Origin of the sequence: Alteriqipengyuania abyssalis (assembly GCF_019857185.1) — a bacterium.
In the GTDB taxonomy this organism is placed as follows: domain Bacteria; phylum Pseudomonadota; class Alphaproteobacteria; order Sphingomonadales; family Sphingomonadaceae; genus Alteriqipengyuania; species Alteriqipengyuania abyssalis.
This window is the reverse complement of the sequence record NZ_JAHWXP010000004.1, coordinates 57,672-115,342: the sequence shown is the minus strand read 5'-3', so window position 1 is coordinate 115,342 and position 57,671 is coordinate 57,672. Positions and strand designations below refer to the sequence as shown.

The 57,671-nt window shown below is 65.8% G+C and carries 49 protein-coding genes and 1 tRNA gene (2 of these 50 cut by a window edge); 33 read left to right on the top strand and 17 right to left on the bottom strand.

What is annotated here, in order from left to right:
* The 3 genes from KYN89_RS13890 to KYN89_RS13880 all read left to right on the top strand — a co-directional run.
* Positions 1-152, top strand: partial view of a serine hydrolase gene (locus KYN89_RS13890; protein WP_248285302.1) — the 3' end only. The gene continues 1,000 nt to the left of window position 1, outside the view; 152 of the gene's 1,152 nt are visible here — the last part of the coding sequence; its start codon lies beyond the left edge, outside the window; its stop codon occupies positions 150-152.
* A gap of 102 nt (positions 153-254) precedes the next feature.
* Positions 255-599, top strand: coding sequence for a YciI family protein (locus tag KYN89_RS13885; RefSeq protein ID WP_248285301.1), 345 nt, complete (start codon positions 255-257; stop codon positions 597-599).
* Positions 600-602: 3 nt separating this feature from the next.
* Entirely contained in the window at positions 603-1,808 is a 1,206-nt protein-coding gene (locus KYN89_RS13880; RefSeq protein ID WP_248285322.1) for an RNA polymerase sigma factor, read from the top strand.
* Here KYN89_RS13880 and KYN89_RS13875 read toward each other — a convergent pair.
* The 6 genes from KYN89_RS13875 to KYN89_RS13850 are packed head-to-tail and all read right to left on the bottom strand — an operon-like array spanning position 1,805 to position 6,571.
* Complete coding sequence (locus tag KYN89_RS13875; protein WP_222825647.1) at positions 1,805-2,626, bottom strand: sterol desaturase family protein; 822 nt, start codon at positions 2,624-2,626, stop codon at positions 1,805-1,807. The two genes, KYN89_RS13880 and KYN89_RS13875, sit on opposite strands and share 4 nt — an antisense overlap.
* Positions 2,627-2,680: 54 nt before the next feature.
* Positions 2,681-3,382, bottom strand: coding sequence for a DUF2459 domain-containing protein (locus KYN89_RS13870; RefSeq protein ID WP_248285300.1), 702 nt, complete (start codon positions 3,380-3,382; stop codon positions 2,681-2,683).
* Positions 3,379-4,320, bottom strand: coding sequence for a 50S ribosomal protein L11 methyltransferase (locus KYN89_RS13865; RefSeq protein ID WP_222825645.1), 942 nt, complete (start codon positions 4,318-4,320; stop codon positions 3,379-3,381). The genes KYN89_RS13870 and KYN89_RS13865 overlap by 4 nt, the downstream gene beginning before the upstream one ends.
* Positions 4,310-4,927, bottom strand: a complete 618-nt coding sequence (locus KYN89_RS13860; RefSeq protein ID WP_222825644.1) for a DUF6151 family protein — start codon at positions 4,925-4,927, stop codon at positions 4,310-4,312. The genes KYN89_RS13865 and KYN89_RS13860 overlap by 11 nt, the downstream gene beginning before the upstream one ends.
* Entirely contained in the window at positions 4,924-5,871 is a 948-nt protein-coding gene (gene bla / locus KYN89_RS13855; protein ID WP_222825643.1) for a subclass B3 metallo-beta-lactamase, read from the bottom strand. Before bla ends, KYN89_RS13860 begins: the two co-directional genes overlap by 4 nt.
* Positions 5,861-6,571, bottom strand: coding sequence for an SDR family NAD(P)-dependent oxidoreductase (locus KYN89_RS13850; RefSeq protein WP_222825642.1), 711 nt, complete (start codon positions 6,569-6,571; stop codon positions 5,861-5,863). The genes bla and KYN89_RS13850 overlap by 11 nt, the downstream gene beginning before the upstream one ends.
* 170 nt (positions 6,572-6,741) lie before the next feature.
* On the opposite strand from KYN89_RS13850, the gene sdhC reads away from it, so the two are divergent.
* The 6 genes from sdhC to KYN89_RS13820 all read left to right on the top strand — a co-directional run bounded on the left by sdhC (position 6,742) and on the right by KYN89_RS13820 (position 12,515).
* On the top strand, positions 6,742-7,122 hold the full coding sequence (gene sdhC, locus KYN89_RS13845) for a succinate dehydrogenase, cytochrome b556 subunit (RefSeq protein WP_029140636.1): 381 nt from the start codon (positions 6,742-6,744) through the stop codon (positions 7,120-7,122).
* Between the two features lie 10 nt (positions 7,123-7,132).
* A complete protein-coding gene (sdhD, locus tag KYN89_RS13840; protein WP_054523901.1) occupies positions 7,133-7,519 on the top strand; it encodes a succinate dehydrogenase, hydrophobic membrane anchor protein in 387 nt (128 codons plus the stop codon).
* The gene (gene sdhA, locus KYN89_RS13835; RefSeq protein WP_222825641.1) at positions 7,519-9,399 is read left to right on the top strand and encodes a succinate dehydrogenase flavoprotein subunit; all 1,881 of its coding nucleotides are present in this window, start codon (positions 7,519-7,521) and stop codon (positions 9,397-9,399) included. The genes sdhD and sdhA overlap by 1 nt, the downstream gene beginning before the upstream one ends.
* Positions 9,400-9,455: 56 nt before the next feature.
* Positions 9,456-10,325 carry a glycoside hydrolase gene (locus KYN89_RS13830; RefSeq protein WP_222825640.1) on the top strand — a complete coding sequence of 290 codons (870 nt, stop codon included), beginning with the start codon at positions 9,456-9,458 and terminating at the stop codon, positions 10,323-10,325.
* A 112-nt stretch (positions 10,326-10,437) separates the two neighbouring features.
* On the top strand, positions 10,438-10,827 hold the full coding sequence (locus tag KYN89_RS13825; RefSeq protein WP_222825639.1) for a BlaI/MecI/CopY family transcriptional regulator: 390 nt from the start codon (positions 10,438-10,440) through the stop codon (positions 10,825-10,827).
* Entirely contained in the window at positions 10,824-12,515 is a 1,692-nt protein-coding gene (locus KYN89_RS13820) for a M56 family metallopeptidase (RefSeq protein ID WP_222825638.1), read from the top strand. The genes KYN89_RS13825 and KYN89_RS13820 overlap by 4 nt, the downstream gene beginning before the upstream one ends.
* A 73-nt stretch (positions 12,516-12,588) precedes the next feature.
* On the opposite strand, the gene KYN89_RS13815 is transcribed toward KYN89_RS13820, so the two are convergent.
* The 3 genes from KYN89_RS13815 to ypfJ all read right to left on the bottom strand — a co-directional run bounded on the left by KYN89_RS13815 (position 12,589) and on the right by ypfJ (position 16,314).
* On the bottom strand, positions 12,589-13,587 hold the full coding sequence (locus tag KYN89_RS13815) for an LLM class flavin-dependent oxidoreductase (RefSeq protein ID WP_222825637.1): 999 nt from the start codon (positions 13,585-13,587) through the stop codon (positions 12,589-12,591).
* Positions 13,588-13,666: 79 nt separating this feature from the next.
* Positions 13,667-15,391, bottom strand: coding sequence for an ATP-dependent Clp protease proteolytic subunit (locus KYN89_RS13810; RefSeq protein WP_222825636.1), 1,725 nt, complete (start codon positions 15,389-15,391; stop codon positions 13,667-13,669).
* Between the two features lie 38 nt (positions 15,392-15,429).
* Entirely contained in the window at positions 15,430-16,314 is an 885-nt protein-coding gene (gene ypfJ, locus KYN89_RS13805; protein ID WP_222825635.1) for a KPN_02809 family neutral zinc metallopeptidase, read from the bottom strand.
* A 135-nt stretch (positions 16,315-16,449) separates the two neighbouring features.
* Here ypfJ and KYN89_RS13800 point away from each other — a divergent pair, with 135 nt between their 5' ends.
* The 12 genes from KYN89_RS13800 to KYN89_RS13750 all read left to right on the top strand — a co-directional run bounded on the left by KYN89_RS13800 (position 16,450) and on the right by KYN89_RS13750 (position 27,343).
* Positions 16,450-17,208 carry a 3-hydroxybutyrate dehydrogenase gene (locus KYN89_RS13800; RefSeq protein WP_222825634.1) on the top strand — a complete coding sequence of 253 codons (759 nt, stop codon included), beginning with the start codon at positions 16,450-16,452 and terminating at the stop codon, positions 17,206-17,208.
* A gap of 26 nt (positions 17,209-17,234) precedes the next feature.
* Positions 17,235-18,707, top strand: coding sequence for a M28 family peptidase (locus KYN89_RS13795; protein WP_222825633.1), 1,473 nt, complete (start codon positions 17,235-17,237; stop codon positions 18,705-18,707).
* 12 nt (positions 18,708-18,719) lie between these two features.
* Positions 18,720-19,334, top strand: coding sequence for an SOS response-associated peptidase (locus KYN89_RS13790; protein WP_222825632.1), 615 nt, complete (start codon positions 18,720-18,722; stop codon positions 19,332-19,334).
* Between the two features lie 159 nt (positions 19,335-19,493).
* Positions 19,494-20,060, top strand: a complete 567-nt coding sequence (gene rimP, locus KYN89_RS13785; RefSeq protein ID WP_222825631.1) for a ribosome maturation protein RimP — start codon at positions 19,494-19,496, stop codon at positions 20,058-20,060.
* On the top strand, positions 20,060-21,730 hold the full coding sequence (nusA, locus tag KYN89_RS13780) for a transcription termination factor NusA (protein ID WP_222825630.1): 1,671 nt from the start codon (positions 20,060-20,062) through the stop codon (positions 21,728-21,730). Before rimP ends, nusA begins: the two co-directional genes overlap by 1 nt.
* The gene (locus KYN89_RS13775; RefSeq protein ID WP_222825629.1) at positions 21,711-22,418 is read left to right on the top strand and encodes a DUF448 domain-containing protein; all 708 of its coding nucleotides are present in this window, start codon (positions 21,711-21,713) and stop codon (positions 22,416-22,418) included. The genes nusA and KYN89_RS13775 overlap by 20 nt, the downstream gene beginning before the upstream one ends.
* Before the next feature lie 51 nt (positions 22,419-22,469).
* Positions 22,470-25,043, top strand: coding sequence for a translation initiation factor IF-2 (infB, locus tag KYN89_RS13770; RefSeq protein WP_222825628.1), 2,574 nt, complete (start codon positions 22,470-22,472; stop codon positions 25,041-25,043).
* Positions 25,043-25,171: a hypothetical protein gene (locus tag KYN89_RS15455; protein WP_283248548.1), complete on the top strand. Its 129-nt coding sequence runs from the start codon at positions 25,043-25,045 to the stop codon at positions 25,169-25,171. The genes infB and KYN89_RS15455 overlap by 1 nt, the downstream gene beginning before the upstream one ends.
* Positions 25,168-25,584 (top strand): PaaI family thioesterase, encoded by a 417-nt coding sequence (locus KYN89_RS13765; protein WP_222825627.1) that lies wholly within the window; start codon positions 25,168-25,170, stop codon positions 25,582-25,584. Before KYN89_RS15455 ends, KYN89_RS13765 begins: the two co-directional genes overlap by 4 nt.
* A complete protein-coding gene (gene rbfA, locus KYN89_RS13760; protein WP_222825626.1) occupies positions 25,584-25,985 on the top strand; it encodes a 30S ribosome-binding factor RbfA in 402 nt (133 codons plus the stop codon). Before KYN89_RS13765 ends, rbfA begins: the two co-directional genes overlap by 1 nt.
* A gap of 23 nt (positions 25,986-26,008) precedes the next feature.
* Positions 26,009-26,608, top strand: a complete 600-nt coding sequence (locus tag KYN89_RS13755; RefSeq protein ID WP_222825625.1) for a thymidine kinase — start codon at positions 26,009-26,011, stop codon at positions 26,606-26,608.
* Between the two features lie 6 nt (positions 26,609-26,614).
* Entirely contained in the window at positions 26,615-27,343 is a 729-nt protein-coding gene (locus KYN89_RS13750) for a site-2 protease family protein (RefSeq protein WP_222825624.1), read from the top strand.
* Here KYN89_RS13750 and glpD read toward each other — a convergent pair.
* Positions 27,340-28,815: a glycerol-3-phosphate dehydrogenase gene (glpD, locus tag KYN89_RS13745; RefSeq protein ID WP_222825623.1), complete on the bottom strand. Its 1,476-nt coding sequence runs from the start codon at positions 28,813-28,815 to the stop codon at positions 27,340-27,342. The two genes, KYN89_RS13750 and glpD, sit on opposite strands and share 4 nt — an antisense overlap.
* 70 nt (positions 28,816-28,885) lie before the next feature.
* Here glpD and truB point away from each other — a divergent pair, with 70 nt between their 5' ends.
* The 4 genes from truB to KYN89_RS13725 all read left to right on the top strand — a co-directional run bounded on the left by truB (position 28,886) and on the right by KYN89_RS13725 (position 33,939).
* Positions 28,886-30,007, top strand: a complete 1,122-nt coding sequence (gene truB, locus KYN89_RS13740; protein ID WP_222825773.1) for a tRNA pseudouridine(55) synthase TruB — start codon at positions 28,886-28,888, stop codon at positions 30,005-30,007.
* A 5-nt stretch (positions 30,008-30,012) separates the two neighbouring features.
* Positions 30,013-30,282, top strand: coding sequence for a 30S ribosomal protein S15 (gene rpsO / locus KYN89_RS13735; RefSeq protein ID WP_010239920.1), 270 nt, complete (start codon positions 30,013-30,015; stop codon positions 30,280-30,282).
* 172 nt (positions 30,283-30,454) lie between these two features.
* On the top strand, positions 30,455-32,764 hold the full coding sequence (gene pnp, locus KYN89_RS13730; protein WP_010239916.1) for a polyribonucleotide nucleotidyltransferase: 2,310 nt from the start codon (positions 30,455-30,457) through the stop codon (positions 32,762-32,764).
* 122 nt (positions 32,765-32,886) lie between these two features.
* The gene (locus KYN89_RS13725) at positions 32,887-33,939 is read left to right on the top strand and encodes a sensor histidine kinase (protein ID WP_248285299.1); all 1,053 of its coding nucleotides are present in this window, start codon (positions 32,887-32,889) and stop codon (positions 33,937-33,939) included.
* Positions 33,940-34,014: 75 nt separating this feature from the next.
* Here KYN89_RS13725 and KYN89_RS13720 read toward each other — a convergent pair whose 3' ends face one another.
* Positions 34,015-35,118, bottom strand: coding sequence for an NAD(P)-dependent alcohol dehydrogenase (locus KYN89_RS13720; RefSeq protein ID WP_222825621.1), 1,104 nt, complete (start codon positions 35,116-35,118; stop codon positions 34,015-34,017).
* Between the two features lie 95 nt (positions 35,119-35,213).
* On the opposite strand from KYN89_RS13720, the gene KYN89_RS13715 reads away from it, so the two are divergent.
* Positions 35,214-35,894, top strand: a complete 681-nt coding sequence (locus tag KYN89_RS13715) for a spermine/spermidine synthase domain-containing protein (protein ID WP_222825620.1) — start codon at positions 35,214-35,216, stop codon at positions 35,892-35,894.
* Between the two features lie 9 nt (positions 35,895-35,903).
* Here the strand turns inward: KYN89_RS13715 and KYN89_RS13710 are convergent, their stop codons facing one another.
* Both KYN89_RS13710 and KYN89_RS13705 read right to left on the bottom strand, forming a co-directional pair.
* Complete coding sequence (locus KYN89_RS13710; protein WP_222825619.1) at positions 35,904-36,434, bottom strand: DUF1993 domain-containing protein; 531 nt, start codon at positions 36,432-36,434, stop codon at positions 35,904-35,906.
* Between the two features lie 90 nt (positions 36,435-36,524).
* Positions 36,525-37,247, bottom strand: coding sequence for a GcrA family cell cycle regulator (locus KYN89_RS13705; protein ID WP_222825618.1), 723 nt, complete (start codon positions 37,245-37,247; stop codon positions 36,525-36,527).
* A 91-nt stretch (positions 37,248-37,338) separates the two neighbouring features.
* Between KYN89_RS13705 and KYN89_RS13700 the strand changes: the two genes are divergently transcribed.
* The gene (locus KYN89_RS13700; RefSeq protein ID WP_222825617.1) at positions 37,339-38,220 is read left to right on the top strand and encodes an ABC transporter permease; all 882 of its coding nucleotides are present in this window, start codon (positions 37,339-37,341) and stop codon (positions 38,218-38,220) included.
* 62 nt (positions 38,221-38,282) lie between these two features.
* Here KYN89_RS13700 and hspQ read toward each other — a convergent pair whose 3' ends face one another.
* Complete coding sequence (gene hspQ, locus KYN89_RS13695; RefSeq protein ID WP_010239899.1) at positions 38,283-38,663, bottom strand: heat shock protein HspQ; 381 nt, start codon at positions 38,661-38,663, stop codon at positions 38,283-38,285.
* Positions 38,664-38,844: 181 nt separating this feature from the next.
* On the opposite strand from hspQ, the gene KYN89_RS13690 reads away from it, so the two are divergent.
* Positions 38,845-38,934: transfer RNA gene (locus KYN89_RS13690), tRNA-Ser, on the top strand.
* A gap of 94 nt (positions 38,935-39,028) precedes the next feature.
* Here the strand turns inward: KYN89_RS13690 and KYN89_RS13685 are convergent.
* Positions 39,029-40,858: an ATP-binding protein gene (locus KYN89_RS13685; protein WP_248285298.1), complete on the bottom strand. Its 1,830-nt coding sequence runs from the start codon at positions 40,856-40,858 to the stop codon at positions 39,029-39,031.
* Positions 40,859-40,908: 50 nt separating this feature from the next.
* Positions 40,909-41,580, bottom strand: a complete 672-nt coding sequence (locus KYN89_RS13680) for a LuxR C-terminal-related transcriptional regulator (RefSeq protein ID WP_222825615.1) — start codon at positions 41,578-41,580, stop codon at positions 40,909-40,911.
* A gap of 427 nt (positions 41,581-42,007) precedes the next feature.
* Here KYN89_RS13680 and KYN89_RS13675 point away from each other — a divergent pair, with 427 nt between their 5' ends.
* From KYN89_RS13675 to acs, 5 genes are all read left to right on the top strand, one after another.
* Entirely contained in the window at positions 42,008-50,854 is an 8,847-nt protein-coding gene (locus KYN89_RS13675; protein ID WP_222825614.1) for a cadherin-like beta sandwich domain-containing protein, read from the top strand.
* A gap of 121 nt (positions 50,855-50,975) precedes the next feature.
* A complete protein-coding gene (locus tag KYN89_RS13670) occupies positions 50,976-51,923 on the top strand; it encodes a GAF domain-containing protein (protein ID WP_222825613.1) in 948 nt (315 codons plus the stop codon).
* 139 nt (positions 51,924-52,062) lie between these two features.
* Complete coding sequence (adh, locus tag KYN89_RS13665; RefSeq protein ID WP_222825612.1) at positions 52,063-53,583, top strand: aldehyde dehydrogenase; 1,521 nt, start codon at positions 52,063-52,065, stop codon at positions 53,581-53,583.
* Positions 53,584-53,652: 69 nt separating this feature from the next.
* Entirely contained in the window at positions 53,653-54,687 is a 1,035-nt protein-coding gene (gene adhP / locus KYN89_RS13660; protein ID WP_222825611.1) for an alcohol dehydrogenase AdhP, read from the top strand.
* Positions 54,684-56,960 carry an acetate--CoA ligase gene (gene acs / locus KYN89_RS13655; RefSeq protein WP_222825610.1) on the top strand — a complete coding sequence of 759 codons (2,277 nt, stop codon included), beginning with the start codon at positions 54,684-54,686 and terminating at the stop codon, positions 56,958-56,960. The genes adhP and acs overlap by 4 nt, the downstream gene beginning before the upstream one ends.
* A gap of 196 nt (positions 56,961-57,156) precedes the next feature.
* Here the strand turns inward: acs and KYN89_RS13650 are convergent, their stop codons facing one another.
* A protein-coding gene (locus KYN89_RS13650) for a carboxylesterase/lipase family protein (protein ID WP_248285297.1) crosses the window boundary here: on the bottom strand, positions 57,157-57,671 show its 3' end. It continues 1,015 nt past the right edge of the window; the window shows 515 of its 1,530 coding nt (coding positions 1,016-1,530); the start codon falls outside the window, past its right edge; the stop codon is at positions 57,157-57,159.

The following is a 57,671-nucleotide window of genomic DNA, read 5'->3' as shown; positions in this document are numbered from 1 at the left end:
ACACCGTCGCGGTGATGATCGGGCGCACGCAAGTGCCGATCCCGGTGCGCATGGAGATGATGCACGGCGTCGTGCGCGCGGTCGCGGGCTATCACGAGATGGTCACGGGGGCGGGGGCGACGCCGCAGGACGATCCGGCTGGCACCTCGTAGAAAAAATTTTCGGAGCATGTCGAAAAGCGGGCGGCAGCGTCGTCTCGGGTGTAGAGTGTCGCCGCAGTGGCGATGCCGGGGCGGAGACATGCGATGCAATACATGTTGCTGATTCATGAGGACGAGAGCGCCTATATGGGCGAAAACGGCGCGGCGGTGATGGAGGCCACGCTGGCGGGGCACATGAAGCTGGCCGAGGAATGGCACGCCGCCGGGGTCGCGTTCAGCGGCAATCGCCTGAAGGGCGCGGACACCGCAACCACCATCCGCTACGAAAACGGGGGCGAAGGCACGCTGCACGACGGCCCCTTCGCCGAAAGCCACGAGGAACTTGGCGGTTACTACATTGTCGAGGCCGCCGATCTCGACGAGGCGGTTCGCTGGGCGCGGAAAATCCCGATCCCGGGTAAGGGTTCGGTCGAGGTGCGCCCGGTCTGGCAGGACTAGTCGCTGGACCCGCTGGCAGACCTGCTCGCGGCTGCGCGGCCGAGGGTCGTCGCGGCCCTCGCCGCGCGGTTCCGCGATCTCGACCTGGCGGAGGACGCGTTCTCCGCCGCGTGCGAGGCGGCGCTGCGCGAGCCTGCGCCGATCCGCGACCCCGCCGCGTGGCTCTACGTCGCCGCGCGGCGGCGCGCGCTCGATGCACTGCGCAGGGCTGATCGAGAGGCGCGCGTGCTGGCGGACCAGCCGGAGCCGGACCCGGTGGGCGACGTCGTCCCGTTTCCAGAGCCGATCCCCGACGACCGGCTGCGGCTGCTGTTCACCTGCTGCCACCCGGCGCTCGCGCGCGAGGCGCGGATCGCACTGGCGCTGCGGGTCATCTGCGGTGTGTCGGTCGCGCGGATAGCGCGCGCCTTTCTCGTCGCAGAGCCCGCGATGTACCAGCGGCTGACCCGCGCCAAGGCCAAGATCAAGGCGGCCAATATTCCTTTCGAGACGCCACCGTCCCGCGAATGGCAATTCCGGGTCGGCACCGTACTGGAAACGCTGGAGACCGCGCTGGCGATCGCCTATCGCAATGCTGCGGGTACCGGGGAGACAGGCGGGCTCGCACCCGAGGTCGAGCGGCTGGCGGTGCTGCTGGCCGAGCTGATGCCGCAGGAGGCGGAGGCGCACGGCTTGCTCGCGCTGGTCTGCCTCGTGCGCTCTCGCGAGGCGGCGCGGGTGGATCGCGAAGGCACCATGGTTCCGCTGTCCGGACAGGACGTTGCGCAATGGGATATCGCGCGGATCGAGGCGGGGCGCACTGCGCTCGACCGGGCGACCGCGATCGGCAAGCCCGGTCCGCTTCAGGTGCAGGCGGCGATTCACCTGGTCCACTGCCTGCGGAGGGAGACGGGGCAAACCGATTGGGCTGCGATCCTCCGCCTCTACGATGTGCTTACCTTGATGCGTCCGACGCCGGTGGTCGCGGTCAACCGCGCACTGGCACTGGCGCGCGCGACCTCGGCCGAAGAGGGGCTGGCGGCGCTCGATGCGATCGAGACCGGACGGCTGACACAGTTCCTGCCGTTCCACGCGGTGCGGGCGGACCTGCTGGCGAGCTTGGGAAAAGTGGGAGAGGCGCGGGCAGAGTACGACGCGGCGCTGGCGCTCGATCCCGAACCGGCCGAAGCGCGCCTGCTGGCGGCACGCCGCGACGCGCTGGGATCTTAGGCCGGTGCGGCCCCGGCCTCGCGTGCCGCCCTGCGGGTGCGGGCGGTTACCTTGCGAAATTCCTCGCGATAGCGCGGATGCTCGGTTCCCATCCACCGGTCCCACCAGGTGAAATAAAGCCCGAAATTGGTGTTGCCCGAACTGTGGTGGAGGTCGTGGTGCGTGGTCGTGTTCCACCAGCCGGTCCAGCGGTTATCGACCCAGCCCGCCGGATACAGCTCCACGCCCAAGTGGCCGATCACGTTGCGGAAAATCATGTGCCACAGGAACAGGAACACCGCGAGACCGGTCATCGCGAAGCCCATCGTGCTGGTCGCGAGCATGAAGATCGGGATGAACAGCGCCTCGGTCACCGCCTCCCAGCTCGAGAAGGAGTAAGCCGTCCACGGCGTGGGCGTGCGCGACTTGTGATGATGCAGGTGCGTCGCGCGGAACAGGCGCTTGTGATGCAGCGCGCGGTGCATCCAGTAAAAATAGGCATCGTGCGCGATCACCATCAGCACGAACTGCCACGCGACGGTGAGCAGGGTGAAGGTTTCCAGCTTGATCTTCACCAGCCCGATCTCACGAAGGCCAAGCGTCAGAAAGGTGGTAAGCGCGAACACGAAGGACGTGCGCAGCGAAGACGCGATCTCGCGCGTGTAATCCTTGCGCGTCGCGCGGCGGGTCTGGATACGCTTGCGGGTCGCCCAGCTGCGGAACACCAGCAGCGCGATCGTGAAAAAGCCCGCCGCGACGAGATAGCGCTGCACGTCGAACACGACGACGCGGATCATGCGATCGGCAAAGACATCGAAAGCGGTCGGCAGGTCGATCATGGCTTACTGACACTAATGCAAGCAAGCCGCAGCGTCATCTGCTTTCTGATCGCATCAGGGCTGCGCCTCGCCCTGCGGGATCCACTTCATCACGCCACCGGCGAGCGGAGTCCATTGGCCCATCTCCACCCCCGCTGCCGCCAGCGCGTCTGCCACCCACTGGTTGCAGGTGTAGAAGGGGGTGTAGCGTCCGGCCGCGTCATAGATGCGCGCCCGAGGATCGAAACTGGTCAGGCTGATCCGGTCTTCGGGGTTCGCGATCGGCGGGAGGCCCGCCTCTATCCGGGCGACCAGCCGCGCATATTCCTGCTCGCGCAGGATCAGCCAGCGGTGGTTCGTATCCTCGGAGGGGCGATAATAGGTCGCCACCCGCATCACCGCCGGGCCGCCTCGGGTCGCGATCCGCAGAGCGGTGGCCGGCTTGAGATCGCCCCAGGTCGCCACCGTGCGGTACACTTCGCGGTCGCCCCAGCCGACCGAGATGTGGGTCGGCCGCATCCCGCTTCTCATCGGCTGGGCCGTGGAGGGGAAGGTCTCCCGCCAGTCCTTCACCGGGGTCGCGATCGGCATCACGATCCCGGTGTGGACGCCGTTGCTTTCGACCATGATCGGGATGCCGGTCTCGGTCTCGCTCCACCCGCCATTGCGCGGGATCGAGGAACCCGCCCATGCAGCGAGGAAGAAGCCTGCGATCAGCAGCGCGACCGCGCCGATCAGGCTGCCGAGCGTCCAGCCGAGCAGCCTGATCGCTCTCATCTGGCGGGCATCCGCAGGCACAGGATCGACCAGTCGCCATCGACGATTCGATGCTCGCGGCGCAGCCCCTGTTGCAGGTAGGCGCGCGTCACACGCGCCTCCTGCGTGGTCAGCAGACCGGCGAGAACGACATGGGCACCCGGCTGTACGGCGCGTGCGAAATCGGGCGCGAGCGTGATCAGCGGGCCGGCGAGGATATTGGCGATCAGCAGATCGTAGGGCGCGCGGGCCCTGAGCGCGGGATCGTCCATCCCCGGCGCGGTCACGTAATGCAGCGCGCCGGGCCGCTGGCCGAGCGGGACTGCGTTGCCGCGGGCATTCTCGCGAACGATCTCGTCGCACACCGGGTCGATGTCGCTGGCGATCACATTGGCGGTGGGGAACAGCTTGAGCGCACCGATCGCGAGCAGGCCGGTGCCGGTGCCGATATCGGCGATGTCACGCGGGTGAACGCCGCGCGCGCGCAGCCAGCCGAGCATTGCGAGGCATCCCGCAGTGGTCTCGTGCTGGCCGGTGCCGAAGGCGCGGCTGGCGGGGATGACGAGGTCGATTCCCTCGGGCGCAGCCGCGTGGTCGGGCGTGCGGATGTGGAACGGCCCCGCGCGGACCGGCTCGACCGCCTGCTGGCTGATCGTGACCCAGTCCTCGGGCTCGACCTTCTCCAGCGCGAAGTCCGGCGGGTTGCCGTCGAACATCGTGTCGAGCGTGGCACGCAGCGCGGCGTCGGGCTTGCGCGGATACCACGCCTCGATCCGCCACAGGCCGGCATTGATGGGATCGTAGCGGTCGGCTTCGACCTCGTGCGCGCTCATCACGAGATCGCTGTCCCACGCGTCCTCCACACTCGCCGCGAGTGCGGCCTCGGCGGCGGTGCGGTCGACCAGTGCGGTCAGCTTCCAGCTGATTCCGGCTTCTTCGGCGGTGATGTCAGCCGACATGGGCGGTCGTTTCCTTCGTAAGGCGCGTCGGGGTGGAGACAGGCTCCAGCGTTTCGGGATCGAACAGCGCGCTCCGGCGGCGGTCGCCAGAGACGATGTCCTTGACCATCCTGACGAAGAACCGCCGCATCAGCGTGTTCATCGAAAGGCGGCGGCCCGCCCCGGTACACGCCGGATCGTCATCGACAAAGAGGTGTCCGATCGGTTCCCCCAGCAGCCGCGTTCGCGCCCCGGCGTCGCAATTGCCGACCAGCGTGGTGACATAGGGAATTTTGCCATTCTTGTACGAGTTGAACAGCGGCGTGTCGCAACAGCCTGCGTACCAGCGCAGGGTCGCCTCTTCGGTCAGGTGGATGCACCGTAGCCGGTCGCGCCCACTCTCTATCCGCATCCGTGCGCAACGGCTCTGGTAGAGCGGTGTGCCAGCGTCCTGCTCGTCCATCACCCTGTCGCCCGCATCGAAGCGATTGGCGAAGGTCTGGCAATCGGTGCAGTGACAGACGACGAAATCGCCTTCGAGCGGGCCCGCCCTCTCGATCACCCCTTTCACCGCGCCGCAGCGGCAGGAGAAGGGCAGATCGGAACCCGAGCCAGCGCCGCCGGTCATTCGCCTTCTTTCGCCAGCCGCTCGTTCAGCCGTTTCTCGATCGCCTTCGCGTACTCGGCGCAAGCGGCCCCATCCAGCAATCCGCCATCTGTCATCCGGTCGAGCATTCCGCTTGCCGAGGGATGCGGCGTCGCGAGCAGGTCGCACGGCAGCTTGGCGACCCTGGCGATGCTGCGCCGGAAATCGGCGACGACCGCCGGGTGATCGGTGAAGCGGTAGTCGTCTGCCGAGACGGGGGAGAGGCTGTCGACATAGGCGACGCGGCGGCACACGGGCGGTTGCCACGGGAGGGAGCAGGCATTCCACGTCCAGCTCATCGCGCCCGGCGTGTGGCCGGGGGTGAGGTGCGCGGTGAATTCCTTGCCACCCAGTGTCAGCACCTCGCCATCGTTCACGATCCGGTCGACGTTCACCGGCGTCATCGCAGGGTGGATCGCGGCCTGCGGATCCTCCGCGCTTGCCTCGCCACTGGACAGAACCCGTGCCGCTATGGGCGAGGCGATCACCTTGGCCCCGGTCGCTTCGACGAGGGCTGCGTGCGCGCCCACATGGTCGAAATGCTCATGGCTCATCAGCAGATAGCCCACATCGCGCGGGTCGATGCCGAGCGCGCGGATATTGGCGAGGATCAGCGGTGCAGCATCCTCCACGCCGCTGTCGATCAGGATGTGCTCGCCATCGCCGATCACGAGGATCGCGGAAATGCCGCAGGTGCCGACATACCATGTGTCGCCGAGCAGCTCGAAGGGCGGGGCGGGTTTGTCCCACTCGTCCCAGTCTTCGCATTTTTCGAGAAACGCGGACTGCGGGAAGCTGGTGGCCATGTCCGGTGAGGAGACGACGTCGTGCGCCACAGGATCGGCGGTGGCGGGCGACTCGGGCGCAGGCGCGCAGCCGCCAGCGACAAGTGCCAGCGCCGCCAGCGCGGCAAGCCTAGCGGACATAGCTGGCCCCGTTGGCGTCGATCGTCGCGCCGGTCATCGAAGGAGGCGCTTCGAGCGCGCACCAGGTGGCGATGCTGGCGATTTCCTCCGGCTCGGCCACGCGGCCCAGTGGGATGTCGGCAAGCAGGCCCGGTCCGCCCCGGCTCTCAAGATAGTCCCCCGCCATCGAGGTGTCGGTAAAGCCCGGTGTCACCGCGAAGCTGTAGATGCCTTCGCTGGCGTAGGCGCGCGCGATGGTCTTGTGCAGCGCCAGCATCCCGCCCTTGGCCGCCGCATAGTGCCAGTGCGCGGGCGAATCGCCGCGGTGCCCGGCGCGGCTGGCGACATGGACGATCCGCCCTTCGCAGCCGCGTTCCTGCCAGTGGCGCACCGCGAAACGGCTGAGCTGCGCGGCGGCGGTCAGGTTGATCCGCAGCGTTTCCTCCCACGCATCGAGCCATTCGATGTCCGAGGTGTCGAGCGGGACTCCATCGAACAGCCCGGCATTGTTGATCAGCACGTCGATTGCGCCGTCGGTCTGCCGCAGCGCCTCTTCCCACAGCGTCGACGGTGCGGAAGGCTCTGTAAAGTCGGCGGCGATCTCGCCTTCTTCCATCCCTTGCGTGGAATGGCCGACCACGCGCACGCAGCGCGCCTCCAGCTGTTCGCGAATGGCGGCGCCGATCCCGCGGCTCGATCCTGTGACGAGAATGCCTGTCATGGAGCCACCTGTTAGGCCGATTGATGCGCGCGACCAAGCCCCGCGCTTGCGCTCACCCCATGGTCCGTGCTTTTGCACCCATGCTTTTGACTCGCTTGAACCTGACCGCGCATCCGCTAAGTGGAGGCGCAAGACCTACCGCACCGGCCAGATTGGACCCGCAAGCCACCATGTCGAACAGACCACTCTCTCCCCATCTCCAGATCTGGAAGTGGGGCCCGCACATGTTCACCTCGATCCTGCACCGCGTCACCGGTGACGGAATGGCGCTGGTCGGCCTCGCCGTGCTGCTGTGGTGGCTGGGCGCAATGGCCAGCGGGCCGGAGGCGTATGCAACCTTCTCCGCCGTTGCGACATCGATCCCCGGCTATATCGTGCTGGTCGGCCTGACCTGGGCCTTCTTCAGCCACATGATGAGCGGGCTGCGCCACTTCGTGCTCGATATCGGCGCGGGGTACGAGCTGACGATCAACAAGACCTGGTCGACGCTGGCCCCGATCCTCGGCGTCCTTCTGACCATCGCCTTCTGGGCGATCATCCTCCTCAAGTAAGGCATTTCCCATGGGTAACGGAACCTCCATCGGCCGCGTACGCGGCCTCGGCTCGGCCCACGAGGGCGCGCATCACTGGCTGCTCCAGCGGTTCACCGCGATCGGCAATCTGGTGCTGGTGCTGTTCCTGCTGGTCAGCTTCCTGCTGCTGCCCGCCTACGACTACGGCACGGTCACCGGCTGGCTCTCCTCGCCGATCGCGGCGGCGGCGCTGATCCTGCTGATCGTCAGCACGTTCTGGCACGCGCGGCTGGGCCTGCAGGTCCTGATCGAGGATTACATCCACGAAGGTGGCAGCCGCTTCGCGCTGATCGCCCTTCTCAATCTCGTGGCGGTGGCAGGGGCCGTGTTCGGCATCTTCTGCATCGCCAGCATCGCATTTGCAGGAGCCGCCTGATGGCCAGCCAGAACCCCAACGACACTGGCACCGACCGCCCGAAAAACGTGAGCGAAGCCTATCCGATCATCGACCATGATTTCGACGTGGTCGTCGTCGGCGCTGGCGGTTCGGGCCTGCGCGCGACGATGGGCGCGGCAGAGGCCGGCTTCAAGACCGCGAACATCTCCAAGGTCTTCCCCACGCGTTCGCACACCGTGGCGGCGCAGGGCGGCATCGCCGCCTCGCTGGGCAACAACACGCCCGACCACTGGACCTGGCACATGTACGACACCGTGAAGGGGTCTGACTGGCTGGGCGACCAGGACGCGATCGAATATCTCGCGCGCGAAGCCCCGCAGGCGGTGTACGAGCTCGAGCACGCAGGCGTGCCGTTTTCGCGCAACAAGGACGGTACGATCTATCAGCGTCCGTTCGGCGGCCACATGCAGAACATGGGCGAAGGCCCGCCGGTGCAGCGCACCTGCGCCGCGGCGGACCGTACGGGCCATGCGATGCTCCACGCGCTCTACCAGCAGAGCCTGAAGTACGACGCGGACTTCTTCATCGAATATTTCGCGATCGACCTGATCATGACGGGCGAGGGTGCCAACCGTCGCTGCGTCGGCGTGATCGCGATGTGCCTGGATGACGGCACGATCCACCGCTTCCGCGCGCATGCCGTGGTGCTGGCGACCGGCGGCTATGGCCGCTGCTACTACACCGCGACCTCGGCCCATACCTGCACCGGCGACGGTGGCGGCATGGTGCTGCGCGCAGGCCTGCCGCTGCAGGACATGGAATTCGTCCAGTTCCACCCGACCGGCATCTACGGCGCGGGCGTGCTGATCACCGAAGGCGCGCGCGGCGAGGGTGGCTACCTGACCAACTCCGAAGGCGAGCGGTTCATGGAACGCTATGCCCCCTCGGCCAAGGACTTGGCGTCGCGCGATGTCGTGTCCCGCTCGATGGCGCTGGAAATGCGTGAAGGCCGGGGCGTGGGCAAGGATGGCGACCACATCTACCTGCACCTCGATCACATCGATCCCAAGGTGCTGGCAGAGCGCCTGCCGGGCATTACCGAAAGCGGCAAGATCTTCGCCGGTGTCGACCTGACGCGCGAACCGCTCCCCGTGACGCCGACCGTCCACTACAACATGGGCGGCATCCCGACGAACTATCACGGCGAAGTCGTGACGCTGGGGCCGGACGGCAATCCCGACCACGTGGTGCCCGGGCTCTACGCTGCGGGCGAGGCGGGCTGCGTCTCGGTCCATGGCGCAAACCGCCTCGGCTCCAACTCGCTGATCGACCTTGTGGTGTTCGGCCGCGCGATCGGCCATCGTCTGGCCGAAACGATGAAGCCGGGCGCGAGCCATGATGCGCTTCCCGCCGACAGTGCCGATCTGGCGCTGACCCGGCTCGACCACTTCCGCAATGCCAAGGGCAGCCTGCCGACCGCGCGGATTCGCGAAGACATGCAGAAGACCATGCAGAAGCATGCTGCCGTGTTCCGCGACACCGAAACGCTCGCGGCGGGCAAGAAGCACCTTGCCGAGGTCAACGCCTCGATGCAGGACATCCACGTCTCCGACCGCTCGCTGATCTGGAACAGCGATCTTGTTGAGACGCTGGAGCTCGACAACCTGATGGCTCAGGCCAGCGTCACCATGACCAGCGCCGACAACCGCAAGGAAAGCCGCGGCGCCCACGCGCACGAGGACTTCCCCGACCGCAACGATGCCGAGTGGATGAAGCACACGGTGACCTGGTTCGACGGCTGGGGCGGCGGTGCCAAGGGTTCGGGCAAGGGCGATATGAAGATCGATTACCGCCCGGTGCACGAATATACGCTGACCGACGATATCGAGTACATCAAGCCGAAGAAGCGGGTGTACTAATTGAGACGGCGGGCGGTTTCGCCCGCCGTTCATTTTTGCGGATGTAGCCTGGCAGAATGAGCCTCCGCTTCCTCGCAATCGCCAGCGTCGCGACCTTGACCGCATGCGCGAGCGTGGCCGCCTCACCCCCGCCTTCCGCGCTGGGCATTCCCGATTTCTACACGCAGTACCGCGATGCGGACGGCATCCCCGTGGTCTCCTCCGGCGTCGTGTCCGAAGATGCGATGGTCGCTGCCGAGGCGATGATCGAGGATATGCTCGCCTTCCGGCCCGACCTGGCCAAATGGCTGCACGACAACGGCTATCGCGTCGCGATCATCGCCGAGACCGAGGCGCTGCTCGACCTGCCCGAGAATGCGCACTGGACAAAGCCGGCTCCCGACGATCCGCGCCTGACTCGGTGCGAGAAGAAGCATTATGACGAGCGGATCGGGCGGCTGACCGACCGCGCCTATTGGGATGCGCGCGCACGCGGGATCGGCGGGCAGCATACAGTCGGCTCCGAAGAGGATGTCCTCGGCCTGCCGACCAGCCGCTATTACGGTGAGACCATTCTGGTTCACGAATTCGCGCACAACATCCTGTTCGCCATCCAGGGCACGGACCCCGATCTCTACGACCAGGTCGAGGCGGCGTATGCCAATGCGCAGGCCAACAAACTGTGGTTCGAAGAATACAACATGACCACGGTTCAGGAATATTGGGCCGAAGGGACGCAGTTCTGGTTCGATTCGAACCGGCTGCAGGTCTTCGACGGGCGCCGGATTCTGGGGCATCGGGATCTGGAAGCCTATGATCCGCAGCTCGCCGCCGCCTTGCGCGCCGCCTATGGCGACCGGCACCGGCTGGCGGCCGATCCTTTCTGGATGAGCGATGCGCGCGTGCCGCCGGGCCCGATTCCGGAGAACACCGCAGAAGTCTGCTGATCGCTTGTCCGGGCGAGGGCAAAGCGCCTCACGAACCGTTCATCCACCGCTCATGTTTACATCCGTAGTCGTTACGGCTACAGATGTAAACGGATGAGGAGGGAGACGGTCGATGTCCGATTCGAAAGACGACAAGGGCGAACGCATCAGCGAGGCTGAGCACGCGATCATGGAGGTGATCTGGGATCGCCACCCGGTCAGCGCGACGGATGTGTGCAATCAGGTCTGCGAAGCGCGCGGCTGGTCCATGCCGACGGTCAAAACGCTGCTCTCGCGGCTGGTGAGCAAGGGCGCTCTGGCGACCGAGCCCGATGGTCGCCGGTTCCTCTACACCCCGCTGATCGAGCGCGCGGATTATGTCGGCGGCGAATCGCGGCGGCTGGTCGACCGGCTGTTCGGCGGGCGCGCGGCGTCCCTGTTTGCCCACCTGGCCGAGAGCGAGGCGCTGACCGACGAGGATCTCGGCGAGATCGAACGCCTGTTGAAGGAGATGCGCAAATGAGCATCGATCTGCAGGATTTCGCCTTCGACACGCTGCTGTGGACCGGCGCGCTCGTCGCCGCAGTGCTCGTGCTGCGCCGTCCGGTGTCGCGCCATTTCGGGGCCCATGCGGCCTATGCGCTGTGGGCGCTGCCTTTCTTCAGGCTCCTGCTGCCACCTATCGTTCTGCCGTCTTGGCTTGCTCCGTCATCCGCGCCTGCCGCGCTGCCGGTCGTGGGGCTCGACGTGCCGGCTGAAGTCGGCGGTCGTGGGCTGCTGCTGCAACCCATGGTGGCGAGCGAGCCGACCACCGACTGGGCGCTGATCGGAATGGTGGTGTGGCTGACCGGAGTGCTGGTCTTCCTGATCCGCCGCTACACGCTCTATTTCGCCATGCGCCGCCAGCTTCTGCGGGCGAGCATCGGCGTCGGCACGCGCGGCAGCGTGCGGCTGATCGAATCGCCTGCCACCGCATCGCCGGTCGCGTTCGGGGTGTTCGACAAGGTGATCGCGCTGCCCGAAGGCTTCATGGCCGATACCGAGCAGACCCGCCGCGATCTCGCGCTGGAGCACGAGCTGGCGCACCACCGCGCGCATGACCTGCTGGTCAACGCACTGGTTCAGCCGCTGTTCGCGCTGCACTGGTTCAACCCGCTCGGCTGGGTCGGCTGGCGTGCGATGCGGCGCGATCAGGAAGCGGCATGCGATGCCCGTGTCGTCGCCCGCTGCGATGCGCGCCGGCGCGAAGCCTACGCAACCACCATCGCGTCCTTCGCGACCCGCAGCGACAGGCGCGCCAGCCTGGCGCTCGCCGCGCCGATGGCGTGCCCGGTGCTGGGGGACAAATCGATTATCCACCGTCTGAGGAGCCTGACCATGTCCGATATTTCCCCGCGTCGGCGGATTGCCGCACGCACGCTGATGATCGGCGCGCTTGCCGCCGTGCCGCTGACCGCATCGATCTCCTATGCAGAGGCGCTGGGCGTGCCCGAGGCTCCTGCGGCACCGCTCGCCCCGGTAGCGCCGGTGGCACCGCTCGCCCCCGTGGCTCCGGCTGCGCCAGATGCGCCTGCCGCGCCGGAGGCACCCGCCGCACCGGAAGCGCCCGCTGTCTTCGTGCTCTCTGACGGAGACGATGGCGATGACGCAGAGCGTGTGGTCCGGGTCGAACGCAAGGTGACGACCGACGACTCTGGCAAGCGCACCAAGCGGACCACCTACACCGTCAATGGTCGACCCGCGACGCCAGAGGAGCGGGCCAGGATCGAAGCCGGGCTCGACAGCCTGCGCGATGCAAGGGTCGATACCGACCGCATGCAGCGCGAGCTGCGGAGCGAGATGGAGCTTCTGCGCAAGCGGCTCGGCGAAAATGGCGATCTGCGCAAGCAGCTGGATGAGATGCGCCGGAGCCTTGGCGAGAGCGGCATGATCGAGCGCGAGACCCGCCTCGCGCTCGCCCAGGCCGCTGCCGAGATGCCCGAATTCACCTTCGCCTGCGACGGGAGTGGCCAGAGCGTGAGCGAGCGCGTCGGGCCCGATGGCAAGAAGGTGATGGTGTTCTGTCGCACCGCCATGATGGCGAGCGCGAAAGACGCGATCGCCAGCGCCCGCCGCGAGATCGAGAGCGATCGCGATCTGTCGCGGCGAGAGCGTACCGAGGCGCTGCGCGCGCTCGACGAGGCGATGCGCGAAGTGGGCAGGACAAACTGACGCTGGGAGCAGCATCAGTGAGGGCGGTGCACGTTTTCCCCCGGACGTGCGCCGCCCGCTTGTTTTTCTAGGGTCAGGCGGCGGCGGGTTCGCCCGCAAAGGCCTCTGCTGCCAGTGCCAGGCTGCGCTTGCGCGCCTCGTGGTCGTAGATCGACCCGGCGATGATAAGTTCGTCCGCCTGGGTGCGCTCCACGAAGGCATTCATCTGTTCGCGCACCTGATCGCGCGTGCCGATCGCAATGGCCGAGAGCACGCCATCGAGCATGTTCGAAAGCTGCGGCGGCAGGCTTTCGCGATAGCCTTCGACGGGGGGCGGCAGCTTGCCCGGCTGGCCGGTCCGCAGCCGAACGAAGCTCTGCTGCATCGAACTGGCGAGCAGCTGCGCCTCCTCCTCGGTATCGGCGGCGAAGACGTTGTAGCCGCAGATCGCATAGGGCTCGCTCAGCACGGCGGACGGTTCGAACCGGTCGCGGTAGATCTTCAGCGCGTCATCCAGCGCCTGCGGCGCGAAGTGGCTGGCAAAGGCGTAGGGCAGGCCCAGCATCGCGGCGACCTGCGCGCCGAACAGGCTGGAGCCGAGGATATAGAGCTGCACATCGGCACCGGCACCTGGCGTCGCCCTGATGCCGGTGCGCCCGTCATCGGCGAAATAGCTCTGCAGCTCGACCACGTCGCGCGGGAAGGCATCGGGATTGCTGTCGAGATTGCGGCGCAGCGCAGCGGCAACCCGCTGGTCGCTGCCCGGCGCGCGGCCGAGCCCCAGATCGATCCGGCCCGGATACAGCGCGTCGAGCGTGCCGAACTGCTCTGCGATCACCAGCGGAGAATGGTTGGGCAGCATGATCCCGCCCGCGCCGACGCGGATTTTTTCGGTCCCCGCAGCGACATGGCCGATCACCACGGATGTCGCCGCACTGGCGATCCCTTCCATCCCGTGATGCTCCGCGCACCAGTATCGCTCGAACCCAAGCGCTTCGGCATGGCGGGCCATGTCGACGGCATTGGCGAGCGAGCGGCGGACATCGCCACCTTCGGTGACGTGGAGGAGGTCGAGCAGGGAGAGTTTTGTCATGCAGCCCAAGATGGCGCCGGGGCGCCGAAAAGCAAACTTGTGCCTGCGTAGATTTGCTTTGCGCCGGGACAGCCGATGCTCAGACGACCTCGGCGATCAGGCCCATGGCCTTGGCCTCGCTGGCGGTGATATACCAGTCGCCCGGCGCCTTTTCGCGCAGTTCCTGCACGCTGACATTGGACCCTTCGGAGATCGCGCGGAAATCGTCGTCTTCCTGATCGATCTCGCGCTGGATCTCGCGCCGGGCATGTTCCAGCTGGCTCGCCACGCTGCGCAGCGATCCGCCCGCCAGGTGGATCGGCTGCGCGCGCTTGTTCTCGGTAATCAGCAGCTTGGTCGCGCGGGTGAGGTAGCGCTGGCCGACGGGAAAGGCGGCCATGAACAGCACGCCTGCGGAATAGACCGCGGTCTTGCCCAGGAAGATGATCTCGCGCCGCCCGCGATCGCGCAACAGGCGGATATCCTCGGCCATGCTGCGGGCGATTTCGGGATCGCCGTCCATCGTGGTCAGCGCGATCACGATCGGCCCGCCCGGTGCCTGTTCGGACAGCATCTCGCTGAACTCGGCATACATCGCGGCATCCATCGTGCCGTAAAGGCGGATCCCGGGGCTGGCGAGCGACTGCGAGGCGGGTTGGGTTGCCGGATTGCGCGGGTCGGCAGGAATGATCTCGACCTGCTGGCGATGCTCCGGCTGTGGCTCGGGGGGAGGGGGGGAGGGCTGGTCGCTTTCGGCTGTGGAGGGGCCTTCCTCCTGCGGTTCCTCCTCGCTGGACGCCTTGGGAAGCACGGCGGCGACGGCAGGCGCGGCAACGGCGGCAGCGGACGCCCATTTGCGACCGCCATTTTCGTCGCCGTCGTTCTCATCTTCGGACCGCTGCTCTGCCTCGGCATCGGGCGCGTCCTGCACCAGCGGCTCTTCGCTTAATGGGAGCGGGATGGCGGAGCGGTTCTCGGCGGGCTCGGGACGGTCTTCGTTACCGCCGTCCTTATCACCGCCTTCCTCGTCATCGCGGTCGAAGAAACGGTCCTTGACCGCCATCGCGCCCGCTGCGGTCGCGGCGGCGGCGGCGCCGACACCCGCGACCTTCAGTGCGGTGCCCTGCCAATCGTCGAGGTCGAACCACTCGTCGTCGTCGTCCTCTTTCGCGTCTGCCGGCATGGGCGTGGCAGAGGCCTCCACCGCTTCAGCTGGCACGGTCTCCGCCCGCTCCGGGCTGGGCGCGGGGGGCGGTGGCTCGGGCTGAGGGTCATCGTCCCACGTGACCGCCGCGGCGCTCAGTTCCATTGCCTCTTCGGGCTCGGGCTCAGGCTCGGGTTCAGGCTCTGGGGCGGAGGCGCGGGCGGGTTCGTATTTCGGCTCGATCGCAGGGTCTTCGGGCGGGGCGGAGGCGGGCTGGTAGTCGTAGTCCTCCTTTTGCAGCGGCGCTGCGGCAGGTTGGGGGAACTGCTCTTCAGCATCTCCGGCATTGCGCGCTGGCGCCCGGGCAGGCTCGAAATCGGGCGCGTCGCTGCTGCCTTCGGGCCTGCGATAGACCGCCGGTTCGGGCAGGTCGGTATCGCGCGCCGCGCGGTTGCGGGCAGTCGCGCGAGAGGCCCTTTCGGGCGTGCCCTGATCGGCCTGTGCGCGCTTGCCCTGATAGATCGCAGGCCCGCTCGCCTCGCCATCCTCTTCGCCGCCATTGCCGGTCACCTCGCGCACCAGGGCCATCGCCATGCCGGGAAGGTCGCCGCGCTTCTGCCCGTCGCGCACGATCGTCTGCAGACGCTGGATCAGCGTGATCAGGTTACGGATGAAGTCCATGGCGTTGTCGGCCTGCCCCCCTCTTGGCAGTATCGCGCCTAGAACGACTCGGGCGCGAAATAGCGGTCGCAAGTGGTATCATCGCCGCTTCTCATGCCGAGTCGCAATGCTTCCATGCGCTGTTCGCTGGTACCGTGGGTAAAGTTCTCGGGCGAGACCCTGCCGCCCATGCGTTCCGAAATGGCATCGTCGCCGATGGCGGAGGCGGCTTCCATGCCTTCCTCGAAATCGCCGGGGTCGATCAGGTTGCGGTTCTTGCCCGCCCACACGCCCGCGTAGCAATCGGCCTGCAGCTCCATGCGCACCTGCAACTGGTTGGCATCGCGCGGATTGCGCTGTTGCAGGCTGCGTACCTGGCTGGCGAGCCCGGTCAGGTTCTGGATGTGATGGCCATATTCGTGCGCGACGACATAGAGCCGCGCGAAGTCTCCGCCCGCGCCAAGCTGGTTCTTCATCGTGTCGTAGAAGCTCGTGTCGAGGTAGATGCCCCCGTCGCGCGGGCAGTAGAACGGGCCGACTGCCGAGGTCGCGCTGCCGCAGCCTTCCGTGTTCACATTATTGACGAAGAGCTTGAGGAAGGGCTCGCGAAACTCGACATTGGCCTGCGCGAAGACCGGCTCCCACGTGGCATTGAGCGACTGGAGCGCGTTGCATGCCTCGGTCGAATAGGCGTTTTCCGTGCACAGCTGCTCTTCGGTCATGTTCGCGCGTGTACCGTCCGCCTGCTTGCTGCCGCTGGTCGCCTGATCGACGCTATCGAAGACCGCGATTGTCTGGCCGAGATCGGTACCGAACAGCAGCGAGACGATCCCGGCGATGATGATCGTGCCGCAGCCCAGCTGACCTGCACCGCCACCGGGGAAGCGGCTGCCACCGCCGCCGCGCACATCGATATTGTCGGTGTTGAATGGATTGAGCCGCATCGCGCTTGTCCCCCCTGTCTTCTCCCCGCGCGCATTACGAAGAAAAACCCTTGCAATGTGCGCCTGCCAGCGGAACCACGGCACCCAGGCGGCGATTGGCTCCATACGCAGTGCTTAATACACGAAAGGCTAGCGATGTTCCTCGAAGGTAAGAAGGCTCTTATTACCGGATCGACCTCCGGCATCGGACTGGCGGTCGCGCGCGCATTGCATGCTGAGGGCGCGGCGATGATCCTCAACGGCTTCGGGGACGAAAGCGAGATCGCGGAGCTGCGCAAGGAACTGGGCGGGGCCTACTATTTCGACAGCGACCTGACAGATGTCTCCGCGATCGAGGAGATGATGGAGCAGGCCGGCGGGGTCGACATCCTGGTCAATAATGCGGGGATGCAGCATGTCAGCCCGGTCGAGGAATTCCCGGTCGACAAGTGGGACAAGATCATCGCCCTTAACCTGTCCGCCGCCTTCCACACCATCCGCCTGGCAGTGCCGCACATGAAGGAACGCGGCTGGGGGCGGATCATCAACACCGCCAGCGCGCACTCGCTGGTCGCCTCGCCCTACAAGTCGGCTTACGTGGCGGCCAAGCACGGGATTGCCGGGCTGACCAAGACGGTCGCGCTGGAGCTCGCGACCAGCGGAGTCACGGTCAATTGCATCAGTCCCGGCTATGTCTGGACCCCGCTGGTCGAGAACCAGATCCCCGACACGATGAAGGCCCGCGGGATGAGCCGCGAGGAAGTGATCGACCAGGTGCTGCTAGCCAAGCAGCCGACCAAGAAGTTCGTCCAGCCGGAAGATATCGGCGAGATGGCGGTGTTCCTGTGCCGCGATTCGATGGCCAACGTGAACGGCGCGAACTGGAGCGTCGATGGCGGCTGGACCGCCGACTAGGTCATGAGATTTGGGGCCACGAGATCATGATCGCCCTTTCGCGCACCATTGCCGTGGGTGCGGCGGCGCTTTCGCTCGCCGCCTGCGCAACCGTGCCCGCGCCGCAGACCGGCCCTTCGCTCGACATGGTCGAGGCGCGGCTGGCGGAGGATATCGGCGCGCTGGCAGCCGATGATTTCGGTGGCCGCTATCCCGGCAGCGAGGGGGAGGCGAAGACGCAGCGCTGGCTGATCCAGCGCTATTCCGAAATCGGCTTGCAGCCCGGTGCGGGCGAGGGCGACTGGACGCAGGATTTCACCCTCGTCCGCCGCCAGCCGTCGGAAGAAGCGGGGTCAAGCACGGCTACGGCCACGCGGGGCTCGCGCAGCGTGTCGCTTTCGCAAGGGCTGATCGCGGTCGATCCCGGCAGAGACGATGCCAACCTTGCCGACGTGCCGATCGTGGGCCTCGATCCCGACTTCGAAGAATTGCAGCCGCGCTCGCTGGTCAATCGCGCAGTGCGGGTGCCTGCGGCCGAGCTTCCGCGATTGTTCTCCAAATTCGAGGCTGCAGCGCCCAAGGCGCTTATCGTCACTACGCAGACGGCCGAGGAATATGAGAAGACCGCCGGCCTGATCTCGCGTGGGCGCTGGCGGCTGGGGAGCGATACGTCCGGCCCTGCCGTGCTGCTTCTCTCCCCGCAGGCAAGCGCCGGCCTGAGCGACGCGATCGGCGCGAATGCGAAGCGGCATCCCGATGGCCTTGGCCTGATCGCCTATGACACGATTCTGAAGGCGAGCATCGCGCAGAAGACCGACCGGATCGAGACCGCCAACGTGATCGGCCGCCTGCCGGGCCGGGTTCCGGGCGCGGGCGCGGTGGTGCTGCTGGCGCACTGGGATCATCTGGGCGATGATTGCGGGCCGCCCGACGCGACCGACCGGCTGTGCAATGGCGCGGTCGACAATGCCAGCGGCCTTGCGGTGATGATCGAGGCGGTGCGGATCGCGCTGCAGGGCGGCCCGCTCGATCGCGATGTGATCGTCCTTGCGACCAGTTCTGAAGAGCTGGGCCTGCTCGGCGCAAAGGCTTTCGCAGCCGATCCGCCGGTTCCGCTGCCCACGATCGCGGCGGCGTTCAACCTCGACACGATGGCGATCGCACCGCGCGGGACGCCGGTGGTGGTGCTCGGCGCTGGCAAGACCGCGCTCGATTACGGGATATCGGAGGTCGCGCGGGTGCGGGGGCGCGAGATAGTCCCTTCGGACTTGCAGGATGCCTTCCTGCCCCGGCAGGATGGCTGGGCGCTGCTGGTCGAGGGCGTACCCGCCGTGCTTGTTTCCAGCGCGCTTGCCGACCGGGCGGATTTCGAAAGCTTCATGGGCAGCGATTATCACCGTGCGAGCGATGACCCGGCCAGAGGTGTCGAACTGGGCGGTGCGGCGGAAGATACGCTGCTCCATGCCGGGCTGATCCGCTATTTTGGAAGCCTCCAAACCTATCCGGGTGGCGGCGGCTGACCCGTTCGGGCGATGTGTAACCTTTACAAGATCAAGAGCTCCCACACCGAGGTCGCGGATTTCTTCGACGCGATTACGCAGGATTTCGCTGCCAACACTGCGGAAGAGGTCTATCCGGGGTATCCCGCTCCCGTGGTGGTGGCACCGCGCGAGGTGAGCTCGATGGTGTGGGGATTCCCGCTGCAGCGGACAGGCGCGAAGGGCCAGCCGCTAAAGCCCAAACCGGTCAACAACACACGCACCGACAAGCTCAAGAGCTTTTTCTGGCGCTACTCGTTCGAGGAACGTCGCTGCCTGATCCCCGTCAGCAGCTTCGCCGAGGCGGAAGGCGCGAGGGGCGCGATGACCCGGACCTGGTTTTCGATGTCCGGTGAACCGCTGTTCGCCACCGCCGGGATATGGCGGCAGACGGAGGAGTGGGGCGACGCGTTCAGCATGATCATGACCGAGGCGAATCCGCAGGTTGCGCCGGTTCACAATCGCATGCCGGTGATTCTTCCGCGTGAAAGCTGGGAGCAGTGGCTCACCGGAACGCCGCACGATGCGTTTCGCCTTTGCGTTCCCTTCATCGGAGCGCTTGCGATCGATCGTTCGCCCGAGCCGTGGTTCAAGCCGAAGGGCAAATAGGTACAAAATCGCCCGCACGCGGCAAAGCGCGTTGCAATTTTCGCGATCACGGACTATCTGCCCTTCATCCCGACATTGCTGGCACCATGTTGGGCCGGGCCGAAAGGCACCGGCGCCAAGCCGCATGGCCATGCAGATCGGAAACGAAACGGAGGCCGAATGGCAGATATCGCGCGACTGACACAGATTATCGAACCCGAGGCGAAGGCCCTGGGATTCGAACTCGTGCGCGTGAAGATGATGCCGTCCGAAGCCGGCGATGGCACGCAGGCACTGCAGATCATGGCGGAAGACCCGGCTACGGGTCAGCTGGTGATCGAACAATGCGCCGCGCTGAGCCGCGCCGTTTCTGCCAGGATCGACGCGCTGGAAGAGCAGGGCGATGTGCTGATCGAAGGGGCCTACCACCTCGAAGTCAGCTCCCCCGGGATCGACCGACCGCTGACCCGGACCAAGGACTTTTCCGACTGGGCGGGGCACGAGGCCAAGATCTCGATGGCCAAGGGCTATGACGGCCAGCGCAACTATCGTGGGAGCCTGAAAGGCATAGAGGGTGACATGGTCACCATCACCGACCGCAAGGCGGGCGACGTCGAACTCCCGCGCGATCAGATCCATTCGGCGCAGCTCGTCCTCACCGACGAACTGATCGCCGCGACCAGACCGCTCGACACCACGGGTGCCGAGGAAGTACAAGAAGACCAACAAGAAAAGGCTGACGACTGATGGCCACTGCCATTTCCGCCAACCGCGCGGAGCTCCTCGCGATCGCCAACTCGGTCGCTTCGGAAAAGATGATCGACAAGTCGATCGTCATCGAAGCGATGGAAGAGGCGATCCAGAAATCGGCCCGTAACCGCTATGGTGCGGAAAACGACATTCGCGCCAAGCTCGACCCGCAGACCGGCGACCTGCGCCTGTGGCGCGTCGTGGAAGTGGTCGAAGAGGTCGAAGACTATTTCAAGCAGGTCGACCTGAAGCAGGCGCAGAAGCTGCAGGACGGCGCCGCTGTCGGCGACTTCATCGTCGACCCGCTGCCCCCGGTCGACCTCGGCCGCATCGACGCGCAGAGCGCCAAGCAGGTAATCTTCCAGAAGGTCCGCGATGCCGAGCGTGAGCGTCAGTACGACGAGTTCAAGGATCGTGCGGGCGAAATCATCACCGGCGTGATCAAGTCGGTCGAATTCGGCCACGTGATCGTCAACCTCGGCCGCGCCGAGGGCGTGATCCGCCGCGACCAGCAGATCCCGCGCGAAGCCGCGCGTGTCGGCGAGCGTGTCCGTGCGCTGATCAGCAAGGTGGAGCGCAACAACCGCGGTCCCCAGATCTTCCTCACCCGCGCGCACCCCGACTTCATGAAGAAGCTGTTCGCGCAGGAAGTGCCCGAAATCTACGACGGCATCATCGAGATCAAGGCCGCCGCCCGCGATCCGGGCAGCCGCGCCAAGATCGGCGTGATCAGCCACGATTCGAGCATCGACCCGGTCGGCGCCTGCGTCGGCATGAAGGGTAGCCGCGTTCAGGCCGTCGTGCAGGAACTGCAGGGCGAGAAGATCGACATCATTCCCTGGAGCGAGGATCAGGCGACCTTCATCGTCAACGCGCTCCAGCCCGCCACCGTCAGCCGCGTGGTGCTGGACGAGGACGAGAGCCGCATCGAAGTGGTCGTCCCCGATGACCAGCTGTCGCTCGCGATCGGTCGTCGCGGCCAGAACGTGCGCCTCGCCAGCCAGCTGACCGGCAACCAGATCGACATCATGACCGAGGAAGAAGCCTCGGAAAAGCAGAGCAAGGAATTTGCTGCTCGCTCCAAGATGTTCGAGGAAGAGCTGGACGTCGACGAAACGCTTTCGCAGCTGCTCGTCGCCGAAGGCTTCGCCGAACTCGAAGAAGTCGCTTACGTCCAGCTGGACGAGCTGGCGATGATCGAAGGCTTCGACGAAGAACTGGCCGAGGAACTCCAGAGCCGCGCGACCGAAGCGCTCGAACGGCAGGAAGCCGCGCACCGCGAGGCGCGCCGCGAACTGGGTGTCGAGGATGCGCTGGCCGACCTGCCGCACCTGTCCGAAGCGATGCTCGTCACGCTGGGCAAGGCGGGTCTCAAGACGCTCGACGATGTGGCCGATCTCGCCACCGACGAGCTGATCGCCAAGAAGCGCGAGGCGCCGCGTCGCCGCAACAACAATCCCGATGGCCCGCCGATGCGGCGCGACCGTCCGCAGCGCGAGCAGGACAAGGGCGGCGTGCTGGGCGAATACGGCCTGACCGAAGAGCAGGGCAACGAGATCATCATGGCTGCCCGCGCGCACTGGTTCGAAGATGAAGAACCGGCCAAGCCCGCAACCGCATCCGAGGGTGCAGACCAGGAGGCCGCCGATGCGGACTCCGAACAATGAGTCTCTGACGCCGACAACTGAGCGCACGCGCCCCGGCGGGAAATCGCCGGAGCGCAAGTGCATCCTGACCGGACGCCACGGCGAGCGGGACGAACTGATTCGTCTCGCGATCTCGCCCGATGGTGACGTGCTGCCCGACCCGCGCGCGCGTGCGCCGGGTCGCGGCGCATGGCTGGGCGTTTCGCGCGCCGAGCTTGAAACCGCGATGGAGAAGGGCAAGCTCAAAGGGGCGCTGGCCCGCGCGTTCAAATCCGCGCCCCCGCGCGTGCCCGACGATCTGCCCTCGCAGATCGATGCGGGGTTGCTGCGCACCCTGACCGACCGGCTGGGGCTCGAAATGCGCAGCGGACACCTTATCTTGGGGTCCGAACGCATCGCGGAGCATGCGCGCGGCGGAGTGCTGAGCGCGCTCTATCACGCCAGCGATGCGAGCGATGGCGGTACCGCCAAGCTTGACCAGGCATGGCGCGTAGGAATGGACCGCGAAGGTTCGGGCGAGGGCGGCACGCGCTTGCCACTGGACCGTGCGGCGCTGTCTGTGGCATTGGGCCGCGACAATGTTGTCCATCTGGCGCTCGCCGACGAACAGGCGGCGAAGCGGGTCGATCAGGCCCTGACGCGCCTGCTGCATTATAGGAATGCGTCTGCGGGTGCCCGCGAAGACGTGAGCGAGGACGGGGCCACCTAGACGGCGGCCTCTCTTTTCGCGACGATGTGACCGAAGGAAGAAACGAGTTTTATGAGCGACGACGAAAACAACACCCGGACCCGCAAACCGCTTGGCCTCAAGCGGAGTGTGGAGTCGGGCGAGGTCAAGCAGACCTTCAGCCACGGACGCACCAACAAGGTCGCGGTCGAGGTGAAGCGTCGTCGCAAGATCCTCAAGCCCGGTGAGAGCACTCCGACGCCGGCTCCCGCAGAGGAAGCCAAGGCATCCGAGCCCGCGCCTGCACCCGCGCCCGCTCCGGCTCCTGCACCTGCGCCCAAGCCCGTGGCGAAGAAGCCAGCGCCCAAGAAGGCAGCCCCTGCCGACGAAACGCCGCAGGAACGCGTCGCGCGGCTCCAGCGTGAGGCCGAGGAAGATCGCCTGCGGATGGCCGAAGAGGCGCGCAAGCGTGACGAGCAGAAGGCCCGTCAGGCCGCCGAGGACGAGAAGAAGCGCGCCGAGGAAAACCGCAAGGCGGAGGAAGAAGCTGCCAAGCGTGCCGAGGAAGAGGCCAAGGCTGCTGCCGAAGCTCCCGCAGAGGCCCAGGAGCCTGCTGCCGAGAAGGCCGACGCGAGCGCACAGCCTGCGTCCACCGGCAAGGCGGTGCCCGCTGCACGCAAGTTCACGCCCGTCCAGCGGCCCGAGCCCAAGAAGCCCGAAAAGAAGCCCAAGAAGGAAGATAAGCCTGCCCGCACCGCAGAACGGACCGACAAGCGTCGTTCGGGCAAGCTGTCCGTCACCAAGGCGCTGAACGAGGACGAGGGCCGCCGCGCTCGCAGCCTCGCCGCGCTCAAGCGGGCGCGCGAGAAGGAGCGTCGCCTTCAGGGTGGCGGTTCGTCCAAGCCGCGCGAGAAGCAGGTCCGCGATGTGGTCGTCCCCGAGGCGATCACCGTGCAGGAACTCGCCAACCGCATGGCCGAAAAGGGCGCGGATCTGGTGAAGGAACTGTTCAGTCTGGGTATGGCGGTTACCGTCAACCAGACGATCGACCAGGACACCGCGGAACTGCTGGTCGAGCAGTTCGGCCACAATATCCAGAAGGTCTCCGACGCCGATATCGACATCAAGGCCGAAGAGGATGTCGATCCGGAAGAGACGCTCAAGCCGCGTCCCCCGGTCGTCACCATCATGGGCCATGTCGACCACGGCAAGACCAGCCTGCTCGATGCGCTGCGTGGCACCAATGTGACCCGCGGCGAAGCGGGCGGCATCACCCAGCACATCGGCAGCTATCAGGTGAAGACGAAGAACGGCGACAAGATCACCTTCCTCGACACCCCGGGCCACGCCGCCTTCACGGAGATGCGCGCACGCGGTGCCAACGTCACCGATATCGTCGTTCTGGTGGTTGCAGCCGATGACGGCATCATGCCGCAGACGGTCGAGGCGATCAGCCACGCCAAGGCCGCTGGCACGCCGATCATCGTCGCCATCAACAAGATGGATAAGGAAGACGCCAACCCCCAGAAGGTGCGTGAGCGCCTGCTGGAACAGGAAGTCATCGTCGAGGCGATGTCGGGCGACGTGCAGGACGTGGAGATTTCCGCGCTCAAGGGCACCGGGCTCGACGAGCTGCTCGACAAGATCGCGCTTCAGGCCGAGTTGATGGAACTGAAGGCCAACCCCGATCGCGCGGCGGAAGCCACAGTGATCGAGGCTCAGCTGGACAAGGGCCGTGGCCCGGTTGCCTCGGTGCTGGTCACCCGCGGTACGCTCAAGAAGGGCGATGCGCTGGTTGCCGGTACGATGAGCGGGCGCGTCCGTGCGATCATCGATGACCAGGGCAAGCAGATCAAGGAAGCCGGGCCTTCGATGCCGGTCGAGGTCCTCGGCCTCGGCGGGGTGCCGAATGCGGGCGACCAGCTGACCGTGGTCGAGAACGAGCAGCGCGCACGCGAGGTCGCCGAATATCGTCAGGACAAGGCGAACGAGCAGCGCACCGCGCTCGCTCCGACCAATTTCGACGCGATGTTCGCCGGGCTCGCCAACAAGGCAATCGAGTTCCCGCTGCTGGTCCGTGCGGACGTGCAGGGCTCGGTCGAGGCGATCAAGACCGCGCTCACCAACCTGTCGAACGACGACATCAAGGTGCGCATCCTGCACTCGGGCGTGGGCGCGATTACCGAGAACGACGTAACGCTGGCCGCTGCCGGCAACGCACCGATCATCGGCTTCAACGTGCGCCCCAACGCCAAGGCGCGCCAGCAGATCGAACGCGAAGGCGTGCGGATGATGTATTACGACGTCATCTACCATCTGACCGAAGAGATCGCGAAGGAGATGGCGGGCGAGCTGGGTCCGGAGCGGATCGAGCACGTCGTCGGTCGTGCCGCGGTCAAGGAAGTCTTCAAGTCCGGCAAGAAGGACAAGGCGGCCGGTCTGCTGGTGGAGGAAGGCGCGATCCGCAAGGGTCTCCACGCCCGCCTCACCCGCGACGACGTCATCGTGTCGTCGACCACCATCGCCTCGCTGCGGCGCTTCAAGGACGACGTCGACGAAGTCCGCGCAGGCCTCGAATGCGGCGTGGTGCTGGAAGACACGAACGACATCAAGCCGGGTGACCAGCTCGAAGTCTTCGAAGTCGAGGAGCGTGAACGGACGCTGTGATGGACCTGGTCATCGGTGTCTTCGCTGCCATCATCCTCGCCGGGATCTATTACGAGACCCGGCGAGGCTCCGATGCACTGCACCGGATCGCGAAGGCACTCGAACGGCGAGAAACTAACGAGAAGTGACCGAGCATAGCAAGCACGCCTTCGGCTCACCGCATGCCGATCTGATGGGCACGCAGTTCGACAGTTTCGATAGGGAGCGCGAGGAGATCACCTTGCGCTTCGACGCGCCCGAAAGTTTCGTGACGCAGCGAGGGAGCGTCCAGGGTGGCCTTGTGGCGGGCTTTCTCGACGAGGTGATGGGCTGGGCCCATGTCTGGGCGACCGATCATGTGGAAGCCCCGCTGAGCCTGGAAATCTCAATGAGTTTGCTCAAGCCCGTCCCGGCCGGCCCGCTGGTCGGGAAGGGGCGCGTGGTACGACGGGGGCGCAAGGTCATCTTCCTCGAGGCCGAGTTGTTCGACCTTTCCGGCGCGCTTCTCGCCCGTGCAACCAGCACTGCAATTCCCACCCCGAGACCGACAGGAGATACCTGATGGCCCGCCAGCAATTTTCAGCAGAACAGCAATCGGTCCGCGTCCTCAAGGTGGGCGAGCGGGTGCGGCATATCCTGTCCGAACTGCTCACCCGGGGCGAGGTGCACGACGAGACGCTGAGCGCGCACTCGGTCAGCGTGACCGAAGTGAAGATGACGCCCGATCTCAAGCACGCCAGCGTCTATGTGAAGCCGCTGCTTGGCGAGGACGAGGATGTCGTGGTCAAGGCGCTGCGCACCAATACCGCGTTCTTCCAGCGCGAAGTGGCCAAGCGGCTGGGCCTGAAATTCGCGCCCAAGCTGCAGTTCCGCCCCGACGAGAGTTTCGAGGAGGCCGACCGGATCGAGCGGCTGCTGAACGATCCCAAGGTTGCCCGCGATCTGGATGATGAGGAGGAGTAGGCGGCACCGCTGCGACACCGCCGATGGCCAAGCTCTATTTCTACTACGCCAGCATGAATGCGGGGAAGAGCGCGCTGCTGCTGCAGACCGCGTTCAACTATCGCGAGCGGGGCATGGACGTCTCGCTGTGGACCGCCGCGGTCGATAATCGCCCGGCGTTCGGCGCGATCAACAGCCGGATCGGCCTGACCAGCGATGCGCACCGCTTCACCCCCGAAACCGATGTCGCCGCGCGTTTGCGGGACGAGGCTGCGGGGCGCGGTCCTGCCGATCCCAAGCTCGCCTGCGTGCTGGTGGACGAGGCGCAGTTTCTGACCCGCGATCAGGTGTGGCAGCTCGCCCGCCTGACCGACCGGCACGATATCCCGGTGATCTGCTACGGCTTGCGGACAGATTTCCAGGGGCAGCTATGGTCCGGTTCGGCAGCGCTGCTGGGCATTGCCGACAAGCTCGTCGAGATGAAGGCGGTGTGCCACTGCGGCCGCAAGGCGACCATGAACCAGCGGGTGGATGATGCGGGCGAGCCGGTGACGCACGGCGCGCAGACCGAGATCGGCGGGAACGAGCGCTACGTTGCGGTATGCCGGACGCACTTCGTTTCCGACCCCGCCGACCCCACATAGGCGGGCATGACCGACACCCTCACTTTTGCCGCGCTGCTGATCCCCGCGCTGATCGTCGCGATCGTCTGCCACGAGGTGGCGCATGGCTGGGTTGCGATGCTGCTGGGCGATACCACCGCGTATGATCGCGGGCGGCTGACGCTCAACCCGATCAGGCATGTCGACCCTGTCGGCACGCTGCTGGTGCCGGGCTTCCTCGCGCTGGTCGGCGGGCCGATCTTCGGTTGGGCCAAGCCGGTGCCGGTGGTGCGCGGTCGGCTGAACAATCCACGCTATGGCATGATGCTGGTCGCCGCCGCAGGGCCGCTGACCAACCTGCTGCTCGCGCTGATCGGCGCGGTGCTGTTCGGCCTGACCATGCCCGACGGGGCGATGCTTATGGCGAGCGATACGGGCCTGCCACAGATCTCCACGCAAGACGGGGCAATCGCGCTGATCCCCAGCGCGCTGTTCTTCTTCATCCTGATCAACGTGTTCCTCGCCTTCTTCAACCTGCTGCCGATCCCGCCGTTCGACGGGTCGCACATTGTGGAAGGCCTGCTGCCGCGCAGCTGGGCGGTGTACTGGAACAAGCTGCAGCAGGTCGGGATGATCCTGTTCGTCGTGCTGATCGCGGTGGTCTGGGTGTTTTCCGATACCGGCATCATTTCCAACACCATCGGCCCGCCGGTCGAATGGATGCTGGAGCAATTCATGCGCCTTGCCGATTGGGTTGCGGGGCAGACCCCCGCCTAGGCGTCGAACCAGCGGGCGATGGCATCGCGGCCCGCTTCATCGAGATGCAGGCCCAGCTTGCTCCGCCGCCACAGCACGTCCTCGCCGGTACGGGCGAACTCGACATCACGCAGGTATCGCAACTCTGTCTCGAAGACGCCGGGTGCGATCTGAGGGCCTGTATCGGCTTCGTTTCCAAAGGTTCCGATTATTTGGGTGAGACGCGTTCCGTAAGCGCGGCTAAAGCGGTAGATGGTAGCCATGCCCCAAGTCTCGTAGGCCCATGCGTAATCCGGTGCGAGTTCATCCCCATCATCGATATCGTCGGGAAAGTCGCCGCCCGGCAGGGGGGCGTTGCTCGTCCACGGCTTGCCCCCGACAGCGAGCTTTTCCAGCGCATGCTCGGCGAGCTTGCGGAAGGTGGTGATCTTGCCGCCGAAGACCGAGAGGATCGGCGCGCCGCCTTCGTCATCGACCTCGAACACGTAGTCGCGGGTGACTTCGGAGGCGCTGGCCGCTGCATCCTCGTACAGCGGGCGCACGCCCGAATAGCTCGACACCGCGTCCTCCGGGTGCACCTGCGTGGCGAGATACTCGTTCACCGACGCGCAGATATAGGCGGCCTCGTCCTCGCTGATCGTGACCTCGTTGGGGTCGCCTTGGAACGCTTCGTCGGTGGTGCCCAGCAGGGTGAAGTCCCGCTCGTAGGGGATCGCAAAGCAGATCCGCCCGTCGCCGTTCTGGAAGATGTAGCAATGCGCGCCGTCCCACAGCTTGGGCACGATCAGGTGGCTGCCCTTGACCAGTCGCAGGTGGGCAGGGGTGTTGCGGTGGAGCGCGCGCTGCAGCAGCTGATCGACCCACGGCCCGGCGGCATTGGCGACCATCCGCGCGCTGACCTGAGTCTCGCCAGCGCCGTCGTTCAGGGTTGCGCGCCACAGGTCGCCCTCGCGCGCCAGCCCGGTACATTCGGTGCGCGTGCGGATATCCGCGCCGCGCTCCTTCGCATCGAGCGCGTTGAGCACGACCAGCCGCGCATCCTCGACCCAGCAGTCCGAATATTCGAACCCGCGCTGGAGGAAGGGCTTGAGGATCGAGGCGTGCGGCGGCTCTCGCAGGTTAACGCTCTTCGTCGGCGGCAGCAGCTTTCGCCCGCCGATATGGTCGTAGAGGAACAGGCCCAACCGCAGCAGCCAGGCGGGGCGCAGGCCGGAATGGTGTGGCAGCACGAAGCGCATCGGCCAGATGATATGCGGCGCGTTGCGCAGCAGCACCTCGCGTTCCTGCAGGCTCTCGCGCACCAGCCGGAATTCGTAATATTCGAGATAGCGCAGGCCGCCGTGGACCAGCTTGGTGCTGGCGCTGGAGGTGTGCGCGGCAAGATCGTCTTTCTCCACCAGCAGCACCGAGAGGCCGCGGCCCGCAGCATCGCGGGCGATGCCGGCGCCGTTGATGCCGCCACCGATCACGAGAAGGTCGAAAGGCTCACTCATACACCTAAGCAATTGGCCTATCCGGCGCGGTTTGGCTAGGCGGGGTTTCGTGAACGACAAAGACAAGAAGATGCCGCCCTCGGGCTGGATCGTGCTCGACAAGCCGCGCGGAATGGGTTCGACCCAGGGCGTCAGCGCGGTGAAGCGAACCTTGCGCGAAGGTGGCTATGCCAAGACCAAGATCGGCCATGGCGGCACGCTCGACCCGCTGGCCGAAGGCGTGCTGCCGATCGCGCTGGGCGAGGCGACCAAGCTGGCGGGCCGGATGCTCGATGCGACCAAGACTTATATCTTCACGATCCAGTTCGGGGAGGAGACCGACACGCTCGATACGGAGGGCGAGGTTGTGGCGCGCTCGAACCGCTTCCCGCCGCTGGCTGCGGTTGCGGGAGTGCTCGACCGCTTCACCGGCCCGATCGAGCAGGTGCCGCCTGCTTTTTCGGCGCTGAAGGTCGACGGCAAGCGGGCCTACGACCTGGCGAGGGCAGGGGAAGACGTCGAGCTGAAGGCGCGCAAGGTGACGATTCACGCGCTACGCCTTTCCTCTCCCCTGACGGGAGAGGACGGCGAAGCTTGGTCGCAAAACGACCTAGCGCAGCCAGGTGAGGGTGATAGCGCGACGTCCCCCTCACTAACTCCGGCTAGCGAGCAAGCTCACGAGCCTTGGTATCCTCTCCCGCAAGGGGAGAGGAGTGATGGCGCGCTGGAATCCACCTTCCAGACCACCACCGGCCGCCCGGACCCGTTCGATCCGTCCGCCCCGCTCGAAGTTGCCGAGAGCGTGACGCTGGAGGCGACGGTCAGCAAGGGTACCTATATCCGGTCCCTTGCACGGGATATCGCGCTGGCCCTTGGCACGCGGGGGCACGTTACCTACCTGAGAAGAACGCGCGCAGGCCCGTTCGCCGAGGAGCAGGCGATTTCGCTGGACAAACTCAATGAAATCGGTAACGGCGCGCAGCTTCAAGACCTACTCCTGCCGATAGAGGCGGGGCTGGACGACATCCCGGCCCTTTCCCTCGATCCGGAGCAAGCGCAGGCGGCCCGCCAGGGCCGGGTCCTTTCCGGATTGCCCCACGCCGACGGGCTCTATTTCGCGAAATCGGGCAGCGTCCCGGTGGCGCTGGTGGAGATCGAAGGCGGCACGATGAAAATCGTGCGGGGTTTCAATTTTCCAGATGTCGCGGAGTAAAATGAATGTCGGTTACCGCCGAGCGCAAGCAGGAAATCATCAAGGACAACGCCCAGGGCAACAACGACACGGGCAGTCCCGAAGTGCAGGTCGCGATCCTGACCGAACGGATCCGCAACCTGACCGAGCACTTCAAGGACAACCACAAAGACAACCACTCGCGTCGTGGTCTCCTGATGATGGTCAACAAGCGCCGCAACCTGCTCGCATACCTCAAGAAGAAGGATGTCGAGCGGTACAACGCGCTGATCCAGAAGCTGGGTCTTCGCAAATAAGAGTTTTCCGGAGGGGCGGCTCGGTAAGGGCCGCCCCTTCGTCTATCCGCGCACGTGCAATCCGGCACGACGCGGGAAATGGGGCGTAGAATAGCCCCGCACCGGACCGGGACGGTATCCCCGGCAGTAGGCCCCGCCGTGCAATAAGGCTGGCGGGTCAGAAGGATAATCAATGTTCGATACGAAAACAGTCAGTCTGGAGTGGGGCGGAAAGACCCTCACTCTGGAAACCGGTCGCATTGCCCGTCAGGCCGACGGCGCCGTGCTGGCCACCTATGGCGAAACCGTGGTGCTGTGCGCCGTGACCGCCGCCAAGAAGGTGAAGGAAGGGCAGGATTTCTTCCCCCTTACCGTCAACTATCAGGAAAAGTTCTCGGCCGCCGGGCGCATCCCGGGTGGCTTCTTCAAGCGTGAAGCGCGTCCGACCGAAAAGGAAACGCTGGTTTCGCGCCTGATCGACCGCCCCGTGCGGCCGCTGTTCCCCGAAGGTTTCTATAACGAAATCAACGTGATCGCGCAGGTTCTCAGCTTCGATGGCGAGACCGAGCCGGATATCGTTGCGATGATCGCGGCCTCGGCTGCGCTGACCATCAGCGGCGTGCCCTTCATGGGCCCGATCGCCTCGGCACGCGTCGGCTTCCGCAATGGCGAATACGAACTGAACCCGACCCAGAGCGCCGCTCTGGACGACGAAGGTCGCCTCGACCTGGTCGTCGCCGCGACCAACGACGCGGTGATGATGGTCGAATCCGAAGCCAAGGAACTGACCGAGGAAGAAATGCTCGGCGCGGTCATGTTTGCGCATGACGAATGCCGCAAGGTCATCGGTGCGATCATCGAGCTGGCCGAGCAAGCCGCCAAGGATCCGTGGGAACTCGCCTCGGGCGACGACCACGCCGACATGAAGTCCGCGATCAAGCAGATGATCGGCGACGACATCGCCAAGGCTTACAAGCTGACCGACAAGTCCGCCCGTTCGGACGCGCTCAACGAAGCGCGCGAGAAGGTGAAGGCGCACTATTCGAGCGAAGAGTTCGACGGCCAGCAGAAGATGACCGCGATCAAGCTGGTCAAGAAGCTGGAAAGCGAGATCGTTCGCGGCGCCATCCTCAAGGACGGCCAGCGGATCGACGGGCGCAAGCTCGACGAGGTTCGCCCGATCGAAGCGATCGTGGGCCTGCTGCCCCGCACGCACGGTTCCTCGCTGTTCACGCGCGGTGAGACGCAGGCGATCTGCACCACCACGCTGGGCACCAAGGATGCCGAGCAGATGATCGACGGGCTGGAAGGCCTTTCGTACAATCACTTCATGCTGCACTACAACTTCCCGCCCTATTCGGTCGGCGAAGTGGGTCGCTTCGGCTTCACCGGCCGTCGCGAGATCGGCCACGGCAAGCTCGCATGGCGGGCGCTGCACCCCGTGCTGCCGAGCCATGAAGACTTCCCGTACACGATCCGCGTCCTGTCCGACATCACCGAGTCCAACGGTTCGTCCTCGATGGCGACGGTGTGCGGTGGCTGTCTTTCGATGATGGATGCGGGCGTTCCGATCGAGCGTCCGGTCTCGGGCATCGCGATGGGCCTGATCCTCGAAGGCGACGACTTCGCCGTCCTGTCGGACATCCTGGGTGACGAAGATCACCTGGGCGACATGGACTTCAAGGTCGCGGGTTCGGAAAGCGGCATCACCTCGCTGCAGATGGACATCAAGGTTGCCGGCATCACGCAGGAAATCATGGCCAAGGCGCTCGAGCAGGCGAAGGCCGGTCGTGCGCACATCCTTGGTGAGATGACCAAGGCGCTGGGCTCGGCGCGTACGGGCGTGTCCAAGCACGCTCCGCGCATCGAGACGATGCAGATCGACAAGTCGAAGATCCGCGACGTGATCGGCACGGGCGGCAAGGTGATCCGCGAGATCGTCGCCGAAACCGGTGCCAAGGTCGACATCGACGACGAAGGCGTGATCAAGATCTCGTCGAGCAATGCCGACGAAATCGAAGCCGCGCGCAAGTGGATCGAAGGCATCGTCGAGGAAGCCGAAGTCGGCAAGATCTACACCGGCAAGGTCGTCAACATCGTCGACTTCGGTGCGTTCGTGAACTTCATGGGTGGCAAGGACGGCCTCGTCCACGTCTCCGAAATGAAGAACGAGCGGGTCGAGAAGCCGACCGACGTCGTCTCCGAAGGCCAGGAAGTTAAGGTCAAGGTCCTCGAGATCGACAACCGCGGCAAGGTCCGTCTGTCGATGCGCGTCGTCGACCAGGAAACCGGCGAAGAGCTGGAAGACACCCGTCCGCCGCGCGAAAAGCGCGAAGGCGGCGGTGATCGTGGCCCTCGTGGTGACCGTGGCGGTGATCGTCGCGGTGGCCGTGGCGGCCGTGGCGGCGGCGGTGGTCGCGGTCGTGGCGGCGACAAGGGCGGCGATAACGGCGGTGGCGACGGCCCCGCGCACATGCCTGCCTTCCTGCGCGACGACGACTAAGTCTCTCGCCAGAGAATATAGAAAAGGCTGCGGGAGCATTGCTTCCGCAGCCTTTTTTCTTTGCGCCCGACTTGAAGCGCTGGCATTTGCCGGAGGTGTCGCACGTCATCCCAGAAGAACCGATGAACCCGAAATCACCCGGCGCGGCGCGTCGTTTCGTCTCTCGCCTTCCGCTCGCGCGCAATCGCCCGTGGATCGGCTACAGTGTCGCCTTGCTGCTGACCTTCGTCGCGTGGGCGATCCGGTACACGATCGGCGACGGGCTGCCGCCCGGCTTCCCCTATCTTACATTTTTCCCTGCCGTCATCGTCACCGCCTTCTTCTTCGGCGTAGGGCCGGGGACGGTGTGCGCCGTGCTGTGCGGGATGCTGTCGTGGTTCTTCTTCATCGCGCCTTTCGGCAGTTTCGAACTGCATTTCAGTTCGGCGCTGGCGCTGGGCTTCTATGCTTTTATCGTCTCGGTCGACATCACGCTGATCCACTGGATGCAGGTCGCCAATCGCGATCTCGATGCGGAGCGCCGTCGCAGCATCGCGCTGAAGGACAATACCGAGGTGCTGTTCAAGGAGCTGCAGCACCGCGTCGGCAACAACCTGCAGATGGTCGGTTCGCTGATCTCGCTGCAGAAGAACCGCATGACCGACGAGGGCGCGCGCGCCGCGCTGGACGAGGCATCGCGGCGGCTGGGCCTCGTCGGGCGCATCCAGCGCCAGCTTTACGATCCTGCGGGCGCACAGGTGAGCCTCGCGGCCTATATCGACCAGATCTGCCGCGATGTGATCGCGGCGTCCGGCCGCACCGGGCTGGGATATGAATTCATCGCCAACGCGGACACGGTGTTGCCGCCCGACAAGGCGATCCCCACCGCGCTGGTCGTGGCCGAAGCGCTCAACAATGCGATCGAGCACGGTTTCGGCTCGCGCGAGGGCGGGCTGATCGTCGTGACGGTCGCGCCCTTCGAAGGCGGCACCGAGGTGATCGTCGCGGATGACGGGGTGGGGCTGCCCGAAGGCTTCGATCTGGCGCGTGCCGAAAGTCTGGGACTGAAGATCGCCCGCACGCTGGCGCAGTCGCTTGGCGGGCGTTTTACGATGGCCGCGGCGCCTGTGGGCCCCGGCACGGTCGCGCGGCTGGAGATCGACGCGCCGCTCGTGGGTCCCGCCGCGATCGACTGACGCAGATATGCGCAGGGCCGCGAAGGCTTTGCCCTCGCGGCCCCTGACAATTGCCAATGCGTGTCCGTCGCCGGATCAGCCCATTTCGAGGATCGGCTTGAACACCTTGCCGTCATGCAGGTCGGCGACCGCTTCGTTGATTTTGTCGAAGGGGTAGCGCTTCACGAGCTTGTCGAACGGGAATTGCCCCTTCTGGTAGAGATCGACCAGCGTTGGAATGAACTGCTTCACCTTGGAATCGCCCTCCACGCAGCCCACGATCTTGCGGCCCGAGAGGATCTGTTCGTTGGCGTCGAAGGAATATTCGGTTCCGGCAGGCGGCGCACCGACGACCACCATCGTGCCGCGCTGCGCCAGCGATTCCCACGCGCCGCGTGCTGCCGTGGCGTTGCCGCTGCACTCGATCGCGTAGTCGGCACCTTCGCCGCTGATCTTGCGTACCTCTTCGGCCACGTCGGTGTCCTTGGTGACGTGCACGGTATCGGTCGCGCCCAGTTCCTTCGCCAGCGTCAGGCGGTCCTCGTTGGTGTCGACCGCGATGATCGGCGAGCACCCGGCCACCTTCGCGCCCATGATCGCGGCCATGCCGACGCTGCCGACGCCCGATACCAGCAGGCTCGATCCCGCCGGTGGCTGCGCGGTGCGCATCACCGCGCCCGCACCGGTCTGGATGCCGCAACCCAGCGGACCGAGCAGCGAGATGTCCACGTCAGCGTCGATCTTCACCACGTTACGCTCGTGCGCGATCGAGTAAGTCGCGAAGCTCGATTGCTGGAAGAAGGCGGCGTTGGGGCCGTCGTCGAACACCGGCGCATCGTCGCCCTGGCGCTTGTTCATGAAGTTGAGCGGGTTGAAGTCGGCGCAATAGGCGGGATCGCCTTCCTGGCAGGGGCGGCAATGCCCGCACGATCCGTAGGAGAGGACGACATGGTCGCCCTTCGCGATGTCGGTCACGTGCGATCCTGTCGCGACGACCTTGCCCGCGCCTTCATGACCGAGCACGACGGGGAAGTTGGTCGGCAGGTCGCCCGCCTGCACCGCGAGATCGGTATGGCACACGCCGGTCGCGACCAGCTCGATCAGCACCTCGTGCGGGCCGGGATCGGCGATCTCGCGCTCCTCGATGGCGAAATCGGCTCCGGCTTCGGAGACGACGGCGATGCGGGCGGTGGTTGTCATGGGGATTCTCCTTCGGGGGTTGTCTCGATAACTTTTCCCGACGGGTCCGTGTTCCGGCCTATCGCCCGCGCGCGGTAGCGTTTATCGCAACGTCCATGCTGCCACGTGAAACAATAGCCACCGCCCAGATCCCCGACGGGAAGGAGCTGACCCTCGTCAGCCACGGGCGCGACTTCATCATCATGCTCGGCCGGGACGAGCTGATGGGCACCCGGATGCAGTTTTCCGAAGAACAGCTCGCGGTGCTTACCCTGGCCGAGCTGGAGGCAAGCAAACCGCGCATCCTGATCGGCGGCTTTGGGATGGGCTTCACCTATCGCGCTGCGCTCTCGCATCTGCCCTCCGGCGGCAGCGTGACCGTGGCCGAACTGGTGCCCGAAATTCTCAAATGGGCGCGCGGGCCGCTCGCGCACCTGAGTGCAGAGAGCCTCGACGATCCGCGCGGGGAGGTGATCCTGTGCAATGTCGAGGCGCTGATCGACGATGCCAATGACGGCACTTCGCCCAAGTACGACGCGATCTTGCTCGACGTCGACAATGGTCCGGACGGGATCGTGGTCGACAGCAATTTCCGTCTCTACACCCGCACCGGCATCGCCAAGGCGAAGGACGCGCTCAATCCCGGCGGGATCATGGCGGTGTGGTCCGCCGCGCCCGACCACAAGTTCACCACGCGGCTGAAGGATGGCGGGTTCGAGGTCGAGGTGCGCGAAGTGCGCGCGCGGCCCAACAACAAGGGGCCGCGCCACACGATCTGGTTTGCGCGCAAGCGCTGAGGCGAAGCGTCAGCCCGCCGGTTTCAGGCGCAGCGCGCCGAGATAGTCGCGCTTGCCGATCTCCACGCCCGCCATCCGCAGGATGTCGTAGGCGGTCGCCGAATGGAAATAGACGTTCGGGTTGGAGAAGCTGAGCAGGAAGTCCTGCACAGTGAAGTCCAGCCGGAACTTGTCGCCGATGGTGAACACCATGTCGTTCCCGGCGATCTGCTCAAGCGCATCCTCGCTTGCCTGCTCGCAGGTTTTGCGCGCCGTCGCGATCATCTCGCGCAGGGACGCGAAATCCTCCGGGTAGGGGTTCATGTCGGGCGAGAAGTGCCCTTCGTGCACCGCCGTGAGCGCGAGGTGCGTATGCGTCCAGCAGCTTTTGAACTGGTAGGCCAGCGGCAGCATGTCGTCGATCAGGCGCGTCTCCAGCAGATCTTTCTCGCCTGCCTTGCCGTCCGCGACGTAGCCCTCGGCCTTGTCGAGCAGGCCGTCGACCGCGCCGAGCACCTGCAGCCAGTTGGGAATGATCGCCTGATGAAGCGATAGGGCCATGTGTGTTTCCTCCTGTTCAACGCGAAACAGCCCGGCTTTCGCTGGTGGAGAGCCGGGCTGTCGAAATCTGATACTAGTGCGCGGCCCTCATTAGCGAACCCGCGGGCCGCCATAGGGCAGCGGCGGCGGGGGGCGGCGGCTGCCGCGCGGCAGCTGCGCCTGATAGGCCCGACCGCAATGCTCGACGCAATAGGGGAAGCCGGGGTTCACCGCTTCGCCGCAGAAGTGGAAATCGGGTTCGCCCGGGTGGCCCATCGGCCAGCGGCACACCTTGTCGCTCAGATCGAGCAGGCTGGTCTTGTCCGCGATCGAGGGATCGGGCTTGGCCGGAACCAGCCGACGCGGCGGTGCCGGCGGGATCGGCGGCTGCTGGTCGCCGGGGCCCTGACGCAGGAAACCGCCGGGGCCGACCGAAACGACTCGCGGCATGTTGGAGCGCGGCGCGGCCTGCTCTGCCGAAGCGGCGGGTGCCGCGGGGCCTTGCGCCGGTGCGGGGGCAGGGGCCGGTGCTGGCGAGGGCGCGGGGGCCTTCGCCACCGCGGGGGCGGGCTTGGGCGCGGCAGGCTTGGGCGCAGCAGCAGGTGCGGGCGCGGGAGCAGCTTTTTTCTTGGGCGCAGGCTTGGTCTTGCTGGCAGGGGCCTTTTTTTCCGCGGATTTGACCGGGGACGGGCGCGATTTCAGCCCCAGGCGGTGCGCCTTGCCGATCACCGCATTGCGCGACACCTCGCCCAGTTCCTTGGCGATCTCGGTCGCGGTAGAGCCGCCTTCCCACATGCGCTTGAGGGTCGCGGTGCGCTCTTCAGTCCAACTCATCGAAAATCCATCTGCTTTGTGCCCAGACAGGCAACTTAGGTATCCGGGCCGTGGGTTGCCACCCGTTTCGCCAGCGCTTAGGCCGCGCAGCATGAGCGATCAAGCACCGCCCGCACAACAGAGCCTCGCCGCAGCCCGCGCGGCGCCCGACAATTTGCCCGGATGGGGCGAGCCGAAGATCCACGGGATCAACACCATCGGCCTGTGGAGCCTGTATCTCAAGGAGGTGCGGCGCTTCTTCAAGGTGCAGACGCAGACGGTGTGGGCACCGGCCTTCACCACGCTGCTGTTCCTGGTGATCTTCTCGGTCGCGCTGGGGCGGGGCGGTCGCGAGATCCTCGGCGTGCCGTTCGAAAGCTTTCTTGCGCCGGGTCTGATCGTGATGGCGATGATGCAGAACAGCTTCGCCAATTCCAGCTTCAGCTTCCTGTCGGGCAAGATCCAGGGGACCATCATCGACCTGCTGATGCCGCCGCTTTCGCATGGCGAGCTGCTGGCAGGCATCGTCGGTGCGGCGGTGACCCGCGCAGTGCTGGTCGGCTGCGCGGTGGCGCTGGCGGTGTTCATCTATCCCGGTGCGAAGCTGATACTGTCGCACGCCTGGGCGATCGTCTGGTTCGGGCTGATGGGAGCACTCATGCTCGGGTTCTTCGGCCTGATGGCGTCGATCTGGGCGGAGAAGTTCGATCACAATGCGGCGGTGACCAATTTCGTGGTCGCCCCGCTCAGCCTTCTGTCGGGTACGTTCTACACGCTCGATCGGCTGCGTGAGCCGTTCTACACGATCAGCCACTTCAACCCGTTCTTCTACGTGATCTCGGGCTTCCGCTATGGCTTTATCGGGCAGACCGACATTGGCGGCGGTACGGCTGGCGATGTGTGGATGGCGGCGGGCGGTCTGCTCGCGCTCAACGCGGTGCTCGCGCTGGCGACCTTCGCGCTGCTCAAGTCCGGGTGGAAGATTCGGCAGTAGCCGGTCGCGCGATCCCGCTGAACGAAGTCGGGCCGGAGGGCTGACCCTCCGGCGCTCCAGCCTCAGTGGGTCATGCCCCGGCGCATCTGGTAGCGGCCATCGGCGAATTCATCGAACATTTCGTCGATATTGGGATGGTCGACCGGGCCGCCCGTTCCATCGCCGACAAGGTTCTGCTGGCTGACATAGGCCACGTAATACGCATCGTCGCTTTCGGCGAAGAGGTGGTAGTACGGCTGATCGCGTTCGGGGCGAATCTGTTCGGGAATCGCCTCGTACCATTCCTCGCTGTTGGCGAAGGTGGGGTCGATGTCGAACACCACGCCCCGGAAATCGAACATTTTGTGGCGCACCACGTCGCCGACGCCAAAGCGCGCCTGGCGTTTGAACGGCACTTCGATCTGGCGACCGGCCTGGTGGGAAAAGAACTGCGAAAGTGGCATTCGTGACAAGATAGATGCCCGGGGGGCGCGGCACAATGGGCAGCGGTGCGCCGGGCGAGAATCGGCCTTCATACGGGTGCGCAGCAAGAGGGGCTTGGCAGCGCCCGCGCATTAGGCTAGCTGCGCCCTCCCGGCCCTCCGGCACGCGCATTGCCTGCGCTGCCGTGCACCCCTTTTTTGCGGAGAGGTGGCAGAGAGGTCGAATGCGCCGCACTCGAAATGCGGTGTACGGGCAACCGTACCGTGGGTTCGAATCCCACCCTCTCCGCCACTCAGCCTCGCAACAGTCCTGTTTGCTGACTGCACTCCGCCGATGGGTATCGCGCCGATGCGCGGTGTCGCCGGGGGTCGTAGATAACCGGCGATCACCAGAACAGGTGGACCGATGTGCCCTTGTCCGAGGTGTCGATTTCCAGCGAAATACCGATGTCTGAGGACCGCTGCCGCATGCCTTTCAGACCCAGCCCGCTTTCGGAGGGGTGGCGATCGGCCTCGACATCCTGATCGAAGCCCTGGCCATTGTCCGTGATCCAGATATCCCGCTCGCCGGTCTGCACCGTGATGACGTCGGCCCCCGAGTGCTTGACCGCATTGGTGATCGCTTCCTGCACGATACGCATCATCCCGAGGACGTTGGAGCGGGTCGGAACGTCGAACCGGGGATCGCCTTCGACCTTCCATTCGAAGCGGGCATGGTGCCGATCGAGCAGCGGTTCCAGCCGGTTGCGGATCATCCCCAGCGCGGCGGATATCTCCAAGTCTGAGTGGAGGCTGTCGATCATCAGCGCCATGTCGCCCAGCGCATCCTCCAGCGCGTTGCGCAGCACGGGATCGTCCCTTCCGGAATTCTCGAGATAGGCGAGCGTGTTGACCAGTTGCCCGCCGATCCCGTCATGCAGATCGAGCATGATCCGCTGGCGTTCCTGGGCAACGACCTGCTTTTCCTTCTGCCGGCCAAGCGCACGATACATCTCGTCCAGCTCGGCCGACTTGGCGCGCACCTGATCCCTCAGCGACTCGCTGAGCCGGTCGCGCTGGCGTTTGATCTCGACCAGCCATTGCACCAGCGTCCAGCTGATCCCGGCGAACAGGAGCGTCACTGCGACCTGACCCAGCGGCAGCCGGACGACCTGACGGACCAGGAAGGAGTCGAGCCAGGCGGTCACCGCGCAACTTGCCGAGAGGCCGAACAGCAGGACCAGCGCGATCCGGTCTGCGCGCGCGATGAGCGGCGTCGTTATCAGGATCCAGAGAATGCAGATTATCGCGATCGCGACGCCGATGAAACTCGCGCCGGTGGCGCTGATCCCGGCAACCGGCTGCCCTGCAAGCAGGATCGCCAGACCGACGGCCATGGTCGCGTGAACCGCTATGAACGCCAGCCTCGAGCGTTCCTGAAAGAAGTCGCGCAGGAACATGTAGAGGCAATAGGCGGTCCCGTGCATCGACAGGATCGAGGCAAATCTCCACCAGGACCCGGGCGGGGTCATGTTGGGGTAGGCCAGCTGCCAGCCGAAGATCGTCGCGCCCGCCATTGCCAGGGGGAGCCAGCCCAGCCCCTGTCCCCGGCGGTTCATTCGCCAGAGTGCGAAGAACGCGCCCCCGAGAATGGCGGCCAGACCGATGTTCATCCGGACCATGCCGGTCCGGAAGGCGAAGCGGCTCAGCCAGGTCAGCCGGATCGCGTCCGCTTCCCCGACATAGACGGGGTAGAGCGCCAGTCGGCCGATATCCGATTGCGTCAGGGTAATGTCGATCCGGTTGCCCCCCGGGCGCAGCACCGGCTCTGGCAGGGCACCGTAAATCGGCCTGTTCCAGTCGTGCCACAGCGGGCCATCCGGCTCGGAGTTGGGCGACATCCTGATTCCGTTGACTTCGATCCGCGCATGATCGGTCACCCGCGGGGCGACGAAGGCCTGCAGGTCGTCGCTGGCAGGCCTGTCGAAGGTGAGCCGATAGTGGGCACCCACCACCGTCGTATCGCGCTCCAGCGTGGTGACATGGGGGAGCGTGACGGGCGTGAAATCCTGACAGTCGGGCTCCTGCGCGTCCGCGTGCTGAAGGCACATTTCGGCGCTGTCGAGGCGCTCGCCCCGCGTCATTTCGGGATAGGGATTGATCGCCAGCAGCTGGATCAGCGTGGTCAGCGCGCCGATGAAAAGCGGGATCGCGAGGAGGAGGGCGAACGTGTGCAACGCCCCGCGTGGCGCAGTTTCGACCTCGCCCCTTTCGCTCAGCAGCTCTTTCAAAACAGGCCGAGGCGGTTTGCGGTGGCCACGGCCTGAGTGTTCGAGCCGACTTCAAGCTTGCGGTAGACGTTGTTGATGTGGGTGCCGACGGTGCCGACCGTGATGTTGAGCTTGTCGGCGACTTCCTGCCGTTTGAAGCCATGGGCGATCAGCCGGAGAATATCCTTCTCGCGCGCGGTCAGCCTGATTTCCAGCCCATCGTCCTTCGGCTCCTCCGGCTGCGGGACGAGATTGAGCAGATAGCGCGCGATCTGGGGGCTGATCGGGCTGCCGCCTTCCAGAACGGTCAGCAGATTGCGCCCGACCTCCTCGGGCCGGTCGTTCTTGAGGATATAGCCGGTCGCGCCCGCCGCAATCGCTTCGATCACGCGATCCTCATCGGCGAATACGGTTACGACCAGACTGTCGCACGGCCAGTCGGCTGCCTGAGCGGCGCGGATGATCTCCACGCCGGAGCCGTCCGGCAGGCCGAGATCGACGAGAATTGCACGCGGTTTTATCTGGGAGAGTTCGAACAGCCCTTCGCGCACCGATCGCGCGATCGAACACGTCCGCACCTGAGCAAGCTGCAACACTGCCCGCGCCAAGCGGTCGGCGGTTTCCCGTCGATCCTCGACGATAACGACGTCGACCGGCGCCGACACGATCTCGACCGGCCTATCCGTCACGCAGCCTCTGCCGACATTGGAGGATTCGATTGCTGCTTCACCGTCTGGTTTCCTTATCCCCGATCGGCCGCGCGGTCGCTTGGGACGGGCGGGGGCGTGCAGGATCGTTCCAAAAGGGAACAGTCCGGGTTCCGAACAGGACCATAGCAGAGGCCAAATCGACCGAATATCAATGGATCCGTAGATGGTTCGGCCCTTACCGAAATCTTAAACCGCCAGCCAACTGGTTCAATCCGGAGAGACGCGGATCGGTCGTCAGGGGACGTGACGCCGATCGAGCCCCGGCATTGATCGCGTTGTAGGGGTGGCAAAAGTGAGATCGGGAACACGCGCAAGGCACGGCTGGGGTCGCGCCGGGTGGCATGTCTGGGCGAGACTGAGGAGAGTTCGCCGATCGATTCCGAGCGCCTTCACGCCGAACGCTCCGGTGCGCCGAGGCTCGATCCTCACCGTCATCATCGCGGCGCTTGCGCTGTTTCTGCCTGCCGCCGCCGCGGCGCAGCCCGCGCTGCAGGTTTACGGCATGGTCGAGGGCTCGTCCGTCGCCGTTCCCAACGGCTCCTCGACGCGAACCGCGGCGACCGATTTCGGGGCTGTCGAGGAGTCGGGCGGTCAGGTCCTGCGATATTTCCTGCTCTACAATCCCGGTGACGCTCCGCTGACCATCACCGACGTGTCGGTGTCTCCGGGCAGTGTATTCCGGATTCCCCAGGACAATACCGGGGTGATCGGGGCGGGCGGCAGCAGGACGATCTCGGTCGCGTTCGATCCGGACGGAGGCGGGCCGTTCTCGGAGACGGTCAGCGTGGCGAGCGACGATCCGAACGTTCCCAGCTATAGCTTTCAGGTGTTCGGCGACGGCATTGCGACCGCGGGGCCGACCGTAACGCTGGGCGTGCTGAGGGATGCCGGCAGCAATAGTTTCACCGCGACCGTGACCTTTTCGGCGCCCGTCACCGGGTTCACCGCCGGCGATCTGGTCACCACGAATGCCAGCGCCACCCTGAGCGGTTCGGGGACCAATTACGTTGTCACGGTGAGCCCGTCTGCATCCGGGCAGTTCAGCGTGCAGGTGCCGGCCAACATCGCGGTCGACGGATCGGGAAGGTACAATCGCCCGTCCGAGATCCGCACCGCGACCTTCAACCCGCCCTCGGGGCCCGTCCTGCGCGTAACCGGCAGTGGCAAAACCATTGCGAGCGGGGACACCTCGCCCAGCAGCGGCGATGGGACCGTCTTTGGCGAAGCCGTTGTCGGGGGCAGCGCGGTCGACGGCACGTTTGTGCTGCATAACGACGGGGCGGCTGCATTGACGGTTTCCTCGATTACCGTCGACAATACCAGCGGCAGTGCTTTCAGCCTGGTCGGGACCACGCCGGGCTCGATCGCTCCGAATGGGAATGCGTCGATCACCGTGCGTCTGGATCCTGCCGTCGCGGGTTCATTCAAGGCGGTGGTGAGGATCGCTAGCAACGATCCGGCCACCGCGACGTACAGCTTTACCGTGAGCGGGATCGTCGCAGAGCCCGCACCCGAGATCTATATCTTCCGCTCCGGTCTACCGCTTTCAAATGGTGCCGCAGCCGAGGCGAGGACCAGTTTCGGCACGATCGATGTCGGCGCCTCGGACAACCTGCAGTTCATCGTGTACAATTCGGGCAATGTCGACCTGACCTTCGCCACTTCCATCTCGCCCGGCGATGGGTACCGGTTGTCGTCGGGATCATCGGGTACGGTTCGGGCCGGGGCATTCAAAGGCTTCGAGGTGTTCTTCGAACCCAAGGCCGAAGGCAGTTTCCCGACCACGGTTTCGATCGCGAGCAATGATCCGAACACGCCGTTGTTTACTTTCGGCATGACAGGGTCGGCGACCGTGCCGGTGCCAACGATCGGCACGATTGCCCCGGACGAGGGCGACCAGGCCGGTGGCACGAGTGTGGCGATCACCGGCACCGGGTTTCTGACGACGCAAGGCGTCACGTTCGACGGGATCGACGCGGCGAGCTTTACCGTGGCGAGCGACACCAGGATCGATGCGGTCTCTCCGCCCCACGCGGCGGGTGCCGTCGATGTGGTGGTGACCACCGCCGGCGGAGCGGCGACCGCCACCGGCGGCTACGCCTACCTCGGCTCGAGCGATGCAACGCTGTCGTCGCTGTCGGTCAGCGAGGGGACGCTGAGCCCTGCATTCGACCCTGCCCAAACGGGCTATACGGTGGCGGTTGGCGAGGCTGTCGCGACGATCGCGCTGACGCCGACCGCTGCGGACGCCGGGGCCACGATCACGGTGGCAGGCACTGCCGTGACGTCGGGGCAGGCGAGCGGCCCGGTCGCACTGTCGGCGGGTCAGAACGCGATCGTGGTCGAAGTGACCGCCCCCGATGGCACGACCCGGCAATATACGGTCACCGTCACCCGCGCGCCGTCCAGCGATGCCACGCTTGCGGGGCTCTCGGTCAGCGCGGGCACGCTGACGCCAGCCTTCGATCCCGCGCAGGGCAATTATACGGTGAGGGTCGCGAACGACGTCGACACCATTACCGTGACGCCGACCGCGGCGGGTGTGGGCGCGACGATCACGGTGAACGGCATCGCGACAGCATCCGGCAGCGCCAGCGCGCCGATTTCCCTCGTGGTCGGCACCACCCCGGTCACGATCCGGGTGACTGCCGCCAATGGTGCCTCGCGCGTCTACAGCGTTCCGGTCACGCGCGCCGCGCCGCCAACGATCAAGGTCTTTTCCATGACCGGCGGCCAGGCGGTCGTCGCCAATGGCAGCACTGCTGCAACCCCCGGTACCGATTACGGTCAGGTCAATGTCGGCGGGCAGGGCACGCGCATCTTCGTGGTCAATAATGCCGGCGGGGCACCGCTGACGCTGACCGGGCTCTCCGTCACGCCCTCCGACGGCTTCACGGTTCCAGCGATTACCTCGCAAACGATTCAGCCCGGCGGAATCTATCAGCTGACGATACCCTTCAGGCCTACCACCACTGGCGTCGTCGACCCGGTCGTCTCGATCGCCAGCGACGATCCGAACACACCGACCTTCAGCTTCGCGATCCACGCCACCGCAGCCGCGCCGGTGCCCACGATCGGCTCGCTCTCGCCGGTCAAGGGCGTGGCCGGTGGCGGGGCCAGCGTCACCATCAACGGCACAGGGTTCCTGACCGCGCAGAGCGTGACGTTCGGCGGCACCAATGCGAGCGCTTTCACCATCGCCAGCGATACCACGATCCAGGCGACGACACCCGCGCATGCGGCGGGCGTGGTGGATGTGGCGGTCACCTCGCCGGGCGGAACTGCGACCGCCAGCGGTGCTTACACCTTCCTTTCCGGCGACGCGTCTCTGGCGAGCCTTGTGCCGAGCGATGGGGCGCTGTCGCCCGCGTTCGACCCAGCCGGGCAGAACTATAGTGTGCAGGTCGCACATTCGGTCGACACCTTCACGCTGACCCCGACGGCGAGCGATGCGGGTGCAACGATCACCGTCAATGGCAATCCTGTCGCTTCGGGCAGCGCGAGCGCGTCGGTCGCGCTGCCGGTCGGCGTAACGTCGATCACGGTCCGGGTGACTGCTGCGGACGGTTCAAGCCGCCTCTATTCGCTGGCAGTGACGCGCGCGCCCTCGAACGATGCCAGGCTCGCGGGGCTCACGGTGAGCGAGGGTGCGCTGTCGCCCGCATTCGATGCGGCCGAGCTTGGCTATTCGGTTGCGGTGGCCAATTCGGTCACCTCGATCATCCTGACGCCGACCGCTTCGGACGCGGGCGCGACGATCAGGGTTGCCGGCTCCATAACTGCATCCGGCAGCGCCAGCGCGCCGGTGGCATTGGGCGCGGGGACGACTGCGATCGCGGTGCTCGTTACGGCGGCCGACGGCAGCACGCGCGAATATACCGTGGCGGTAACACGCGCCCCGTCGAGCGATGCGACGCTTGCCAGCCTCGTGCCGAGCGCTGGCGCTTTGTCCCCGGCATTCGACCCGGCGCAGCTGAGCTATGCGGTTTCGGTCGGCAACGGGGTCGACACGATCACGCTGACGCCGAGGGTTTCCGATGCCGGAGCGAGCGTGACGGTCGCGGGCAATGCGGTCGCTTCGGGCAGCGCGAGCGCGCCTGTCGCTCTGCCGGTCGGCACCACCCCGATCGCGGTGGTGGTAACCGCTGCCAATGGCACGACACGGCAATACAGCGTGGCAGTGACGCGAGTGGCGTCGAGCGATGCCACACTCTCTGCCCTGACGCTGAGCGAGGGAACGCTTCAGCCCGCTTTCAGTCCGTTCAACACGAATTATCTTGCGGACGTCGGCAGTTCGGTCGCTTCGATCACAGTGACTCCGACCGCTGCGGATGCCGGGGCCACGATCAGCGTGGCTGGCAATGCGGTCGCCTCTGGCAGTGCGAGCGCGCCGGTACCGCTGTCCGCCGGCAGCAACCCGATCCCGGTTGTCGTCACCGCGGCGGATGGCACTACGCTGCAATACACCATCACCGTGACCCGCGCAGCATCGAGCGATGCGACGCTATCGGGTCTGGCGGTGAGCGAGGGAACTCTGTCGCCAGCTTTCGATGCAGCCCAGACCAGCTACTCGGTAGCGGTCGGCACTGCGGTCGATTCCATCCGCATAACCCCCACCGTCTCCGATGCCGGGGCGACGGTGACCGTGGCGGGCAATCCGGTCGCCTCGGGCAGTGCCAGCGCACCGGTCGCATTGAATATGGGCACGAACTCGATCGCGGTGGTGGTGAGGGCGGGGAACGGCGCCACCCGCAGCTACACCGTGGCGGTGACGCGCGCCGCGCCGCCGACGATCGGCGTCTATTCGACCGTCGGTGGTGTCCAGCCGCTCACCGACGGCTCGACCTCGGCGACGTCGGGGACCGATTACGGGCAGGTGATGGTCGGCTCCTCTGCCTCGCGCAGGTTCCTGATCAGCAATGGGGGAAATGCCGATCTGGTGATCTCGGGTGTCACCGCGACCCCGGGGGCGGGATTTGTCGTGCAGGCCGCGTCGTCGCGGATGATCGCGCCGGGCGGCACCTACGAATTCGACATCCGTTTCGCGCCGGAGACTGCGGGAAGTTTCACCGCGACGATCGCCGTTTCGAGCAATGATCCTGCCACGCCTTCCTTCAGCTACATGCTGTACGCTAGCGCCGCAGCGCCGCTTCCCACGATCACGGATGTCACGCCCGACCAGGGCCCGACCTCCGGCGGAACGAGTGTCGCGATCACCGGCACGGGCTTCCTCACCGTAAGCAGCGTCACCTTCGCAGGGGTGGACGCAGACGCGTTTACCGTGGTCAGCGACACGCGGATCGACGCGACGACCCCGGCGCATGCAGTGGGCGCTGCCGATGTCGTCGTCACCTCGCCGGGCGGCACGGCCACCGCTACCGACGCCTATCGTTACCTTTCGGCTGATGCGGCACTGTCGGGCCTCACGGTAAGCGACGGCACGCTGACGCCGGCCTTCGACCCCGCACAGACGGACTACGCAGTGACGGTGGGCAACGCGATCGCTTCGATCACGCTCAGCCCGACCGCGTCGGACACAGCCTCGACGATCACCGTTGCTGGCAATCCGGTCGCCTCGGGCACTGCGAGTGCGCCGGTAGCCCTGTCGCTCGGGATGACGTCGATTGCTGTGGTGGTGACTGCCGCCGATGGCAGTACGCGGCAATATACCGTGGCAGTAACCCGCGCGGGGCCGCCGACGATCGGTGTCTATTCGACCAGCGATGGTGTCCAGCCGATCGCCAATGGTGCGACATCGGCGACAGCGGGGACCGATTTCGGGCAGGTGATCGTCGGGTCGTCGGCATCGCGTCGCTTCCTGATCTTCAACGAGGGAGATGCCGATCTCACCGTCTCGGCCATTACGGTGACGCCCGCCGCCGGGTTCACGATGCAGAGCGCATCCTCAAGGACGATCGCTCCGCGTGGTTCCTACGAGTTCGAGATCGGTTTTACCCCGGAGACCGGCGGCCGCGTGACCACGACGATCACGATTGAGAGCGACGATCCCGCAACGCCCTCCTTCAGCTACAGCATTTACGCTACCGGCGTGATGCCCGAGCCCACGATCACCGGGGTCGCGCCGGATGAAGGCCCGACTCCCGGTAACAAGGCGGTTACGATCACCGGCACGGGTTTTCTGGAGGTGAGCCGTGTGACCTTCGGAGGTGCGGACGCAAACGCGTTTACTGTTGCCAGCAGCACGCGGATCGACGTGCTGACGCCAGCCCATGCGGCAGGCAGCGTCGACGTCGTTGTCACGACACCCGGCGGCGCGGCAACGCTTGCCAATGGCTACACCTACATTTCCAGCGATGCCCGGCTGTCTGCCCTGGCGGTGAGCGCGGGGACGTTGAGCCCGGCGTTCGATCCGGGGCAGGGGAGCTACACGGTTGCGGTAGTCAATGATGTCACCACGATCACACTGACCCCGACCGCCGCCGCTGCCGACGCGACAATCACGGTTGCGGGCAATGCGGTCGCCTCTGGCACCGCCAGCGCTCCGGTGACGCTGCCGGTCGGAACCACGTCGATCCCGGTCGTCGTGACCGCCGCCGACGGCACCACCCAGAGCTACACTGTTGCGGTGACGCGCGCTGAATCGGGCGATGCGCGACTGTCTGCGCTGGCGGTAAGTGAAGGAGCGCTGAGCCCGGCGTTCGATCCGGGGCAGGGGAGCTACACGGTTGCGGTAGGCAATGATGTCACCATGATCACGCTGACCCCGACAGCCGCTGCCGACGCGACAATCATGGTTGCGGGCAATGCGGTCGACTCTGGCACTGCCAGCGCGCCGGTAGCGCTGGCGGTGGGGACGACCTCGATCCCGGTCGTCGTGACCGCCGCCGACGGCACCACCCAGAGCTACACCGTCGCGGTGACGCGCGCTGAATCGGGCGATGCGCGACTCTCCGCGCTGTCGGTGAGCGAGGGAGCGCTGAGTCCTGCGTTCGATCCTCGGCAGGCGAGCTACACTCTTGCCGTCGGCCATGCAGTCGAGAGGATAACCCTGACGCCGACCGCGTCGGATGCCGGGGCCACGATCACCGTGAACGGTGCCGCAACAGTATCGGGCGGCGCGAGTGCACCGGTCGAGCTGGGCGTGGGGACGACATCCGTGTCGATTGTCGTCCTGGCGGCCGATGGCACTCGGCAGGAATATTCGATTGCGGTCACCCGCGCCGCTTCCAGCGATGCCCGCCTGTCCGCGCTGGCGGTAAGCGCGGGCGCGCTGAGTCCGGCGTTCGATCCGGCGCAAACCAGCTATACGGTGGCCGTCGGCAATGATGTCGCCACGATTGTGCTGACGCCGACTGTCTACGACGCCGGCGCGACGGTGACCATCGCGGGCAATGCGGTGGCCTCGGGCAGCGCCAGCGCGCCCGTGGCGTTGCCAGTGGGTACGACTTCGATCGCGGCGGTCGTGACTGCTGCCAACGGCACCACCCAGACCTACACCGTGGTGGTCACGCGGGCCGCCTCCAGCGATGCTCGCCTGTCGGCTTTGTCGGTAAGCGACGGGGCATTGAGCCCGGCATTCGATCCGGCGCAGCTAGGCTACACGGTGGCCCTCGGCAGTGATGTCGAGACGATCACGTTCACCCCGACTGTTTCCGACGCTGGCGCGACAGTCACCGTGGCGGGCAATGCAGTGACCTCTGGCAGCGAGAGCGCACCTGTCGCGATCCCTGTCGGGACGACGCCTATCGCGGTGGTGGTGACCGCTGCAGACGGCACCAGCCAGACCTACACCGTGGTGGTCACCCGTGCCGCCTCCAGCGACGCCCGGCTATCCGCTCTGTCGGTCAGCCAGGGAACATTGAGCCCGGCGTTCGATCCGGATCGGACCGACTATACGGTGCTCGTGCCCAACGAGGTCGAGGCGGTCGCATTGACGCCCGTCACATCCGATGCCGGAGCGAGCGTGACGGTTGCAGGAAAAACCGTCGCGACGGGTAGCGCGAGCGCTCCGGTGGCGCTGCCGGTCGGAACCACCTCGATCGCGGTCGTAGTGACCGCTGCCGATAGCACCACGCGGAGCTACATTGTTGCGGTGACGCGTGCCGCATTCGACCGGCCCGATCCCTCCACCGATGGCGAGGTCACCGGCCTGATCGATGCCCGGGCAGGGGCTGCCCGGCGGTTCGCCCACAATCAGCAGCGCAATTTCGGGCGCCGTCTCGAACAGCTTCACACCGAGGGCGAGCGGCGCGCGTCGAGCATGGATGTGAGGATGGCCTATCAGCGTGCCGCGCCGCGCACGCGACAGGGGGATATTTTTGGTCTGAACAGCAGCGACAACCTGGCCAGTCAGACCGATTTTGCGGACCTGCTTCCGACGCGCTTCGCGCTTGAGGGGAGGCAGTCTGCGGTGCCGGAGACCCATGCCCCGGGATCGGGTCGATCGGCTGGCGAGAGCGCGCAGGACATGCCCTTTGCCGTGTGGTCGAACGGGTTTGTCAATTTCGCGGAGGATAGCGGTGGGATGCTCGATCTGGACTCGACCATGATCGGGGTGAGCACGGGGATCGATTATCGCTTCTCGGACAGTTTCGTCGGCGGCGTGGGTGCCGGGTATGGTCGCGATCGCACGGAGATCGGGGCGAACGGCAGTCTGAGCCGTGGCACTGCCTACAGCATGGCGCTCTACGGCAGCTACACGCCGGCGCCGAACCTGTTCGTCGATGGTCTGCTCGGCGGCAGCATTCTCGACTTCCAGTCGGTCCGCTTCGTGACGCCGACAGGGGGGATCGCGACCGCAGACGTCGGCGGCACCCAGCTGTTCGGCTCGCTCACCTTCGCATACGAACTGCGCGACGATGGCTGGATGGTGTCGCCTTACGGGCGGGTCGAATTCTCCCGTTCGCGGATCGAGGGGTTCAGGGAATTCGACGCCGGTGCCTACAGCCTCGCCTATGGCGACCAGCGGGTGGACAGTCTCTCCGCCAATCTGGGGCTGCGGGCGTACGACACGATTGAATTGCCGATCGGCCTGCTGCGGCCCGAACTGCGCGGAGAATACGGCTACGACTTCGCTGGTCGTTCGAGCATGATGCTGAGCTATGCCGACTTCGGGTCGCGGACCTATTCGACCCTCGTCGGACGCACCACGCGGCACAATCTCGAAGTCAGCCTGCTGCTCGATCTGCAAATGGCTGGCGGCTGGAAAATCGGCACGGGCTATCGCACCAGCATCGGGTCGCAATCGCAGCGTAGCCATACGGTGGACGTGCATGTCGAAGTGCGGTTCTAGGTAAGGGCAGCGGCGCCATGAAGATATGGGGACGCACTCGAACCCCATTCCTCCGCCCTATCCGAGGCTCCTGACAACGTCATAAGTCGCCAAGGCGATCGAAATGCGGTACGTGTGCGCCATGGCAGTCGAGCACGAAGACTCGGTCGAGAAGGTCCTGCACTCTTCTTCCAGCGCCGCGCAATCCTTTGTCGCGGCCAGCTGGTGTCGTTCGGGCCTCAAGTACGGGCTCGATGCGGGGGCCGATCAGGGGCGGGAGCTTGTTTCCGGCAGCGAACTTACGCAGCGGCGCGAACGCCACGGCCTGATGCTCGAAGTGGCGCGGCCGCTGCTCGACCAGCTGTTCCAGACCGTCGCCGCCACCGGCTGCGCGATCATGCTGTCTGACAAGGACGGCGTCATCCTCGAATCGCGAAGCCAGACCGGCGATCGCGCTATGTTCGACCAGGTCGGGCTGACCCCGGGCGGGGTGTGGAGCGAAAGCCGCGAAGGGACCAACGGGATCGGCACCTGCCTTGTCGAAGGGCGACCGGTCACGATCCACCGCGACGAACACTTCGCCTCCCGCAATATCGGGATCAGCTGCATGGACGCGCCCGTGCGCGATGCGGCGGGGCGGCTTGTCGGCGCGCTCGACATCTCCAATTGCCGCGACGATCACAGCGCGGCGATGGGCGCGCTGGTCCAGAAGATCGTGCAGGATGCGGCCCGCAGGATCGAAAGCGGCGTGTTCCGCAAGTTCTTCGAAGGGCACCGGATCATCGATGCCAACCTGCCGGGCGGCGATGCGGCGCTGCTGGCGGTCGACCGGGACGATTTGGTGATCGGCGCAACCTATGCCGCACGCCATCGCCTCAACCTGTCCGATGCCTGCCTGACCGGATCGCGCAGCGCTGCGGACATCCTCGGCGGAGAAGATGCGGCCTCGTTTCGCGACTCGGAGCGTGCGGTGCTGCGGCGCGCGCTGGCGCAGGCCGACGGCAACGCCACGCGGGCGGCAAAGGCGCTCGGCATCGGGCGCGCGACGCTCTATCGGCGGATGGAAAAGGTGGGGTTGGCGCGCGGCTGACACGGCGTGCTCCAGAACTGTCTCGATAGCGAGACAGTTGCGCCGACGATCCGCCCACCCGCCCTTTTCACCGCAGGCTTTTCGCGGAACCATCATCCTCACGACCGGGATCACCCGGCAAATTCGAGAGGATCAACTGATGGACATGCAAACCAGCCCCGCCGCTTCGATGACCGCCCCGTTTGCGGAGCGTTACGACAACTTCATCGGCGGCAAGTGGGTCGCGCCCAAGGACGGGCGTTACTTCGACAATATCTCGTCGATCACCGGCAAAGCGGTAGGTCAGGTCGCGCGCAGCCAGGCGGCGGACATCGAAGCCGCGCTCGACGCCGCCCATGCCGCGAAGGACGCCTGGGGCCGCACCAGCGCGGGCGAGCGGGCGCTGATCCTCAATCGCATCGCCGACCGGATGGAGGAAAACCTCGAAAAGATCGCGATCGCCGAGACCTGGGACAACGGCAAACCGCTGCGCGAGACGATGGCCGCCGACATCCCGCTCGCGATCGACCACTTTCGCTATTTCGCGGGCTGCATCCGCGCGCAGGAAGGCGGCATTTCGGAAATCGACCACGATACGGTCGCCTACCATTTTCATGAGCCGCTGGGCGTGGTCGGCCAGATCATTCCGTGGAACTTCCCGATCCTGATGGCCGTGTGGAAGCTCGCCCCGGCGCTGGCGGCGGGCAACTGCGTGGTGCTCAAACCGGCCGAGCAGACTCCGGCCTCGATCATGGTGCTGATGGAACTCATCGGCGACCTGCTGCCCGCCGGCGTGGTCAATGTGGTCAACGGCTTCGGCCTGGAAGCGGGCAAGCCGCTCGCCAGCAGCAGCCGGATCGCCAAGATCGCCTTTACCGGCGAGACGAGCACCGGCCGCCTGATCATGCAATATGCGACAGAAAACCTGATCCCGGTCACGCTGGAACTGGGCGGCAAGAGTCCGAACATCTTCTTCGAGGACGTGTGCCGCCAGGATGACGACTATCTCGACAAGGCGATCGAGGGCTTCGTGATGTTCGCGCTCAACCAGGGCGAGGTCTGCACCTGCCCCAGCCGCGCGCTGGTTCACGAGAGCATCTACGACCGTTTCATGGAGCGTGCGATTCAGCGCGTCGAAGCGATCAAGGCGGGCAACCCGCTCGACATGGAAACGATGATCGGGGCGCAGGCCTCGTCCGAGCAGCAGGAGAAGATCCTGTCCTATATCGCCATCGGCAAGCAGGAAGGCGCCGAACTGCTGACCGGCGGCGAGGCTGCGCGGTTCGAGGGCGAGATCGCGGGCGGCTACTACGTCAAGCCGACCGTGTTCCGAGGCAACAACCGGATGCGCATCTTCCAGGAGGAGATCTTCGGCCCGGTCCTCTCGGTCACGACGTTCAAGGACCATGACGAGGCACTGAACCTCGCCAACGACACGCTCTATGGTCTGGGAGCGGGCGTGTGGAGCCGCGATGCCAACACCTGTTACCGCTTCGGCAGGGCGATCCAGGCGGGCCGGGTGTGGACCAACTGCTATCACGCCTACCCTGCGCATGCGGCGTTCGGCGGCTACAAGCAGTCGGGCATCGGGCGCGAAAACCACCGCATGATGCTCGACCACTACCAGCAGACCAAGAACATGCTGGTCAGCTACAGCCCGAAGAAGCTCGGCTTCTTCTGAGGCGGAGGCCACGGTGGGCGGCGGCGATCCCGTCGCCCACGCACCCCCAAAAAATTCAGGAGAGATGTCATGAGCAAGACCATGAAAGCCGCGGTCGTGCGCGCCTTCGGCGAACCGCTACGGATCGAGGAAGTGTCGGTGCCCGAAGTCCAGCCGGGCATGATCCAGGTGGCCATCCAGGCCTCGGGCGTGTGCCACACAGACCTGCATGCCGCCGAAGGGGACTGGCCGGTGAAGCCCGAGCCGCCGTTCATTCCGGGCCATGAAGGCGTGGGTTTCGTCTCTGCCGTGGGCAAGGGCGTCACCCATGTGAAGGAAGGCGACCGGGTCGGCGTGCCCTGGCTCTACACCGCCTGTGGCCACTGCACCCACTGCCTCGGCGGGTGGGAAACGCTGTGCGAGAGCCAGCTCAACACTGGCTATTCGGTCAATGGCGGGTTCGCCGACTATGTGCTGGCCGACCCCGACTATGTCGGCCACCTGCCCGACAATGTGGGCTTCAACGAGATCGCGCCGGTGCTGTGCGCGGGCGTGACGGTCTACAAGGGCCTGAAGATGACCGACACCAAGCCGGGCGATGCGGTGGTCATCTCCGGCATTGGCGGGCTGGGCCACATGGCGGTGCAATATGCGGTCGCGATGGGGATGAACGTGGTCGCGGTCGATGTGGACGATGCCAAGCTCGAACTGGCGCGCAAGCTCGGCGCGGTGGAGACCGTGAACGCGCGGACCGACAATGACCCTGCAGCGACGGTAAAGCGTCTGACCGGCGGCGGTGCGCGCGGCGCGCTGGTGACCGCGGTGAGCGAGAAGGCGTTCGAACAGGCGGTCGGCATGGTCGGGCGCGGTGGTACGCTTGCGCTCAACGGTCTGCCGCCGGGCGATTTCCCGCTCAATATCTTCGGCATGGTGCTCAACGGCATCACGGTGCGCGGCTCGATCGTGGGCACGCGGCTGGACCTTCAGGAATCGCTCGACTTCGCCGCCGATGGCAAGGTCAAGGCGACGATTTCGACCGCCGGTCTGGACGACATCAATTCGGTGTTCGACCGGATGCGGCAGGGCCAGATCGAAGGGCGCGTCGTCCTCGACATGACCCAATGACGAGCGGCGCCGCGCCGGAGGGCCGCGTGGTCCGCCGCGTGATCGCCACCGACGCGGCCACGGCCCTGCTGGGCCAGATCATCGAACGACACGGCCCCGTGCTGATCCACCAGTCGGGCGGGTGCTGTGACGGCTCAAGCCCGATGGTCTATCCGCGCGATGAGTTCCGCCTCGGCGGGTCGGACGTGCTGCTGGGCACGATCGGCACCACGCCGGTCTATATCGGCGCGGCGCAATTCGCAGCGTGGAAACACACGCAGCTTATCCTTGATGTGGTGGAAGGGCGAGGCGGCATGTTCAGCCTCGATAATGGAACGGGCCGGCGCTTCCTGGTGAGAAGCCGGGCCTATGGGGAGAGAGAAATCGCCATGTTGCACAAGGCAGACAGGCTTCGCGCCATGCAGGCTTCGATCGACAGCGATGCAAACGCCTTCTGGCTGAACGAAGCGCACCGGCTCGACTGGAGCGTCTTCCCGACGAAGGCGGACGAGAGCAGCTTCGACAAGGCCGATTTCGGCATTCGCTGGTTTGCCGATGGCGAGCTGAACGTCTCGGTCAATTGCCTAGACCGCCACCTCGATACGCGCGGCGACCAGCCGGCGATCCTGTTCGAAGGCGACGAGCCGGGCGAAGGGCGCACGCTCACCTATCGCGAGTTGCACGGGCAGGTCTGCCGCTTCGCCAATGTTCTGAAAGCCTACGGGATCGGCAAGGGCGACCGGGTGATCCTTTACATGCCGATGGTGCCCGAAGCGGCGATTGCGATGCTCGCCTGCGCCCGGATCGGCGCGGTCCATTCGGTCGTCTTCGGCGGTTTCTCGCCCGACAGCCTGGCCGACCGGATCGCCGATTGCGGCGCCACGCTGGTCGTCACCGCCGACGAAGGCACGCGCGGTGGCAAGCGTATTCCGCTGAAAGCCAATGTCGACAGCGCGCTGGAGCGGGCGAGCGGCGTCGATACGGTCATCGTCATGCAGCGGACCGGTGGCGACGTGGCGATGCGCGAGGGGCGCGACATCTGGTGGGAGGAGGCCTGCGTAGATGCCCCCGCCGATTGCCCGCCCGAAGCGATGAACGCGGAAGATCCGCTGTTCATCCTCTATACCTCCGGATCGACCGGCAAACCCAAGGGCGTGCTGCACACCACTGGCGGGTATCTGCTTTGGTCGACGCTGACCTACGATCTGCTGTTCGGCCCTGAGGAGGGGAAGGATGTCGCCGACGATCTGTTCTGGTGCACCGCCGATGTCGGCTGGATCACCGGGCACACCTATGTCGTCTATGGCCCACTCTCCAACGGCGCGCGCACGGTCATGTTCGACGGGGTGCCCAACTATCCCGATCCGGGGCGTTTCTGGGAGACGAGCCAGCGCCTCGGCGTGACGATCTTCTACACCGCGCCCACCGCGATCCGTGCGCTGATGCGGCAGGGCGACCGGTGGGTGTTGCGCCATGATCTGTCCTCGATCCGCCTGCTGGGCACGGTGGGCGAACCGATCAATCACGAAGCGTGGGAATGGTATCATGACATCGTCGGGCGCGGGGAGTGCCCGATCGTCGATACCTGGTGGCAGACCGAAACGGGCGGCGCGCTGATTGCTCCCGTCCCCGGCGCGACCGAGACCAAGCCCGGCAGCGCGACCTTGCCACTTCCCGGCGTCCACCCCGAACTGGTCGATGGCGAAGGGCATGTGCTGGCTGGAGCGACGGAGGGAAATCTGGTCCTCACCCGCAGCTGGCCGGGCCAGATGCGCACGATCTTCGGCGATCACGATCGCTTCTTCCAGACCTATTTCAGCACCTTCCCCGGCACCTATTTCACCGGCGACGGTGCCCGCCGCGACGAGGATGGCTATTACTGGATCACCGGCCGGGTCGACGATGTCATCAACGTGTCCGGGCACCGCATGGGCACCGCCGAAGTCGAAAACGCGCTCGATGAGCACGTGCTGGTTGCCGAAGCCGCGGTCGTCGGCATGCCGCACGATATCAAGGGGCAGGGCATCCATGCCTTCGTGACACTGAAGGCCGGGGAGGAGGGCAGCGATGCCCTGCGCCAAGAACTGCGCGATCTGGTGCGCAGCGAGATCGGACCGTTCGCCACGCCCGACGTCATTCAGTTCGCGCCCGACCTGCCCAAGACGCGTTCGGGCAAGATCATGCGCCGGGTTCTCCGGAAAATCGCCGAGGGGCAGCCGGACCAGATTGGCGATATCTCGACCCTCGCCGATCCCGGGGTCGTCGACGCACTTCGCGAGCGCAGTCCCGCATGATGGCCTGACGATCGAGGCCGGTTACTTTGTCTCCGGGCGGGGGCGAGGCGCTGTCCTACATCGCCTTGTCGCGCTAGGGCCGGGATGGCTCTTTGACATGCCGCTAGCGTTCCCATCCCCGCCCGTGGGAGAGCCAGTTTTCTCTCCCCTGGACAGTGTGTCAGGTGTGTCAGGTATTTCAGGCTAAGGGGGGGCGTCAGGGCTTCCAGTATTGGCGGAAGTCGGCGCGCGGATCGCTCTCCACCCGCAGGTCTTCGTCGAAGATCAGCGTCGTGCGCTCGGGCGGGGAGTAGGGCTTCCATTCGGGAATGCGCTCGTTGTTCGGGTCGCCATTGGCAGCGAACGCGGCCCAGCTCGATGCGATGGCGGCAGCGAGCGTGTTGGCCTCCGTGCTCGATCCGTTGAGCGCGCCGCGGGTGTTGTAGAGACTGGGCGCGACGTCGATCCCGTGGACCGCGCCGAAGCGCCCGTCCGCCGCCGGGCTCGGCTGGGTCCACAGATAGGTCCAGACCGGCGCGCCGCCCTGCTTGGCCTTGAGCTCGGCCTGCGCGAAGGCCGACTTGCGGAACGTCAGATCGGACTCGAGCCGCGCGGCGAGCAGGAAGGGCGGGGCGTCGGGGTCTTCGGCGCGATAGGCGGCGACTGCTTCGGGTGCCCTGTCGCCCAGGTGCTTGCGGGCGAACTCGGTAAGACGCGCCTCGTCCATCGCGA

Bases quoted from the DNA above. Each gene is read 5' to 3' on its own strand.
- KYN89_RS13885 (WP_248285301.1), top strand. From the start codon at position 255: ATGTTGCTGATTCATGAGGACGAGAGCGCCTATATGGGCGAAAACGGC.
- KYN89_RS13875 (WP_222825647.1), bottom strand. From the start codon at position 2,626: ATGATCGACCTGCCGACCGCTTTCGATGTCTTTGCCGATCGCATGATC.
- KYN89_RS13870 (WP_248285300.1), bottom strand. From the start codon at position 3,382: ATGAGAGCGATCAGGCTGCTCGGCTGGACGCTCGGCAGCCTGATCGGC.
- KYN89_RS13865 (WP_222825645.1), bottom strand. From the start codon at position 4,320: ATGTCGGCTGACATCACCGCCGAAGAAGCCGGAATCAGCTGGAAGCTG.
- KYN89_RS13860 (WP_222825644.1), bottom strand. From the start codon at position 4,927: ATGACCGGCGGCGCTGGCTCGGGTTCCGATCTGCCCTTCTCCTGCCGC.
- bla (WP_222825643.1), bottom strand. From the start codon at position 5,871: ATGTCCGCTAGGCTTGCCGCGCTGGCGGCGCTGGCACTTGTCGCTGGC.
- KYN89_RS13850 (WP_222825642.1), bottom strand. From the start codon at position 6,571: ATGACAGGCATTCTCGTCACAGGATCGAGCCGCGGGATCGGCGCCGCC.
- sdhC (WP_029140636.1), top strand. From the start codon at position 6,742: ATGTCGAACAGACCACTCTCTCCCCATCTCCAGATCTGGAAGTGGGGC.
- sdhD (WP_054523901.1), top strand. From the start codon at position 7,133: ATGGGTAACGGAACCTCCATCGGCCGCGTACGCGGCCTCGGCTCGGCC.
- sdhA (WP_222825641.1), top strand. From the start codon at position 7,519: ATGGCCAGCCAGAACCCCAACGACACTGGCACCGACCGCCCGAAAAAC.
- KYN89_RS13830 (WP_222825640.1), top strand. From the start codon at position 9,456: ATGAGCCTCCGCTTCCTCGCAATCGCCAGCGTCGCGACCTTGACCGCA.
- KYN89_RS13825 (WP_222825639.1), top strand. From the start codon at position 10,438: ATGTCCGATTCGAAAGACGACAAGGGCGAACGCATCAGCGAGGCTGAG.
- KYN89_RS13820 (WP_222825638.1), top strand. From the start codon at position 10,824: ATGAGCATCGATCTGCAGGATTTCGCCTTCGACACGCTGCTGTGGACC.
- KYN89_RS13815 (WP_222825637.1), bottom strand. From the start codon at position 13,587: ATGACAAAACTCTCCCTGCTCGACCTCCTCCACGTCACCGAAGGTGGC.
- KYN89_RS13810 (WP_222825636.1), bottom strand. From the start codon at position 15,391: ATGGACTTCATCCGTAACCTGATCACGCTGATCCAGCGTCTGCAGACG.
- ypfJ (WP_222825635.1), bottom strand. From the start codon at position 16,314: ATGCGGCTCAATCCATTCAACACCGACAATATCGATGTGCGCGGCGGC.
- KYN89_RS13800 (WP_222825634.1), top strand. From the start codon at position 16,450: ATGTTCCTCGAAGGTAAGAAGGCTCTTATTACCGGATCGACCTCCGGC.
- KYN89_RS13795 (WP_222825633.1), top strand. From the start codon at position 17,235: ATGATCGCCCTTTCGCGCACCATTGCCGTGGGTGCGGCGGCGCTTTCG.
- KYN89_RS13790 (WP_222825632.1), top strand. From the start codon at position 18,720: ATGTGTAACCTTTACAAGATCAAGAGCTCCCACACCGAGGTCGCGGAT.
- rimP (WP_222825631.1), top strand. From the start codon at position 19,494: ATGGCAGATATCGCGCGACTGACACAGATTATCGAACCCGAGGCGAAG.
- nusA (WP_222825630.1), top strand. From the start codon at position 20,060: ATGGCCACTGCCATTTCCGCCAACCGCGCGGAGCTCCTCGCGATCGCC.
- KYN89_RS13775 (WP_222825629.1), top strand. From the start codon at position 21,711: ATGCGGACTCCGAACAATGAGTCTCTGACGCCGACAACTGAGCGCACG.
- infB (WP_222825628.1), top strand. From the start codon at position 22,470: ATGAGCGACGACGAAAACAACACCCGGACCCGCAAACCGCTTGGCCTC.
- KYN89_RS15455 (WP_283248548.1), top strand. From the start codon at position 25,043: ATGGACCTGGTCATCGGTGTCTTCGCTGCCATCATCCTCGCCGGGATC.
- rbfA (WP_222825626.1), top strand. From the start codon at position 25,584: ATGGCCCGCCAGCAATTTTCAGCAGAACAGCAATCGGTCCGCGTCCTC.
- KYN89_RS13755 (WP_222825625.1), top strand. From the start codon at position 26,009: ATGGCCAAGCTCTATTTCTACTACGCCAGCATGAATGCGGGGAAGAGC.
- KYN89_RS13750 (WP_222825624.1), top strand. From the start codon at position 26,615: ATGACCGACACCCTCACTTTTGCCGCGCTGCTGATCCCCGCGCTGATC.
- glpD (WP_222825623.1), bottom strand. From the start codon at position 28,815: ATGAGTGAGCCTTTCGACCTTCTCGTGATCGGTGGCGGCATCAACGGC.
- truB (WP_222825773.1), top strand. From the start codon at position 28,886: ATGCCGCCCTCGGGCTGGATCGTGCTCGACAAGCCGCGCGGAATGGGT.
- rpsO (WP_010239920.1), top strand. From the start codon at position 30,013: ATGTCGGTTACCGCCGAGCGCAAGCAGGAAATCATCAAGGACAACGCC.
- pnp (WP_010239916.1), top strand. From the start codon at position 30,455: ATGTTCGATACGAAAACAGTCAGTCTGGAGTGGGGCGGAAAGACCCTC.
- KYN89_RS13725 (WP_248285299.1), top strand. From the start codon at position 32,887: ATGAACCCGAAATCACCCGGCGCGGCGCGTCGTTTCGTCTCTCGCCTT.
- KYN89_RS13720 (WP_222825621.1), bottom strand. From the start codon at position 35,118: ATGACAACCACCGCCCGCATCGCCGTCGTCTCCGAAGCCGGAGCCGAT.
- KYN89_RS13715 (WP_222825620.1), top strand. From the start codon at position 35,214: ATGCTGCCACGTGAAACAATAGCCACCGCCCAGATCCCCGACGGGAAG.
- KYN89_RS13710 (WP_222825619.1), bottom strand. From the start codon at position 36,434: ATGGCCCTATCGCTTCATCAGGCGATCATTCCCAACTGGCTGCAGGTG.
- KYN89_RS13705 (WP_222825618.1), bottom strand. From the start codon at position 37,247: ATGAGTTGGACTGAAGAGCGCACCGCGACCCTCAAGCGCATGTGGGAA.
- KYN89_RS13700 (WP_222825617.1), top strand. From the start codon at position 37,339: ATGAGCGATCAAGCACCGCCCGCACAACAGAGCCTCGCCGCAGCCCGC.
- hspQ (WP_010239899.1), bottom strand. From the start codon at position 38,663: ATGCCACTTTCGCAGTTCTTTTCCCACCAGGCCGGTCGCCAGATCGAA.
- KYN89_RS13670 (WP_222825613.1), top strand. From the start codon at position 50,976: ATGGCAGTCGAGCACGAAGACTCGGTCGAGAAGGTCCTGCACTCTTCT.
- adh (WP_222825612.1), top strand. From the start codon at position 52,063: ATGGACATGCAAACCAGCCCCGCCGCTTCGATGACCGCCCCGTTTGCG.
- adhP (WP_222825611.1), top strand. From the start codon at position 53,653: ATGAGCAAGACCATGAAAGCCGCGGTCGTGCGCGCCTTCGGCGAACCG.
- acs (WP_222825610.1), top strand. From the start codon at position 54,684: ATGACGAGCGGCGCCGCGCCGGAGGGCCGCGTGGTCCGCCGCGTGATC.